The 43,951-nt window shown below is 54.2% G+C and carries 43 protein-coding genes and 2 pseudogenes; 24 read left to right on the forward strand and 21 right to left on the reverse strand.

Features of this window, described 5'->3' with window-relative positions:
* The 3 genes from ACR0NN_RS24365 to ACR0NN_RS24375 form a co-directional block, all read right to left on the reverse strand.
* Nucleotides 1-718: PrpF domain-containing protein (locus ACR0NN_RS24365; RefSeq protein WP_480685772.1), on the reverse strand; the 718-nt coding region annotated here is incomplete at its 3' end.
* Between the two features lie 10 nt (nucleotides 719-728).
* Entirely contained in the window at nucleotides 729-2,759 is a 2,031-nt protein-coding gene (locus tag ACR0NN_RS24370; protein WP_170726852.1) for a tripartite tricarboxylate transporter permease, read from the reverse strand.
* A gap of 77 nt (nucleotides 2,760-2,836) precedes the next feature.
* Nucleotides 2,837-3,925, reverse strand: coding sequence for a type 2 periplasmic-binding domain-containing protein (locus ACR0NN_RS24375; protein WP_170726857.1), 1,089 nt, complete (start codon nucleotides 3,923-3,925; stop codon nucleotides 2,837-2,839).
* A gap of 139 nt (nucleotides 3,926-4,064) precedes the next feature.
* Here ACR0NN_RS24375 and ACR0NN_RS24380 point away from each other — a divergent pair, with 139 nt between their 5' ends.
* Both ACR0NN_RS24380 and ACR0NN_RS24385 read left to right on the forward strand, forming a co-directional pair.
* A complete protein-coding gene (locus tag ACR0NN_RS24380) occupies nucleotides 4,065-4,733 on the forward strand; it encodes a response regulator transcription factor (protein WP_170726860.1) in 669 nt (222 codons plus the stop codon).
* Nucleotides 4,730-6,097, forward strand: coding sequence for a sensor histidine kinase (locus tag ACR0NN_RS24385; RefSeq protein ID WP_480685775.1), 1,368 nt, complete (start codon nucleotides 4,730-4,732; stop codon nucleotides 6,095-6,097). The genes ACR0NN_RS24380 and ACR0NN_RS24385 overlap by 4 nt, the downstream gene beginning before the upstream one ends.
* A 13-nt stretch (nucleotides 6,098-6,110) precedes the next feature.
* On the opposite strand, the gene ACR0NN_RS24390 is transcribed toward ACR0NN_RS24385, so the two are convergent.
* The 4 genes from ACR0NN_RS24390 to ACR0NN_RS24405 form a co-directional block, all read right to left on the reverse strand.
* Nucleotides 6,111-6,899 carry an alpha/beta hydrolase gene (locus ACR0NN_RS24390; protein ID WP_480685777.1) on the reverse strand — a complete coding sequence of 263 codons (789 nt, stop codon included), beginning with the start codon at nucleotides 6,897-6,899 and terminating at the stop codon, nucleotides 6,111-6,113.
* 73 nt (nucleotides 6,900-6,972) lie between these two features.
* Nucleotides 6,973-8,124, reverse strand: a complete 1,152-nt coding sequence (locus tag ACR0NN_RS24395; RefSeq protein ID WP_170726866.1) for an iron-containing alcohol dehydrogenase — start codon at nucleotides 8,122-8,124, stop codon at nucleotides 6,973-6,975.
* Nucleotides 8,125-8,349: 225 nt separating this feature from the next.
* Nucleotides 8,350-8,778: a cupin domain-containing protein gene (locus ACR0NN_RS24400; protein ID WP_170726871.1), complete on the reverse strand. Its 429-nt coding sequence runs from the start codon at nucleotides 8,776-8,778 to the stop codon at nucleotides 8,350-8,352.
* A gap of 67 nt (nucleotides 8,779-8,845) precedes the next feature.
* The gene (locus ACR0NN_RS24405; RefSeq protein ID WP_170726877.1) at nucleotides 8,846-9,436 is read right to left on the reverse strand and encodes an NAD(P)-binding domain-containing protein; all 591 of its coding nucleotides are present in this window, start codon (nucleotides 9,434-9,436) and stop codon (nucleotides 8,846-8,848) included.
* 81 nt (nucleotides 9,437-9,517) lie between these two features.
* On the opposite strand from ACR0NN_RS24405, the gene ACR0NN_RS24410 reads away from it, so the two are divergent.
* On the forward strand, nucleotides 9,518-9,895 hold the full coding sequence (locus tag ACR0NN_RS24410) for a winged helix-turn-helix transcriptional regulator (protein WP_170726884.1): 378 nt from the start codon (nucleotides 9,518-9,520) through the stop codon (nucleotides 9,893-9,895).
* Nucleotides 9,896-9,942: 47 nt separating this feature from the next.
* On the opposite strand, the gene ACR0NN_RS24415 is transcribed toward ACR0NN_RS24410, so the two are convergent.
* From ACR0NN_RS24415 to ACR0NN_RS24425, 3 genes are all read right to left on the reverse strand, one after another.
* Nucleotides 9,943-10,638 (reverse strand): SDR family NAD(P)-dependent oxidoreductase, encoded by a 696-nt coding sequence (locus ACR0NN_RS24415; protein ID WP_170726893.1) that lies wholly within the window; start codon nucleotides 10,636-10,638, stop codon nucleotides 9,943-9,945.
* Between the two features lie 293 nt (nucleotides 10,639-10,931).
* On the reverse strand, nucleotides 10,932-11,792 hold the full coding sequence (locus ACR0NN_RS24420; RefSeq protein WP_170726895.1) for an SDR family oxidoreductase: 861 nt from the start codon (nucleotides 11,790-11,792) through the stop codon (nucleotides 10,932-10,934).
* Between the two features lie 29 nt (nucleotides 11,793-11,821).
* Nucleotides 11,822-12,592: an SDR family oxidoreductase gene (locus ACR0NN_RS24425; RefSeq protein WP_170726897.1), complete on the reverse strand. Its 771-nt coding sequence runs from the start codon at nucleotides 12,590-12,592 to the stop codon at nucleotides 11,822-11,824.
* A gap of 104 nt (nucleotides 12,593-12,696) precedes the next feature.
* Here ACR0NN_RS24425 and ACR0NN_RS24430 point away from each other — a divergent pair, with 104 nt between their 5' ends.
* Nucleotides 12,697-13,614 (forward strand): LysR family transcriptional regulator, encoded by a 918-nt coding sequence (locus tag ACR0NN_RS24430; protein WP_170726900.1) that lies wholly within the window; start codon nucleotides 12,697-12,699, stop codon nucleotides 13,612-13,614.
* Nucleotides 13,615-13,749: 135 nt separating this feature from the next.
* Here the strand turns inward: ACR0NN_RS24430 and ACR0NN_RS24435 are convergent, their stop codons facing one another.
* A complete protein-coding gene (locus tag ACR0NN_RS24435) occupies nucleotides 13,750-14,655 on the reverse strand; it encodes a LysR family transcriptional regulator (protein WP_170726902.1) in 906 nt (301 codons plus the stop codon).
* 86 nt (nucleotides 14,656-14,741) lie between these two features.
* Between ACR0NN_RS24435 and ACR0NN_RS24440 the strand changes: the two genes are divergently transcribed.
* Complete coding sequence (locus tag ACR0NN_RS24440) at nucleotides 14,742-15,521, forward strand: dienelactone hydrolase family protein (protein WP_170726906.1); 780 nt, start codon at nucleotides 14,742-14,744, stop codon at nucleotides 15,519-15,521.
* Between the two features lie 332 nt (nucleotides 15,522-15,853).
* On the opposite strand, the gene ACR0NN_RS24445 is transcribed toward ACR0NN_RS24440, so the two are convergent.
* Nucleotides 15,854-16,456 carry an NAD(P)H-dependent oxidoreductase gene (locus ACR0NN_RS24445; protein ID WP_170726909.1) on the reverse strand — a complete coding sequence of 201 codons (603 nt, stop codon included), beginning with the start codon at nucleotides 16,454-16,456 and terminating at the stop codon, nucleotides 15,854-15,856.
* 138 nt (nucleotides 16,457-16,594) lie between these two features.
* Entirely contained in the window at nucleotides 16,595-17,089 is a 495-nt protein-coding gene (locus ACR0NN_RS24450) for a nuclear transport factor 2 family protein (protein ID WP_480685781.1), read from the reverse strand.
* A gap of 64 nt (nucleotides 17,090-17,153) precedes the next feature.
* On the opposite strand from ACR0NN_RS24450, the gene ACR0NN_RS24455 reads away from it, so the two are divergent.
* The gene (locus ACR0NN_RS24455; protein WP_480685783.1) at nucleotides 17,154-18,113 is read left to right on the forward strand and encodes a LysR substrate-binding domain-containing protein; all 960 of its coding nucleotides are present in this window, start codon (nucleotides 17,154-17,156) and stop codon (nucleotides 18,111-18,113) included.
* Between the two features lie 488 nt (nucleotides 18,114-18,601).
* Here the strand turns inward: ACR0NN_RS24455 and ACR0NN_RS24460 are convergent.
* Nucleotides 18,602-18,820 (reverse strand): annotated as a pseudogene (locus tag ACR0NN_RS24460) (transposase); the annotation flags it as partial.
* Between the two features lie 478 nt (nucleotides 18,821-19,298).
* On the opposite strand from ACR0NN_RS24460, the gene ACR0NN_RS24465 reads away from it, so the two are divergent.
* The 5 genes from ACR0NN_RS24465 to ACR0NN_RS24485 all read left to right on the forward strand — a co-directional run bounded on the left by ACR0NN_RS24465 (nucleotide 19,299) and on the right by ACR0NN_RS24485 (nucleotide 27,751).
* The gene (locus ACR0NN_RS24465) at nucleotides 19,299-21,107 is read left to right on the forward strand and encodes a BCCT family transporter (RefSeq protein WP_480685785.1); all 1,809 of its coding nucleotides are present in this window, start codon (nucleotides 19,299-19,301) and stop codon (nucleotides 21,105-21,107) included.
* Nucleotides 21,108-21,293: 186 nt separating this feature from the next.
* Nucleotides 21,294-23,357 (forward strand): oxidoreductase, encoded by a 2,064-nt coding sequence (locus tag ACR0NN_RS24470; RefSeq protein ID WP_170726920.1) that lies wholly within the window; start codon nucleotides 21,294-21,296, stop codon nucleotides 23,355-23,357.
* Nucleotides 23,354-24,925, forward strand: coding sequence for a trimethylamine methyltransferase family protein (locus tag ACR0NN_RS24475; RefSeq protein WP_170726926.1), 1,572 nt, complete (start codon nucleotides 23,354-23,356; stop codon nucleotides 24,923-24,925). The genes ACR0NN_RS24470 and ACR0NN_RS24475 overlap by 4 nt, the downstream gene beginning before the upstream one ends.
* A 293-nt stretch (nucleotides 24,926-25,218) precedes the next feature.
* The gene (locus tag ACR0NN_RS24480) at nucleotides 25,219-26,484 is read left to right on the forward strand and encodes an MFS transporter (RefSeq protein WP_480685788.1); all 1,266 of its coding nucleotides are present in this window, start codon (nucleotides 25,219-25,221) and stop codon (nucleotides 26,482-26,484) included.
* 13 nt (nucleotides 26,485-26,497) lie between these two features.
* Entirely contained in the window at nucleotides 26,498-27,751 is a 1,254-nt protein-coding gene (locus ACR0NN_RS24485; RefSeq protein WP_170726929.1) for an SLC13 family permease, read from the forward strand.
* Nucleotides 27,752-27,944: 193 nt separating this feature from the next.
* Here ACR0NN_RS24485 and ACR0NN_RS24490 read toward each other — a convergent pair whose 3' ends face one another.
* The 4 genes from ACR0NN_RS24490 to ACR0NN_RS24505 form a co-directional block, all read right to left on the reverse strand.
* Nucleotides 27,945-28,376, reverse strand: coding sequence for a VOC family protein (locus ACR0NN_RS24490; RefSeq protein WP_170726932.1), 432 nt, complete (start codon nucleotides 28,374-28,376; stop codon nucleotides 27,945-27,947).
* Between the two features lie 479 nt (nucleotides 28,377-28,855).
* A complete protein-coding gene (locus tag ACR0NN_RS24495) occupies nucleotides 28,856-29,533 on the reverse strand; it encodes a GntR family transcriptional regulator (protein ID WP_170726934.1) in 678 nt (225 codons plus the stop codon).
* On the reverse strand, nucleotides 29,530-30,561 hold the full coding sequence (locus tag ACR0NN_RS24500) for a Gfo/Idh/MocA family protein (RefSeq protein WP_170726937.1): 1,032 nt from the start codon (nucleotides 30,559-30,561) through the stop codon (nucleotides 29,530-29,532). The genes ACR0NN_RS24495 and ACR0NN_RS24500 overlap by 4 nt, the downstream gene beginning before the upstream one ends.
* Nucleotides 30,558-31,649 (reverse strand): isocitrate/isopropylmalate family dehydrogenase, encoded by a 1,092-nt coding sequence (locus ACR0NN_RS24505; protein ID WP_170726940.1) that lies wholly within the window; start codon nucleotides 31,647-31,649, stop codon nucleotides 30,558-30,560. The genes ACR0NN_RS24500 and ACR0NN_RS24505 overlap by 4 nt, the downstream gene beginning before the upstream one ends.
* Nucleotides 31,650-31,784: 135 nt before the next feature.
* Between ACR0NN_RS24505 and ACR0NN_RS24510 the strand changes: the two genes are divergently transcribed.
* The 7 genes from ACR0NN_RS24510 (at nucleotide 31,785) to otnC (ending at nucleotide 38,061) form a co-directional block, all read left to right on the forward strand.
* The gene (locus ACR0NN_RS24510) at nucleotides 31,785-32,792 is read left to right on the forward strand and encodes a tripartite tricarboxylate transporter substrate binding protein (protein ID WP_170726942.1); all 1,008 of its coding nucleotides are present in this window, start codon (nucleotides 31,785-31,787) and stop codon (nucleotides 32,790-32,792) included.
* Nucleotides 32,793-32,853: 61 nt separating this feature from the next.
* Nucleotides 32,854-33,603: a hypothetical protein gene (locus tag ACR0NN_RS24515; protein ID WP_170726944.1), complete on the forward strand. Its 750-nt coding sequence runs from the start codon at nucleotides 32,854-32,856 to the stop codon at nucleotides 33,601-33,603.
* Nucleotides 33,604-33,607: 4 nt separating this feature from the next.
* Complete coding sequence (locus ACR0NN_RS24520) at nucleotides 33,608-35,119, forward strand: tripartite tricarboxylate transporter permease (RefSeq protein ID WP_170726946.1); 1,512 nt, start codon at nucleotides 33,608-33,610, stop codon at nucleotides 35,117-35,119.
* A complete protein-coding gene (locus tag ACR0NN_RS24525; RefSeq protein ID WP_170726949.1) occupies nucleotides 35,119-35,406 on the forward strand; it encodes a putative quinol monooxygenase in 288 nt (95 codons plus the stop codon). The genes ACR0NN_RS24520 and ACR0NN_RS24525 overlap by 1 nt, the downstream gene beginning before the upstream one ends.
* Nucleotides 35,403-36,200 (forward strand): N-acyl homoserine lactonase family protein, encoded by a 798-nt coding sequence (locus ACR0NN_RS24530; protein WP_170726951.1) that lies wholly within the window; start codon nucleotides 35,403-35,405, stop codon nucleotides 36,198-36,200. The genes ACR0NN_RS24525 and ACR0NN_RS24530 overlap by 4 nt, the downstream gene beginning before the upstream one ends.
* Complete coding sequence (gene otnK, locus ACR0NN_RS24535) at nucleotides 36,197-37,426, forward strand: 3-oxo-tetronate kinase (protein WP_170726954.1); 1,230 nt, start codon at nucleotides 36,197-36,199, stop codon at nucleotides 37,424-37,426. Before ACR0NN_RS24530 ends, otnK begins: the two co-directional genes overlap by 4 nt.
* Nucleotides 37,423-38,061, forward strand: coding sequence for a 3-oxo-tetronate 4-phosphate decarboxylase (gene otnC, locus ACR0NN_RS24540; protein ID WP_170726956.1), 639 nt, complete (start codon nucleotides 37,423-37,425; stop codon nucleotides 38,059-38,061). The genes otnK and otnC overlap by 4 nt, the downstream gene beginning before the upstream one ends.
* Nucleotides 38,062-38,410: 349 nt before the next feature.
* Here the strand turns inward: otnC and ACR0NN_RS24545 are convergent, their stop codons facing one another.
* The 3 genes from ACR0NN_RS24545 to ACR0NN_RS24555 all read right to left on the reverse strand — a co-directional run bounded on the left by ACR0NN_RS24545 (nucleotide 38,411) and on the right by ACR0NN_RS24555 (nucleotide 40,021).
* Nucleotides 38,411-39,091, reverse strand: coding sequence for a TauD/TfdA family dioxygenase (locus ACR0NN_RS24545; RefSeq protein ID WP_170726959.1), 681 nt, complete (start codon nucleotides 39,089-39,091; stop codon nucleotides 38,411-38,413).
* A 3-nt stretch (nucleotides 39,092-39,094) separates the two neighbouring features.
* The gene (locus ACR0NN_RS24550; RefSeq protein ID WP_170726965.1) at nucleotides 39,095-39,256 is read right to left on the reverse strand and encodes a Fe(II)-2OG oxygenase family protein; all 162 of its coding nucleotides are present in this window, start codon (nucleotides 39,254-39,256) and stop codon (nucleotides 39,095-39,097) included.
* A gap of 63 nt (nucleotides 39,257-39,319) precedes the next feature.
* Nucleotides 39,320-40,021: an MSMEG_1061 family FMN-dependent PPOX-type flavoprotein gene (locus ACR0NN_RS24555; protein WP_480685793.1), complete on the reverse strand. Its 702-nt coding sequence runs from the start codon at nucleotides 40,019-40,021 to the stop codon at nucleotides 39,320-39,322.
* A 268-nt stretch (nucleotides 40,022-40,289) separates the two neighbouring features.
* On the opposite strand from ACR0NN_RS24555, the gene ACR0NN_RS24560 reads away from it, so the two are divergent.
* From ACR0NN_RS24560 to ACR0NN_RS24585, 6 genes and pseudogenes are all read left to right on the forward strand, one after another.
* Nucleotides 40,290-40,472 carry a CoA transferase gene (locus ACR0NN_RS24560; protein ID WP_170726972.1) on the forward strand — a complete coding sequence of 61 codons (183 nt, stop codon included), beginning with the start codon at nucleotides 40,290-40,292 and terminating at the stop codon, nucleotides 40,470-40,472.
* Nucleotides 40,469-41,473: pseudogene (locus tag ACR0NN_RS24565) on the forward strand (CaiB/BaiF CoA transferase family protein). Before ACR0NN_RS24560 ends, ACR0NN_RS24565 begins: the two are co-directional and overlap by 4 nt.
* A 115-nt stretch (nucleotides 41,474-41,588) precedes the next feature.
* Nucleotides 41,589-42,209 (forward strand): glutathione S-transferase, encoded by a 621-nt coding sequence (locus tag ACR0NN_RS24570; protein WP_170726987.1) that lies wholly within the window; start codon nucleotides 41,589-41,591, stop codon nucleotides 42,207-42,209.
* Between the two features lie 37 nt (nucleotides 42,210-42,246).
* Nucleotides 42,247-42,915, forward strand: coding sequence for a cupin domain-containing protein (locus ACR0NN_RS24575; RefSeq protein WP_170726990.1), 669 nt, complete (start codon nucleotides 42,247-42,249; stop codon nucleotides 42,913-42,915).
* Nucleotides 42,916-42,918: 3 nt separating this feature from the next.
* Entirely contained in the window at nucleotides 42,919-43,602 is a 684-nt protein-coding gene (locus tag ACR0NN_RS24580) for an SDR family NAD(P)-dependent oxidoreductase (protein WP_170726992.1), read from the forward strand.
* Nucleotides 43,603-43,605: 3 nt separating this feature from the next.
* Nucleotides 43,606-43,951 (forward strand): FAD-dependent oxidoreductase (locus tag ACR0NN_RS24585; protein ID WP_480685795.1); only part of this gene is annotated, 346 nt, incomplete at its 3' end.

Consider the following 43,951-nt stretch of genomic DNA (forward strand, 5'->3'; position numbering starts at 1 on the left):
TAAGTTCCCCGGCCTCAATCCGCACCGCCTCCATCCGGTCAAAAAAGGCCTTGTTGCCGTCCAGCTCCTCGGCGCATTCATAGCCTGCCAACCCGAAGTCGGTGGCGCAGGCGATGGCCATAGGCATGGCGACATCCATGCAGGTCAGTTCGATGCCCTGAACGGTGTCGCGCAAGTTGCCCGTGGGCAGGAACGCTCCGGTGGCTGATCCTACGACGCCCATGAAACTCAGCTGCACCGGCGACGAATGGCCTGGAACGCCGGCGATTTCCGCGTCGCCCTCGTAAGTCAATTCGCCCCCGGGCGTATTCACCTTGGCCACGACCCGAGCCCCCGTATTGACGGCCCGAATGCGAATTTCGGTTTCATTGCCCTGCGGTTTGAACAGGCCCATCTCGATGGCAGCAGGGGCAACGCCGGACAGGATATTGCCACAGGTGGGTTTGAAATCGACCAGCTTCTCCTCGACCGAAACCTGCGCGAAGAAATAGTCGATATCGGCCCAGTCATCCTCGCTGAGCGACAGCATCGCGACTTTGGTTGTGACGGCCGCTCCACCACCAATGCCATCGATGTTGAGCGACTGCCCGGAACCAAGGGCAGCGATCAGCACCTCGGCCAGCGTGTCCAGATCTTCGGGCAAATCTGAGCGGCGAAAATACGGACCTTTCGAAGTGCCGCCACGCATGAAGATGTAAGGGATCGCAGTTTGGGTCATTTTGGATCCCTCACTTCAACGGCCAGGGTAGGCTGACCATGTCTTGCAACAGACCCGGCGGAAAATCGCGGTTCAGCGCACCGGCCATCAGGCACATGAACCCGATGCCGCAGGCTGTCAGGAGCAGCGTCATCTGCCAGCTTGCCCCGGCCCGGATGCGGAAAAACGCGATCAGGAAACCCAGCAGCGCGAGGATGAAACCCACCACCCAAGTCGCAGCGATCAGGCTGGCGAACCACGCGAGTGTGGACCACAGACCATGCGGTGCGCTGGCATCTTCTCCGGCGATTTCCTTGTCGGCAAAGATCGCATCCCCCTCGGGTCGCCGCATCATCTGGATCAACAGGATCACGCAGCAGAACAGCGAGACGCTGCCGATCACCAGAGGGATGATCTTGTCGGTCATATTATAGTCGGGGATCATATTGGCGTTGACCAAGGCGACGATCAGATAGGCCATGATCACCAGCAGGAAGATCAATGGCGCGCGCTTCGTGCCTGCCTGTACGTCACCTTCGGCCATGATCATCTTGGCCTGCCGGATGCCCAGAATGACCGAACCAACGGTGACCACGATCAGCACGATAACGATCGGGCTGAAGACATACTCCATGCCCTCCCCAAAGCTCTTGCGGAACCGGAACGAGGCGATCTGGAACGCCTGGTTGGTGAATTTCTCAACCGGGTTCGATAGAACGAAACCGATCAGGAAGGCCGGGCGCGACCAGTCGAAACGGCGCAAGAAGATGCCGATCAAGCCGATCACGAACAGGGCGAGCAGGTCTTCGAAGTTTTGCCCCGACTGGAAGGCCGCAAAGCTGATCAGCATGAACAGGAACGGCGCAAGGTAGGTAAAGCGGATCGTCGTCAGCTTGGCGATACCACCCGAGGCTGCGATGCACAGGATCGTGCCCACCACGTTGGCCAGCGCCAGCAGCCAGACGATGGAATAGGTGATGTCGAGATTGTCCTTGAGCATGCTCGGCCCGACCTCGATATCACCGGACCCCAACAGCGCCACCGCTCCGATGAAGATCGCCATCGAACCCGAGCCGGGGATGCCAAACAGCAGGGTCGGCACCAGCCCACCACCCTCTTTAGCGTTGTTTGAGCTTTCAGGGCCGATAACCCCGCGCACTTCGCCTTTGCCGAAGTTGCTTTTGTCTTTTGTGGATTGAACCGAATGGCCATAGGCGATCCAGTCGACCACTGAGCCCCCGAGGCCCGGAATGACGCCGACAACCACGCCAATGATCGAACAACGGACCGAAAGCCAAATGTTGGCGAACCAATCTTTGACACCGTCAAGCCAACCGGCCCCCAGAGATGCCCCTTTGGCGATCGAACGATCTTGCCGCAGCAGTGAGACGATCTCGGGAACGGCAAAGATACCCAGCCCGACGATGACCAATTTCAGACCATCAGTCAGATAGGGAATGTCATAGGTCGCCATGCGCAGTGAGCCACCTGCATCCGCCTCACCAATGGTACCGACCATCAGGCCCAGACCGGCGGCGGCCACGCCCTTCAACGGGATTCGTCCGGCCAGAATAGCAACCATCGACAGGCCGAGAATTGTGATCATCAGCATCTCGGGCAAGCCGAAGGCCAGTACAATAGGCCGCGCGATCAGGATGAACATGGTCAGGAAGGTGGCGCCGACCAGCCCACCGAACAGGGATGAGGAGAAGGCCGCCGAAAGCGCCCGCGCAGCCTCGCCCTTTTTGGCCATAGGAAAGCCGTCCAGCACCGTGGCTTGCGAAGCAGAACTGCCGGGGATGCCCATCAAGACGGAAGCGAAGGTGTCCGAGGTCGGCACCACCGCGACCATCCCAATCATCAGCGCCAGACCAAGGATCGGGTCCATGCCGAACATGAAAGGCAGCAGTAGCGACAGGCCAGCGATGCCTCCGAGGCCGGGAAAGACCCCCACAGCCAAGCCCATGACCACGCCAAGCACAAGATAGCCCAGAACGATGGGTTGCAGGATCAAACCCCACGCATCACCAAGCGCAGGTAAAGCGGTGGCGAAAACCTCCATAGCGGCCGCCTTTCATAAATCGTCTTGTATTTAGAAAAAGCGCGCGCCCTTCATTGGGCGCGCGACGACGTGTGGGCTTAGTTTAGCTCGACACCATATGCTTCTTTCAGCCAGTTCAGGACATATTGCTTGGCATTGTCGTCAACATTGGTCGCTGTTTGCAGCGCAGCTTTCGAGCCATCGCCAACGAACACCGGATATTTGCCCACGCGCTTGGACGAAATGTCCGCAAAGTCACCGCGCTCGGTTACAGCTTGGAACGCGGCGGTGTAGGCTTCGACGACCTCTTGTGGCGTGTCGCCGGGCAGGAAGGCCAGTTTCTGAACCGGGAAGCCCGCCACGAAGAAGGCCTTCCATGCGTCCCATGCTTCACCGCTGGTTTCGCAACCATCGGTGGCCTCGCAGACCTCTTTGAAAGTCGGAATGTCCGGGAAAGTCGGGTCGCGCACGATGTTACCGTCCGCGTCCAGCGCGCCCCATGTCATCATCGGCACAGCTTGGCCCGCCTCGACCAGCGGGGCCGACCCGCCCAGATAGCCGGAGGATGTCTGATAGTCGATATTGGCTTCGCCACGTTCGAACATCAGGCGGCCATCACCACGGCCCTTGATACCAAAGACGGGTTCAACATTCATACCCAACATCTGCCAGGCCAGCAGCGGCACAAGATCCAAACGGGTTGCGCCTTGCGATCCGTAGATGAAGTTGGTGTCCTTCAATGCATTGGCAGAGCCATCAAACTTAGCACCGTCTTCAGCGTTCAGATAAGCAACACCGCCGGTGCCCGACGCCATGACCGGAATCCAGTCATTGTATTCATAGCGCACGCGGGGATCGCTCAGCAGATACGGGAACTGAGTGGATCCGGATGTGCCAAACAGCAGGGTGCCATCGTCGTGCTCCTGCTCCTGAAACCAGTTCGCGCCTTTGGTCGAGCCGGCACCGGGCATGAATTTCACGACAACGGTCGGTTGACCCGGCAATGCTTCGGACAGAAGCGGCGCAAAGAAGTTGGCCCATTTGGCCGACCCGCCAGTTTCCGAGAACGGAATGACCCATTCGACGGTCTTGCCCGAGAAATCGACCTCAGCAGCGGCAGGTGCCGCGAGTCCGGCGGCGGCGATCAGCCCCACGACAGCGCGACGGGTGAAGTTGGAAATGGCCATTGGTTCCTCCCTGTTGACCAGACAACCACGTCAGTGCCCTCCGCACCACCGTGATTGTAATTCGAACTGCGGGGTTGATTCCCCCTCCCATCTGGCAATCATGGAGCGCCAACCTTGCGCGAAACTTGCAGGAGCCCGAATGCGGATCGTTATTGTTGAGGATAATGAGCCCCTCGCCAACGCCATTGCCTATCGCCTGCGGGATCGGGGCCATTCCGCTGATGTGCTGACAGATGGCGATGCCGCCGAGCTGTATCTGGTGCAGGAAGGGGCGGACCTGATCGTTCTGGATATCAACCTGCCGGGTCGTTCAGGGCTTGAGATCTTGCGATCCCTGCGCAGCCGAGGCGATAGCGCACCTGTCATCCTGCTGACCGCGCGCACCGAGACCAGTGACCGCGTATCCGGTCTGGATACGGGCGCTGACGACTACCTGGTCAAACCTTTCGAAATGGACGAGCTCGAAGCCCGCATCCGCGCCCTATCCCGCCGCAAGCAACTGGATTATGGCGCACGAGAGACCATCGGAGATCTTGAGTTCGACCGCACCGCCCGGCAGGTCAGCGCAAAGGGCCAAGCGCTCGATGTGCCGCGTCGGGAAATGGCTGTGCTTGAATGCCTGCTGGAGAGGCGCGGCAGGATCGTCCCCAAAAGTCAGTTGACCGACTACGTCTATGGCGTGGGCGCCGATGTTGACGATTCAGCCGTCGAGCCGCATGTTTCGAGACTACGCAAGCGCCTTCAGAATTTTGGCATACGGATCAAAACGGCCCGTGGCCTTGGATATCTGCTTGAGGTGGAAAAGTGATCCGACACGGTTCGCTCAGGCTTAGGCTGTTTATTCTGATCCTGACGCCATTGGTGCTGCTGGCAATCTTGCTTGGATACTGGCGATACACGGTTGCTCAACAAACGGCGCAGGAGCTTTTTGACGACAGCCTGTTGTCCGCCGGCCTCGCGATCTCGCGCGACGTTGCCGTGTCCGAAGGCGATGCCTTGTCGCCCACCACGCGCAGCTTGATCCGCGATGCGTCAGGCGGAGAGATTTTTTATCACGTGACCGGACCCGGGGGTATTTATGTCACCGGGTATGCATATCCGCCGGCCGAAGCTAATCCGTCAGAGATAGACGCGTACCAACCCCGGTTTTTTGAGGCGGTGTATCGGGATGAGTCGGTGCGCGTACTGAAAATGACCGAGCGGGTCACACTGGATAACCTGGTGGGTGATGCGACGGTCACGGCTTGGCAACGCATCGCGGATCGAAACGCTTTTGCCAACGAGCTGTCGATCCGCGCTGCGATCCTGATGGGTATTCTGCTGACCACTCTGGCCATTGTTGTCTGGTTCGGTGTCGCGCGCGGCCTGCGGCCTTTGCTGGATTTGCAGGACGCGATCGACCTACGCTCACCTGACGATCTGAGCGAAATCAAACGCCCGGTCCCGGTCGAAGTTTATGGCATTGTTCGAACCCTGAACCGGCTGTTTGGGCAGGTCGAGCACAGTATCAACGCCCATCAGGTGTTTATCTCCGAAGCCGCGCATCAGCTGCGAAATCCGGCAGCCGCAGTCCAGTCTATGGCCGAGGCGTTGTGGGACGCAAAAACAGATGAGGACAAGGACAAACGGATTATCGAGCTTGTGTCGGCAGCGAAAAACTCAGCCACAGTGGCCGAACAGCTATTATCGTTGGAGCGGTTGCGGCAGCCTACGCATCAAGATCAGATGGACAAGATCGATTTCCGTGTGGTTGTGGAAGAAGCCTGCGCAGAGATGGGTGTACAGATCCTCGCAAAAGGAATCGAGTTTGATGTTACGATGCCGGACTCGACAATTACGGTTTCAGGAGATCAGATTTTTCTAACTGAGGCCATCAAAAACCTGCTGGACAACGCAGTTAAGCACGGTGGGACTAATTTGAGCCGAATTTCAGTCGCGCTGCGCAACGATGCCGAGAACGTAAAGCTAACTGTGGCCGACGACGGAACAGGTCTTTCGCCCGACCAAAGCGAAGCTGCGTTCAGTCGTTTTTCGCAGCTAGAGTATTCCGGAGGTAGCGGTTTAGGATTGTCGATTGTCTCAGCGGTGGCGGAGCGCCATGGAGGGATAGTTGCAATCGACCAGGTCGAAGAAGGAGCGAGCGTTACGCTTACGCTTCCCATTGCCTTGTAGTTTGTTTCCAATTTTATTCGGAACGCTCATAATGCTTTTCTGCTGGGACGGATTCGAAAAACTTTCGAGCCCAACTTGGATTAAGCGCATTTTCGCTGTGCACCATGAGAAATGGCATGGTGATGCTCGGAGCCGCGGGTTGCACATCGAAATTCAGGAAATGCTCGCGCGACATGACGGCGAAGCCATTTACATAGTTCGGGTGCGCCGCCCGATCCGCGTAATAGTCATAGGTTGACTGCAACATCATGGCTGCATCCTGATCCAACGCAACTGCGGGAATGGTCAGAACCTCACCGGTTTCTTCGAAATGTTGGCGCGCGGCGCGGCCTTCAGCGACTTTTTCCGCAAAGCCCTCCGGGTCGGCCTGATTCATCGCCGGCACGTCACGGTAATACCCTGCAACAGCGGCAAACGCCTTTATCTCGGGACGGTTCTTGATTGCATGTGCGACATATCCACATCCAAGACATACGCCTACGGCTGCGATCTGGTCATTGTCGATGCGGTCATCAGATAGCAAACAGTCAAGGGCTGCCCCAAGATCTTCAACCTTATGTGGGTAGTATTCATACTGACGCGGAGACCCGCTGCTTTCACCATAATAACGGTGATCGATTGCCAGCGCGGCAAAGCCCAGCTTGGCGAGGGCCGCAGCATAAGTGCCGGTAACCTGCTCTTTGACTGAGGTCATAGGCCCGCCAACGATCAGTCCCGGAAATGGACCGTCACCATCAGGCAGGTGCAAATCGCCAACGATGGTGTTGTCACCGACCGGAAAGGAAACTTTTTCTACCGACATGGGTTTGATCCTTCTTTGGTTTATTGGCATCGAGCAAAGCGAATATCATTCTGCGACATGCTCAAATCTGACTTCAAGCGATGGCGTGCACTATGCGTTGTATGCGCTTCTTGTCGAAGATCCCGTTTTCTCCGAGGCTCGACACACCTTCCATGTCGAGGTTGTCCATAATCCGGATGGCGGCCTCGCTATCTTCAACACCTGCTTCTCTCAATGTCAGCGGCATTCCCAGATCAGAATAGAACTTCTTGATCCGGGTAATGACATCTTCCGGGCGTGGGTCCGGCATATCGAATACGTTTTTTCCAAGCATAACCAGTTTGCCCGATTTCTCCTGAATGCTTTCTTCCAGAAGCGCCGGTTGAACTATGCTCAGCGTTCGCGCGTGATCGATACCCCAATAGACGGTTAGGCTGCGGCAAATGGTGTGGCTCGCGAAATCCACCGGCACGCCCAGACCCAATATTCCGCTCAATGCCTGGTTCGCCGCCCACATCATGTTCTGGTTCCAGCCCGACGTTCCCGCTCTATCAAGGTTCCTCGCCAGATCGACCAGCGTTCGCATGACTGCCTCGGCATATCCATCTTGGATTGTCGCACCAACAGGGTAGGTCAAGTATTGCTCGCAGCAATGTACGAACGCATCCGATACGCCGTTCACCAACTGTCGCTCTGGCAGCGAAGACAGCACGTCAGGATCCATGATCGCAAATTGCGGGACAACCAATTCAGATTCGAATGCAAGTTTCAGGCTTCTATCGCGATCGGAGATCACCGAAATCGTATTGGTTTCTGAACCTGTTGCCGCTGTCGTAAGAACGACCCCGACGGGCAGGGCTTGTTCAACGTCTGCAGATCCGTCAAGCAGGTCCCAGCCTTCGCCTTGATACAAACTGGCTGCTGCAACGAACTTTGCGGCGTCGATAACGGAACCACCACCAACGGCCAGAATGAGGTCGATCTTACTTTCCTTTACCATTTGTATCGCGCGAAGGAGAGTATGGTATTCGGGATTGGCTTCGACGCCACCAAATTCGAGATAGCGGTGGTTTCGCAACGCAGCTTTTACAGCGTCAAAGACACCATTGCTTTTGATGGACCCACCGCCATACATGACCAGTATCTTTTGGTTCTCAGAAACCATTTCGCTCAGCAGTGGTATGGTGTTGTTGCCAAACCGTATGAGCGTCGGGGCGCGGTAGCTAAAGTTGAATTCGTGAAGCATTTGCACACCCTATCGATAAAGTGAGTTTTAGGTTTAGATGGCTCTTTCAAAGCTCTTCTGCGCGCCAGATTTCTGGCGCGCAGAGCAGAGTGAATCAAAAGAACGGCGTGTTGGAGTGAGTGGTGGCGCCGAGTAAGCCAGCGCTATCAGCCGCTCTGAAATTCACTCTATTTGCTCCAATTCGGATTTAGATATCCGAGCGGGGCAGGGGGTGTGGTTTACAGCCTACTGCTCGGGGAACGCGATGTCGCGAGCGCCGTCAAAGTCGATGACGTTGATACAAACCTCTGGTCCGGCACAACGATCACCGTGCAGGTCTCCGCCCTTGATATAGGCATAAGCACCCTGCGCCGATACTTCCTCGGTTCCGTTTGCGTCGATATGAACCCAGTTGCCTTGAACGGCGATACCCCAATAGTCATTGGAATGTGTGTGAAGGGGAAGCTCGACGCCAGGTTGAATGCGGAACGCATAAATTGCATCGCCACCTTCTTCGGAACCCCATAGAACGGCCACTTCAGCGCCATCAAGGCCGGTTTCCTGCCAGTCAACGTCATCAAATTTGATGACGTGATCATCATTTTCGCCCGCGGCAGCAGTCGAGGCAAAACCTGCGGCTACCATGGCTCCGGCCATCCAGATATTCTTGAGCATTTTGTGATCTCCTGTTGATCGTACTTTCGTAAGTTTGATTGAGGTTGTCTGCGTATGTCGGAGCGTCTTAGGCCCGGCTGAAGACGAACGCGGCATTGGTCCCGCCGCCCTGGCCAACGGCCAGTTCAATATTCAGATGCGCCTTGGCTTCGAGATAACGCGCAGCTGCCAACTTGTTGATGGTGACAGGAGCGAATCCGGCATTCTCGGCAAGCTCCGCCACCTTGTCGATGGCATTGACATCATCCCCAGCGACAAAAGCAGTAACCCTTTGTCCGGAGCGATCCATAGAGCTCTGGTTCATGACATCGGCAAAGATCGTGTTGAACGCTTTGACCACCTTGGACCGCGGCAGTGTTCTGCCAATCTCTTCGCCTGCCGAGTTTTCCTGACCCAAATGCAGGGGTGACCAGTCGTCATTCAGTGGGTTGGTGGCGTCGACAACGATCTTACCAGCCAGTTGATCTGCCAATGGGGCCAACACATCTTGCGCAACGTGATAGTGAACGGCGACAATCACGATGTCTCCGTGCTCAGCCGCCTGAGCCAGCGAAACGTCACCGCTGCGGCCACCGACAACGACATCATATCCACCGCGTGTGAAAAGCTCACTCAGACGGGATCCGACGTTGCCATTTCCCAGAATACCAATCTTCATGCCCATTTCCTTTCAGGATTGCATTTCCCGGGAAACTGCTCATCTTGGTATACATCGTCAATTAGGTACCCCGGAGTAACCATGGGGAAAATGGAAAATATCCCGCCGAACGCGTTTGTTCTGGATTGCCCGTCACGCGAAATTCTCATTCGCCTGGCGGAAAAATGGACCTTTTTGATTGTCATCGCGCTTCAGGATGGGCCGAAACGATTCGGCGCACTCAAGCGCCAGGTCGAAGGCGTTTCGCAGAAGATGCTGACGCAGACTTTGCGGAACCTGGAAGCAGACGGCCTGGTGATCAGACAGGTCTATGATGAAATGCCGCTGCGGGTTGAATACCAGCTCACAGCGCTTGGGCACGAACTGGTGCCGCTAAACACCGCAATAAAGAAATGGACAGAAGACAACATGCGCAAGATCCTCGAGGCGCGTATCAACGGAAGGTCCGGAGCTGTTTGATCGTCCCATGGCGACGGGGGAATCGCGCGGCGATCATTCCGTATCGACTAGAATGGCTCGACCCATGGCCTTACAGTTGCTGTATCTGACCAGGCGCTGGGGTGTTGTTCGATCAGATGGCGATAAGTTTGCGCAATGGCTTCGGGCCGCAGGCGGGAATTTGGTTTATCCGCAGGCTCTGACTGTCCCGCGCCTAGAATTGCGCCGTCAATATTAATCCATGCAACGTGGACGCCTTGCGGGTGAAGCTCGCGCGCCATGCTTTCGGCCAAACCGCGCTGGGCAAACTTACCCATCGCAAATACAGCGGATCGCGGGAATCCTTTGACACCAGCCGACGCACCAGTGAACAGGATTGTGCCTCGGGTACCGTTGATCGGATCTGCAGCCAGCATGTGTCTGGCTGCATGTTTGCCTGTGATGAATGCCCCAATTGCAGTCACGTCAACGGCGCTGCGCACATCTTTGACCGATAAATCAGTTATGGCCCCTCTGATACGGGCGGACGGATTGTAAACAACGACCCGAGGAGGTTGGGGCAAGGCATCGAACAAAGCTGCAACTGCAGCTTCGTCAGTCCCATCCACACGAGCAACTTCAGCCCCGGTTTCTCCGGCAACCATACGCAGCCGCTCACCGTTTCTGGCCGCTAGCGTCAGATCATGGTCTCTCGACAAATCCCGTGCTATTGCCGCTGACAATCCATCTCCAGCTCCGATGATCACCGCATGAGGCTTTAGCATTTTGATCTTCCTCCCCCGCCTGGGGCTTACATTACGCCAACAAAGTCAGGTTCTGTCATACATATAGCCCTCTAGAGCGGTGCTACTACGTTTAACTTGGCATGGCGAGGAAGCGACAATCAGACGAAGGCCTTTCAAATCTGCTGTGTGAGATAGAGTTACGGCGTTCGGCTGCTGTTCGCAGCCAGTTGGTCGAACTCGTAAGCTGCAGGACAATCGGGCATCTAACAAGTGAGATTAAATACCCGCTCTTTGGCTCTTAGACAGAAATTGTATCTCCTGGCTACTTCCGTCTACCGGGTCAGATAACCACCGTTGATCCAGACAGTCTGTCCATTGACCCACTGAGAATCAGGGCTCGCAAGAAAGGCAACAATTGGCACGATGTCATCAATGACTCCCAGACGTTGCTCGGTTGACAAGCGCGCCGCGTAAGCTGCCGATTGCTCATTCTCCTGACCATGAAAGAACGGCGTGTCCACAGGGCCGGGCGCAAAGGAATTCACGGTGATCCGTTTTGCGCCCAGCTCTTTGGCGAGCATGCGCGTGTATTCCTCGACCGGCGCTTTGGTGCCCGAATAGATCGTGTAACCAGGGGCAGCACCGGCCAAGAGCGAGGTTCCGGTGTTGATGATCCGACCGCCGTCGCGCATCCGTGTGGCCGCTTCGCGCAGGCTGTAGAACAGGGCACGGTTGTTGATCGCATCCAGGCGCTCAAATTCTTCATCCGAAAACTCTGCCAAGGGCTTCTTGAGGATCGCGCCAGCATGGTTCAGAACGATGTCGACGCCGCCGAAATTCTGCTCGGCAGTATCGTACATGGCGCGCACGTTTTCGACTTGGCCAAGATCGCCCATCGTTAGTGCAGCGCGCGCACCCTCGGCTTCAACCAGCCGAGCAGTTTCTTCGGCCTGATCCCGGGTTTCGGCGCGGTGATAGTGCACGACAACATCGGCCCCCAACTCACCCAGCTTCGCGGCGAAGGCACGACCCATGTTGTTACGCGCACCCGAAACGATGGCAACTTTACCTGCGAGCGGCTTTGCGTCGACCTGTTGAGCCTGCGCATGAGATGCAGCAGCTCCAGCGAGTGCAGCGACGCCCAGACCAGTCAAAGCAGACCGGCGCGAAATGGTGGTATCATCGAATGTCATGAATTTTGTCTCCTGTTTCTAAGGGGGAATTAGAGTTTGAAGCCGCCATCGATCTTGAGAACCGCACCCGTCACGAATGCAGCCTTGGGGTCACACAGGAACCCGATGACACCGCTCACGTCCTCAGGCAGGCCGACACGACCAAGTGCTGTGCTGCCAGCGATATAGTCGCGCGCGCCGGGGATGATCTCGTCAAAGAGCTTGACGTTAAAATCGTCGTCAAGGCCGCCGGGGGCCACCGCGTTTACAGTGATTTGTCGGGGCCCAAGGATTTGCGCCCAATAGAGGGTGACCGCCTGCAATGCGGCTTTCATGGGTCCATACGCGATCAGAGGTGGGAACACTCCGTTCGCGAGGCCTGAGCTCAGGTTCACGATGCGGCCCCCATCGTTCAATTGACACACAAGCGCTTGCGTCAGCAGCACCACGCTTTTGAAGTTGGTCGTATAAATGGCATCCAGATCGTCGCCGTTAATTTGGTCAAACCCGCCGATCCGCAACGTGCCGGCATTGTTGATCAGAATGTCCAAGCCATCGGCCTGCCAGTCTGACAAAACCTGCTGAACCTGTGATGCCAAGTCGGTCGCATTGTCACTATCCGAGAAATCAGCTTGCAAGGCTTTGGCGCGACGCCCTTTTGCTTCGATTTCTGCCACAACCCCTGCAGCGGCATCGACCTGACTGTTGTAAGTCAGGATCACGTCTGCGCCCTTCTCGGACAATTCCAAGGCTGTCAGCCGCCCGATATTCCGGCTTCCACCCGTCACAAGTGCGGTTTTACCAATCAGAGATTTTTCCATGTTCAAGGCTCCTGCGTTCAGTTAGCGGGAACCTAGGCGGTAGAAATTCGCAGCATCAGTCGTTCAATTGACAATCTGATGTAGACGAAATTACAACACCCGGCATGAAGAAGGCGGGTGAAGTTGCATTTTTAAAGGTGGTTGAACTTGGTTCAATTCGCGCTGCTGCGCGCGCGTTGGGCCAAGATCCTTCTGGCATCTCAAGACGTATCACCCAGCTTGAACAACGCCTTGGCACCAAGCTTGTGGATCGCCATGGGAACGCGACCCTCCCGACTGCTCAGGGTCAACTTTATTTTGAACGGCTGTCTTCGATCATCGATCAATTGGAGGCATTGGAAGCAGAAGTTAGCGGCGAAGATCTCGTGCCCAGCGGATTGCTACGGGTGACCTCTGCGATTGATTTTGGCCAAGAGTTCGTTGCGGATTGGCTCTTGAGTTATCGTAGAAAGTACCCCGACGTAGAATACGACCTCATTCTTGCGAGCGGATTTGTCGATCTCACCCAGGCTGGAATTGATGTCGCGCTCCGCGTTGGAAACCTTCCAGACTCAAGCTTGATTGCTAGAAAGCTGGCGGATGTTCCACGTGTGTTGGTCGCGTCACCAGAATATTTAAAACGCAAGGGGACACCAGAACACCCTGATGAGTTGACAGAGCATGACCATGTCTTTTTTGCCTCTGCGAACCGGCAGACACCCCTGGAACTCACCGGACCTGGAGGAGCTGTTGCGCGTGTGAAACGCACCAAGGGAATAGCGATCAACTCTGTCCGGTCAGCCGTGAAGGCGGTGCAAGATGGCGCCGGTATTCACGCTGGCCCGCTATGGGCGTTCGCACGCCACATTGGCCGAGACGATGTGGTTGTGATCTTGCCTGATTACACGCAAAGGCAACTGCCACTCTATGCCGTCCGGCATTCTTCCACAGTTATCCCCGCCCGGATATCAAGTTTCATTGAGCACGTGTCTGAGAGTGTTAGAGGTGTAGAAGGACTCATCCCTGCAGCTTCAACATCATGAATTGGTTGCTCAAATTCGATACAAATTATTGGGCCGGTTTGCCGGGCATAGATGTTAAGATCGCGGTCAAAATGCATACGACACCCGTTACGCGCGGCCTAGCCTGCAGGACTACCAAGTGCAGTATTCATTTCTTTAGACGGGTCGAGTTGAACATGTTTTCAACAATTCTCGTATCCAGATATTTTGCGGATCATTTTTAGATCTGCGGTGCCACCCGGCAAATAGCTTTACATCCGGCATGGGGATGGGGAGCGGTTTTGTGACCAGTCTACCTGTCGTCACGTCCGCCAGCGATTTAGGCGCGATCGCCAGACTTTGATCATCGCTCAGCAGTATCGGGAGCGTTAGAAAGCTATGGCATAACGTGGCGACGTTGCGTGCCAGATCCTGTTGCTGAAGAATATCGTCAAGCGTGGATGTTGAATTGTTGCCCCGTAAGCTGACTAGAACATGGGGAAATCGTGTTAGTTCTTTCGTCGAAACAGTTCTGTCAGCCAATGGGTGATAAGGCGACATATAGAGCATCAAGGGATCAGTCCTGAGCAGCGTCGCAGAATAACTCTCGGGCAGCATCCCGGGTGAGCCGATGATGAAATCCACAGTATTCAAGTTCTGAATGGATGCCACATCCGATCCGCTGAAGGGTCGAAATGCGGTTTTCAAATTTGGGGCCTCCTGTGCCAACTCGGAACGAAAGGGCGCAAGAACCGTTGCGATTGCAAAATCGGTGGCCAGAAAGATGACTGTGCCGGTCGCCTTGGCAGGGTCAAAGACATGTGGCGATGTGAGATTTCGCAGCCCCAACAGTACATCGCTGATCTGCCCACTAAGATCTTCAGCGCGCTCCGTTGGGGTCAGGCCATGGCTGCGCCGCTCAAACAGCGGATCATCAAAGATTTCGCGCAAACGCTTCAACGCGCCCGACACCGCAGATTGCGACAGGTTCAACCGCGCCGCACTTAACGTTGCCGAATGTGTGTCCATGAGTGCTTCGAACACCAAAAGAAGCTGCGGGTCCAACATTCTGATATCAGCCATGACGATATCATAGTTCAGTATATGCGCTTTGCAATGATATCATGCCGCTTTTAGGTTCCGGATCAGTTCAATTCTGAGGAGCCAAAATGACCCTTCGCAAACTGGCCATCGCCAGCGTTATCCCTACCGCCCTCACACTGATCGGAGCATCTGCCATGGCCCAACAGGCTATCGAATACAAAACCGAAACGACGACCTATGAAGGCACGTTATTTGCGCCCGAAAACAAAGGGGCGTTGGACGGCGTTGGTGTTCTGATCGCCCATGATTTCCTTGGGCCCAGCGAAAACCAGTTCTCTATGGCGCGTGATTATGCCGCCAAGGGTGCGACCGTATTTGTCGCGGATTTCTATGGCAAAGACGTGCGCCCCGATGGCCCCGAAGCCGCCACAGCCGAAGCCATTCGTGTACGCGGTGCCGTGCCCGAACTGCGTGCAGCGATGAGCGCGGCACTTTCGGAGCTGACAGCGCAGGGCGTCGATGCAAACCGCACCGCTGTGATCGGGACAAGCGTTGGTGGTCTTGCAGCTCTGGAACTGGCACGCACGGGTGCTGACCTTGGTGCGGTGGCCGTTCTTTGGGGTGTGCTGGAAAACACCGCAGCCGAAACGACACAAATGATCACAGCGCCTGTCACTCTGTTCCAGGGCGACCTTGATCCACTTGCACTAGCTGAGGCACGCGACGCTATCGCAGCCGAGTTTGAGGCGATGGGCGTTAACTATGATCTGCAGGTTTTCGAAGGGGTCGCCCACGCCTTTACCCTGTCTTTCATGGGCACTGATACAAGCAGCGGCTTTGCCTATGACAAAGCTGCGACCCAGCAATCATTGGCTCAGGTAGAAGCAATCCTTCAAGGGCTTTGATAGATATTGCCTGCCTTTGCATTGAACCCGAAAAGGCAGGCAAACGACATCTTTGACAGGGTTGGATCTATTGCAGTGAATATCAGATTCGCGGTTGTCGCTGAACTGAAGCTTCAAAAGCACGTTGCTGCAAACATTGGATGATTGGCCGTATCAGATCGAACCTTGAGTATCACGGAAGCGGTTTAACCGAAGCACACTCTGGTTGAGTAATCGGCTGATCTGTGCATCCAGTTCACGCTGACTTCGGATCGCTCAAAAGCTGCGACGAATCCTGCGCGCTGCACTAACGTCTGCAGCTCAAAGATAAGCGGGCCTCCTGCGGCATCGGATTAACTCACCGCAGCTGCCAGTTCAGGATTTGCTTCTAATTCTTTCAACAGACGAGCCTGCCGTACCGCAGGATCAAGTTCAGGATCACTGAGATGCTGCAACATGGGAACAACGCTCGCTTCGATTTCATCAGTCCGTGCTTGCGCCATACCGTGAAACACAAATGGGCGAAGATAGCGCATTTGCGCGAGCAATGCGGTCTGCTGGAAGGGTTTCAGGAACTCGTCCACGGAAAAGTTATTGTATCCACCTGCGTGATAGCTATCGGCAGGACCGCCCGTGGAAATGAGCAGAAGCAACTCGCGACCGCTGAGCTTGTCACCACCTGGCCCATAGGCAAACCCGTAGGTCAAGACCTGATCCATCCATGACTTCAGTACAGGCGGCGCGGAGTACCAATAGAATGGAAACTGAAAGATGATCCTGTCATGAGACAGGAGCGCGGCCTGTTCCGCAGCAGCATCAAACTGCATCGTCGGACCGCCTATCTCGGTCAAGTTGCGGATCGTGACATCGGCTGTTGAAGACAGGGCATTTATCCAAACCCGATTGATCTGAGATCGCTCGAGGTTCGGGTGCGCTGCGAGGACAAGAATTTGCATTGCCGCTCTCTTTCTTGATTTTTTGATTGTAGTTTGCGTGATCAGCGGCTCATCTGAAGCGACGATGCCGCGTCACTGGTCTTGGTGGCCCCTCAACGCCGAGACCGCGCCCTGTCAAAGGGCGCGGCGCTGGCTTGGTTATTCGGCCAGACGATCGACCACAGGTGCGAGCTGGTATTGCGACCAGAAGAATGTGTTTGCTGCGTCCTGATCAGCCGAGAGGTTGGTGGCCTCGACAATGCGACCGTTCTCAATGCGGTAAACGAGCGCCCAAGTTGTATCTACGTTCGGCTTGCCTTCCGCGTTGGACCAGCCACGGTGGATATCGACCACATGGTTTTCGTCAGCACCGAAATAGATCGGCTCTGCTTGGAAACCAGCAACTGCAAGCTGGCCAAAGAACGCGAGCACGTCGTCCCGGCCGCTCAAAGTACCACTCAGGGGGTGTCGACCCGGAATGTGCCATTGCACGTCTTCATCCATGACGGCAGCAATACCATCCAGATCATTTGCGCCGTAGGCCGCAAAGAAGTTCTGGACGACTTGTTTGTTTTCTTCCGGTGTTCCGGCCATTGCGATGCTTCCCGTTGCTAAGGTGGCAGCGATTGCTACGGAACGAATGATGGGTTTCATGATTTTCTCCTGGTGGTCTGAGGACACGGCGGCATTGATGAAAATCTAAGCGGAGTCGATTAAGTTGATAATCCGCCCTCAATCTGTTTCTTTGCTAGATGAAATCTACCAATTGAAAGAGACGGAGGACTGGATTGTGCGCTTGCCACTCGCAACACTTGAAGTTTTTACTGCCATTGCGAAACAGGGCAGCCTGCGCGGCGCAGCGGATATTCTTGGAATCAAACCTGCCACCGTCAGTCAGCAACTCAAAAACCTGGAAACCCAACTTGGGACGACACTGTTCATTCGAACCACACGATCCGTAAGTTTGACCGAGTCTGGACGGGCGCTGCTACGAGGATCAGGGCCTGCATTTGATCAATTAGAAGAGGCTGTAGAAACTGCAAGAACCACCGGACACGCCGCCCGAGGCCGCCTTCGGGTCGCGATGGCAGAATACATCTACGACCTTTTTGTGAGCCCAGCACTTAGCGCTTTTTCGACGCGATACCCGGAGATTGAGATAGAGCTATCCATCACAGACGCGCTGTCGCAAATTCTGGATGATGGCTTCCACGCGGGTTTCCGTCTGGGGGATCGGATTTCTCAGGACATGGTGGCTGTTCCAGTTACGCCACCACTTGATCTTGTGGTCGCTGGAAGTCCATCCTACTTGAAGGCGAACGGCACACCGAAAGTGCCCGCTGAGCTGCTTCAGCACAATTGTATCCGCTACCGGCTGCCCTCTTCCGGCAAAGTTGCAGCTTGGAACTTCAAGTCATCAACTGGAGAATTTGCGGTTGATGTTGATGGGCAGTTTATCGTCAACACCTTACCGGCTTCGCTTGATTTGGCCCAGCAGGGGTGCGGTTTGATTTACACGTTCAAAGACTATTGTGCGGAACAACTGGGAATCGGCAATCTGGTTTCGATGCTCTCTGAACATCTTCCAGATACGCCTGGAGTGTACATCTACTTTCCGAGGGAATATCGGAACATGATCCCGCTGCGCTTGCTTATTGATCATCTCAAGATATCATAATAGCAGTTGGGTTTCCTCTAATCCGCAATTTCTCGGAACGGCAGGCGACAGATAGGTTTCGATGCGGATTCAAGTCGTTCAGATCCGCCTCGGCTACTTTGGATGGCATCGAGGTCGCCCACATGATCTGAAATCAGCAATTCCCCAGCACCACGACATCTGGCTTTCGGCTATTTACCGAGATCGCAGGATGAGTGCGTCCGGTAAGTCGATGGCTCTGGCCGCTCTAAAAGTTCGCGACATATCCCCAGAACCTTTTGGCTTCCGGTGCTGCCCTCTGAGTTCGCCTGGATTACGGAGAATTTACAGCTGCCAACCAAAGCAGATATATAGTTCCAACTTGGGGCTTGTTCCAAATGTCACTAGGTTGATTGGCTCTCGTTTTTCGCTCGCGCAGCGAAAGCCTGCATTGCGAGGATTCTGTGGAAAAACAACGTGTTGCTGGCGCAGAAACCGGAACCCGGAATTTGGCGCGAGTGCCTTTCTAGTCAGGCTTTTCGCGTTTGCTGCGGTGCGGGAAAGGTCTTGGCCAGTTTCCGGAAGTTCTGGGCGGTGGCTGCGAGGAGAAATTCGTCGTTCGCACCACATGGCCCGCGTAATCGAAGCTTCCCAAGCCCAAGGAAACGTTTGAGATGGGCAAACAGCATCTCGAACTTCTTCCGCCGCTTTATCGAGACCTTGTATTGCTTGGTCTTGGCAAAGGGCCGTTCGTTTGCTTCTTTGGTACGTCCAGCGGGAAGCTATCAATCGTTGAGATTGCGTGACTCTACGCAAGGGAAGCAAAAGGCAGACTTAAGCGTCGCTCCTTTCGACACCAGCAAGTGTCTGACGCTCCCGATTAAGAGCTTGCAATTGAGTTTTGACATAAGCAATTCAAGAGCGTTCGGGGGTAGGTCGGCATGAGGTTTTGTTGAAGGAAATCATGTGAGCAGCCAAAAAGACGAGATCCTTTGAAATCTTTTTTGTGACAACCGTCGCAGCTCTGATCGCAATGGCGAATAGAGATTGATCATTGGGTGCGTGAAATCACGGACGCTCAAATATACCCATCCGCTAAGCGTTGGCAAAACCATTTTGAGACTGCGACAGAGTTCAAACCATTGAAAGCTGTTGCAGTTCTGACATTGATCCCGGATGCTGGAAACCTGATTAAGGACAACGCAGCAGAGTGTGATAAAGAGCAGGATGTCGCTGGAAGATCCCTTCACAGAACTTCAGATCACAAGACAGACGAACGGATTCTACAAAGGCTACAGCCTTCCGATCGCGTTGGTCAGCAAACTGGTGGTAACGGCTCTGGTGCTTTGGGCTTTGGTTTGGCCACTTGCTGCGAATGATACGTTACGGTCTTGGAAGTCAGGTCTTCTGAGTGATTTTAACGTATTCTACGACCTATCGGTTGCTCTGTTTTCGCTGTTCCTGTTTGTGGTCGCTGTGATCCCCGCTACCGGTCGACTGCGTCTGGGCGGTGATAACGAACGGCCCGAGTTCACGAATTTCTCATGGTTCTCGATGATGTTCGGTGCCGGGCTGGGAGTTGGGTTGATGGTTTATGCCACAGCCGAACCCCTTGGTTTGTGGGAGGTCAATCCGCTAACAGTCACGGGGGAGGTTGCGCCCAAAAGCACCGACGCAATTCAGGGGGCCTATCGCTATACATTCTTGCATACGGGGTTTCATGCCTGGGCCATCTATGTGGTGACAGGATTGAGCTTGGCGTACTACGCATACACCCGCGATATGCCGCTGACGATCCGTGCTGCACTGACGCCGTTGCTGGGCAAGTATTCCAATGGGGCAGCAGGTCATCTGATCGACATACTGGGCGTCGTCGCAACCATTCTTGGCGTCGCCGTCACCATCGGATACGGCGTATCACAGCTTGTGGATGGCGCGTTTCTGATTACTGGCGCCAACTGGTTGATGGACGGAGTCATGAAGCCTTCAACAGCGGCGTTGGTTGCTGCGTTAGCACTGGTTATGATGCTTTCGACACTGTCGGCAGTTTCCGGCGTCGGAAGAGGGGTGAAGTACCTCTCGAACCTGAATTTGATCCTGTCATTGATACTTTTAGCCGTGTTTGTTGTATTCGGATCATTTGCGTTTGCGTCCGTGACCTATGTGCAGGCTCTCCTGGATTACATCGTCAACTTTATACCCCTCAGCCTGCAGGCCTATAGCCCGATGTCACAGGCAGAGTACGCAACAGCGCTGCCGCCCGAAGCCGCGCCCTTCGCAGGAGAGCTGTTTGCCGGTGCGACCGACGCCTGGGGAAGTAAGGAAGAATTCCTCAACGCCTTGAGCGCTGATGCCGCAGCTATGCCGGAGGCGGCAAAACTGGCCGCATATGAGGCGGGCACTCCGGGGCGGTTGTTCGGATGGCAATCGAGTTGGACCACGTTTTACTGGGCGTGGTGGATCGCCTTTTCGCCCTTCGTCGGTTTGTTTCTTGCCCGGATTTCACGCGGGCGAACGGTACGTGAGTTTATCTTTGGTGCTGTGGTCGCTCCATCATTGGTGTGTTTCGCCTGGATGACGATATTGGGTGGTTCGGCCATTGATCTGGAACTGAACGGAGACGCCGATGGCGTGATCCTTGCATCGTCAACCACAGCAACCCTGTTCGTGACGCTTGAACAAATGATCTCAGGCAATTTGTTGATTATCATCAGCTTCATGTGTGTGGTTTTGACAATGACATTTCTGGTGACGTCGGCGGATTCAGGGATTCTTGTGATGAACACAATCATGTCCGGCGGATCGGAAGAGACCGGCGTCAAACACCGCATCCTCTGGGGCGGTCTACTGACTCTGGTCATTGGTACGCTGCTGATCGCAGGGGGCGGTGGACTAGAGGCGCTGACCAATTCCATGATTATCGGCGCGTTGCCCTTCAGCCTTGTTCTTCTACTGATGTGTGTCTCACTCGGAAAAGCCATGATCAACGACCTTCGGCGGTCGAGCTATGAGGAAAGCGCCTCAGATACTGAGTGAACATTAACGATTCAGTCCGGTTTCTTAATGTTCCTCATGGGATTGCTTAACGATGGGGCGTTAAATCTGACTGACTTGCTGGTGGGCACTGACGGGCATCCTCCAGGCGATTACCAACACAACAGAGAACAGATCATAGGGTATTTGTATCGGGCTACTCCGATCAGACATAAGAAAGGGTGCGCAATGTCAAACGCTTCAGTTTACGCCCCTTTGTTTGCACCCATTCGTCTGGGGCCAGTCACTGCAAAAAACCGCTTCTATCAGGTGCCACATTGCACCGGTCTCGGTCATGTGCGCCCCCGTGCCGAGGCCGCGCTGCGTGGTATGAAAGCGGAAGGCGGTTGGGGCGTGGTATCCACGCAGGAAACCGAAATTCATCCAACTTCGGATCTGGCCCCTTATGCCGAAGGGCGTTTGTGGGACGCACGTGACATTCCCGCCCTGAGACTGATGACGGAGGCAGTCCATGGACACGGTGCGTTGGCGGCCGTGCAGCTTGTGCACAACGGCAGCCATGCCACAAACCTGTTGTCGCGGGCGCCCATATTGGCCCCATCAGATATGGCGATCAGTTCAGTGCAACCGAAACAGGGGCGTGAGATGGACAAGGCCGACATTCGCGCCCTGCGCCAGTGGCACCGCGACGCCGCTTTGCGCGCCAAGGAGGCCGGGTTTGATATCATCTACGTTTATGCTGGCCACGCCATGACACTGGCCCAGCACTTCATGCTGCCGCATTTGAACACACGGACCGACGAATATGGCGGTTGTCTGGAAAATCGCGTGCGACTGACCCGAGAGTTGCTGGAAGACACGCATGAGGCTGTTGGCGATACCTGCGCAGTAGCATTCCGCTTTGGCATTGATGAAATGCAGGGCCCCGACGGGATGCAAGCGGTCGAAGAGGGCCGCGCCGTGGTCGAATTGTTGGCCGAATTGCCGGATATCTGGGACGTCAACGTCTCGGATTGGTCCAATGATTCCGCGACCACACGGTTCCAGCCGCAGGACGGTTATCAAAACGAGTATCTGGCCCATGTCAAAAAGGTAACGGGTAAGCCCGTGGTCGGGGTTGGGCGCCTAACCTCGCCCGACATGATGCTGTCGATGTTACGCAAAGGTGTTGTCGATTTGATCGGGGCCGCGCGGCCTTCGATCGCTGATCCGTTCATTCCCAGAAAGATCGAGGAAAGCCGCATCGACGAAATCCGTGAGTGCATCGGGTGCAATATCTGCGCCGCATCAGATGGGCTTGGCATCCCGATCCGATGCACGCAGAACCCCACGATCGGAGAAGAATGGCGGCGCGGCTGGCATCCCGAACGGATCGCTTCGCGTGGTCAGGCGACGCAAACGCTGGTTGTCGGCGGTGGCCCTGCGGGGTTGGAATGCGCTATGCAACTTGCACGGCGCGGGTACGATGTGACTTTGGCCGAAGGAGAGGCAGAATTCGGAGGGCGTGTCCTGCGCGAAAGCAGATTGCCCGGGCTGGCGGCGTGGGGCCGCGTGGCGGATTACCGGCTAAACGATCTGAAACAGCGCTCCAACGTGCAGATGTTTACAGAAAGCGCGCTGACCGCTGATCAGGTGACAGAACTTGGCATCGACCATGTGTTCCTTGCTACCGGCGCGCGTTGGCGGGCCGATGGGATCGGGCGCTACACCCGCCGCCGCCTACCGCGGATTGACGCGAGGGCGCGTATTTACACGCCCGATGACATCATGGGTGGATCGGAGCCCGAAGGGTCTGTTGTGATCTATGATGATGACCATATCTACCTTGCTGGGGTGGTCGCTGAAAAACTTGTTCGGTCCGGCTGCGAAGTGATTTTCGTGACCCCGGAGAGCGCGGTATCCGGGTTTTCTGCATACACGCTTGAGCAACACCGCATTCAGGCCCGGTTGCTTGATCTGGGTGTGGATATCCGCTGCAATCAGGTGCTGCGGAACGTGGCACCCGATCATGCGACTATTGCTTGTTCTTACACCGGGCGCCGCGATCAAGTGCGGTGCGACTCTGTGGTTCTGGTGACCGAGCGGCTGCGGAATACCGCGCTTTATGAGCAGTTAAAGAACCAAGGTTTGACGACGCTGGAACTGATCGGAGATGCGGCCTCACCAGGGCTGATCGCTGACGCGGTTTTTGCGGGTCACCGCACGGCGCGTGACTTTGAGCGTTCGAAATCTGACGCGAACCTGGATTGGTTTCGCCGGGAAATCACTGATCTGCGGGAGGAGACGCCATGACCGAAGCAACCGCAACAAAGACGCGCCGCCGCGGCGGTGGGCGCGCTGCCCGTATTGCATTGCAACAGACCAGCACCGGCAATGAGGCGGTACATGGAGGCATGGCTGGGGGCCGCTACAGCCCGTTATCTCAGACGGATATGGAAGCCATTCACCATGCAGCCCTGACCGTGCTGGATCAGACGGGTCTCGCAGATCACTTTCCGGAACTGCTGGATCTGGTGTTGCCCAAAGGCGCGGTATTGAACGACCACAACCGCCTGTGTTTTCCGCGTGCGCTGATGGAGGATGTGCTGTCGGGCGCGGCGGGTGAATACTATGTCCACGCACGCGGTGATCGGTCGGGCAGAGACGATATGCACTGTACCGCACAAAGCGTCTATTTCGCCAATTCGGGCACAGCGGTAACGACGTTTGATGCAAAAACAAAGTCTTATCGCCCGTCCGAGCTGCGCGATATCTATGATTTCACCCGACTGGTCGACAGGTTGGAAAACATCCACATGTTGGGTGCAACCGTGCTGGCAACCGATGTACCGGACGACTTTACCCATGACATGAACATGGTCTATGCCATGCTGTCTGCCAGCCAGAAACCCGCCTGCATGGCGTTCCGTAACCGCAGCCATATCCCGCATGCCATCCGTATGTTCGATCTGGCTTCGGGAGGTGAAGGTTCCTTTCTGAAAAGACCCTCAGTCATTTTTGGCGGGTGCCCCATCGTTTCTCCCTTACGCATTGGGCGCGAGAACATGGAGATTCTGATCGACACCGCCAAACTGGGCTTGACCGTTGATCTGGCCGTCCCTCCGCAGGCCGGGGCCACAGCGCCCGCGACGTTGGCCGGAACACTGGTTCAGGCGGTGGCCGAGACGCTGGCCTGTGTCGCCATTGTCAATCTGATCCGACCCGGTTGTCCGGTCAGCTTTGCCGCCTGGCCGTTTATAACAGATCTACGTAGCGGATCTTTTACGGGCGGCAGCGGCGAGCAGGCCCTGATCGGTGCGGCTGCCGTTCAGATGGGGCAATTCTACTGTTTGCCCACATCGGTCGGCGCGGGCATGACCGATGCCAAACTGCCTGACGCGCAATACGGTCTGGAAAAGGCTTTGACCTTCACGCTCGCGGCTCATGCCGGAGCCAACCGGGTGTGCGAGTTCGGCGGGATGATCGGTAGTCTGATGGGGTGCAGTTTCGAGAGCATGGTCATCGACAATGAGGCTGGCGGCATGATCCTCCGGTCATTGCGCGGAATCGAGGTGAACGATGAAACGCTGGCCGTGGATGTCATCCACAATTGTGCCATTGATCCGGGTCACTTTCTGGGTAACCCGCATACGCTGAGTTCGATGAAATCAGAATTCGTATACCCCAAGCTGATGGATCGTGAACGCACTGATACGTGGGAAAAGGAGGGTAAACTTGACCTGATGGATCGCGCGAGTGAATGCGCCTCTGCTATTCTTGGCTCCCATTTCCCGAACTTTTTCGGTGACGCGGATGCGCAGGTGCGAGATGAATTCCCCATTGTTTTGAACCGACAAGACATGAAGCGAGGATCGAGATAGGTTGGGAGGATCCCAAAAGGAGTCCATTGCCGGATTGCCGCTGCTTTGAGACAACCTCTTCCGGCATCGTTCGCTTGTTCACCATGTGGTTCCTCTGTTTTCCTAACCGTAACGGCGGACCACATTAGCGGGCAGGATGACCAGTCCGCTCTTCCTCTCTGTTGTCCCGCACGGGTTACAAGCTCCAATCTGAAAACGCGTCTGGGTTGAAAAAAACCTTGTGGTCAACCACAGTGGGCTTCTGGAGGCATCCTCAGTGTTGACATGGAGGCGCATTTGTCGCGCAGAGCGATTTGACTGACACGCCAGTGGATACGGTCCAACATGCACCGTTGAATCGACCTTTGCTGGGCATAAATTTCTTTGCCGGAGATGTGACTGCGGGGTTTGGACCCTATCTGGCGATTTACCTTTTGGCTCAACTTCATTGGTCGCCCCAGAATATCGGATTCGCTCTGGCTCTTGGCTCAATCGTGACGGTTTTGGCACAGACGCCGGCCGGGGCGTTAATCGATTGGACGCGCGCAAAGCGAGCTTTGATGGTTGTGTGTATCACTGCTGTAGGTTTGGCTGCTCTGACACTTGTTGTGTCGGATCAGGCTATCGCAATCTATGGCGCACAAGCTACGATGGGTGTTGCCCTGGCTTTTCTCGGCCCGCTGATTGCTGCTATCACGCTGGGAGTTGTAGGTCGGAAGGCGTTTACCCGGCAGACCAGCGCAAACCAAGCCTGGAACCATGCGGGTAACGTGGTGGCAGCGGGGATCGCGGCCGGGTTGGCATTGGCTGGTTATGTGGACGGGGTGTTCATATTGATTGCAGTGATGTGTGTTGGCATGATCCTCTGTACCACATTGATCAAATCCACCGATATAGACCACGAAAACGCCCGAGGCGGTGTCGCAGAAGACAACTCGGGTGCCGAGAAACCCAGCGGCTTTGCAACCATCTTAAACGACAAACGCCTGTTGATTTTCGGTGTTTCCATCGTTCTGTTTCACTGCGCCAACGCCAGTATGCTGCCTTTGGTCAGTCAGAAAGTCGCTAGTGGAGGCGATACCAAAACCGGCATCGCGTTTACGTCTGCCTGCATCATCTCGGCGCAATTCATCATGATCGGAATGGCCATTCTCTGCGGTCGCACAGCCGACCATTGGGGGCGCAAACCTCTGTTTTTGATTGCGTTTTCGATCCTACCAATCCGTGCCGTCTTGTACAGTTTGACCGACAATACCGTCGCCCTTGTAGCGATACAGTCGCTTGATGGCGTGGCAAATGGGATCTTTGCTGTCCTGTTTTTGCTCATCGTTTCGGATATGACCAAAGGAACCGGGCGGTTCAATATCGTACAAGGGGCGTTGGCCACCCTCGTCGGAGTTGGGGCTTCGATCAGCAACCTTGCGGCGGAAGAGATCGTGCAAATCAGCAGTTATGATATGGCGTTCTACTTTCTTGCGGCCGTTTCACTGCTGGGGGCATTGATTTTCTTCACACTGATGCCGGAAACGGCTCCTCACGCAAGCCGCAATCAGTCCAACCCTGACGCCGCGCAATCTTAAACGGAGTAGCACATTGTCCTTCAGTCTTGGGGTCTCAATTGCCGTTTTCACTCTGATTGCTATCCGCGAATGGCTGCCCGCATCCATGAAAATTTGGCATGTCATGACGGCAGGAGCATTCGCCCTGCTGATCACCGGTGCTATCTCTCCGAAGTCGGCCCTAGAGGCCATAGACTGGAACGTAATGCTGTACCTGTTCTCGGTCTTTTCCATCGGGCGTTCTTTGTATGAAAACGGTGTTTCACATCGGATCGCGGGCTGGATGGTGGGCTGGCGAACACCGGGCGTGTCACTGGTTGCATTTATGTTGCTGTTTGCGCTGATCGCTGCAGTTCTAACCAATGACGCTGCTGCAATTATCGGCACGCCGATAGCGCTGATGTTGGCACGTCAAACCGGAGCCGATCATCGGACCTTTCTGATTGCGCTGTGCGTGACCGTAACAATCGGCAGCATGGCCACACCGATCGGAAACCCGCAAAACCTGCTGATAGCGGCCAGCGGCCAAGTTCCCGCCCCTATGGTCACGTTTGTGCACTGGCTGATTGTTCCTACCCTGATCTGTCTGGGCGGCAGCGCCTTTTGGCTGTCCAAGCGAATGGTCGTATCGACGCCCGATTTGGATAAATCGGATGTAACTAAGGATACCAGCGGCGTGAAATGGCCGGTGCTTCTGGCGATAATCGTTCTGGTCGTTCTCGTGACGGTCGAGAGCGTTCTGGCTGCAACCGGATCAGACTTCGGCTATCCACTGGGGGTCGCAGCGGCCATCGCCTGTCTACCGGTTTATCTGTTTGATAGTGCGCGGCTTAAAACCTTTGTCCGCCTGGACTGGCCCACATTGGTCTTCTTTGTATCTATGTTCATCGTGACCGGCGCACTGCTGAATTCGGGGTCGTTACAAAGCATTCTGGGTGACGAGCGCGCACATATGAGTGAACCACTGGTCACGGCCGGTATCAGCTTTTTTGGCAGCCAGATTTTCTCAAACGTGCCATTGGTCGATATGTACCTGAAGCTTATGCCTTCCTTTGACGTGCCAAATCTGATGATGCTTGCCGGTATCTCGACCCTGGCCGGAAACGTCTTCATCATCAGCGCAGCCAGCAATGTCATCGTCTTGCAAATGGCAGATCGCATGGGAGCGCAGGAAGTGACGTTCACACAATTCATGAAAGATGTGTTGCCTATCGGACTTGTTTCGACCGGGATTACGGTTGGTTGGATATTGCTTCTTGAGGCACACTTGTCCGGCAAAGCATTTTGATGAACCTACTGATTTGCACCAGATGCGAACCGCAGCTACGGGTTCAGGAGTTTTACGAATTGGCCTGTCAACTAAGGCATCGATCTTCATGAAGTTGCCAACTTTAGTGCCTGCGAGACAACCTAATTAGCCCGTGCCATGTTGACCAGGGTCTCCAAGTATCAATGATGGTTGTAGGCCGAATGCCGTGCGTTTAGATTTCACCCAAAGCAGGTATTTGCTGGTGAACCTCAATCACATTGCCTTCCGGATCATGGAAGAATACCTGATGCCATTCCTTTGCAAAAGTTGTTCCATAGTCCGAATATGGAATACTATTTTCGTCGAGTATCTTGAGAAATGCCTCAAGATCATCTGTCCGAAATGCGATATGACCGCGCTCAACCGGGTTGATTACCCGACCGTTCTTGAACGCGACATCAAATGCGCGTTCAGCCAGGTGCATCTGCATGCTGCCTTCAGTCGCAAATCGAATTTTACCGTCATAGCCGGTTTCTGTATTGGCAACTGTACGTGGAAAATTCTGCTGAGGGATATCGTCTAAACCTAGGACGTTTGTGTAAAAATCGTGCATTCGATCGACGTCATCGGCCACGTAGTTTATGTGGTGAAATTCTAGCTTCAATTGCGGTCTTCTACTCTTGCTGACGTTACATGGCTTATAGCATCAAGTACCGACTATTTGGATATCACCTGCAGCAGCATTCTTGCCATAGAGGTACGGAGGTAAGAATGCGCGCTGGACATCGACCTTAAACGCTCGAAGATCGTGTTGTCACTGCAGATCAAGTCTGTGATTACATCGGCGCACAGGCTCTTGTTTCCCGTCTAACAATGGTCGATTGGATGTTGGGGCCCTCTTATCGTTGAAGCGCTTATCGCGCATGCAATGCGCAACATCGAACTTAGTTTTGAAGACGAAGAGATCCGAATGGATCAAGCCGAGCGCACCGAAAACCCTTACAATCTGTTGTTGCGGCCTTGGCGGGCGACGCCTACGTAAAAGTAGAAAAATTTCCGGATGGGGTCAATGTACGGAAATTCCATAGACTTTCCCGGAGTAGTTCCATTCCTTATGGTACGTGAATTGACGGTCGCTAAGGCTCACAACTTGCTGAAACGATACTTTTTAAGAATTTCAAGGATTACAGATTTTGCATGCAGCCTGTGTCGACGGTGTCGGTCGTGCGCGGTTTCAGGATCTCTGTTTCGAATGGCCTGATAAACTGCTCTGTGATCTTCGTTCGATTTCAACGGTAGAGGGCGGACATAGAGCGTTGCGGCACGCGCGCGCGTAACCTGATCACTCATCATCTCAACGATTTTTTCGACCCGAGTGTTTCCACCCAAGCGAACAAGTTCACGATGAAACGTGTCATCTGCTTCAGCCCAGCTTTCCAGATCCTCTGATTTTGTAGCGTTGTCCATACGGTCGATAGATTGGGCAAGGGGCACCAGTTCATCATCGCCGTAACCTGCTTCGGCAGCTTTCTGTGCCGCGAGGCTTTCGAGTTCGGTCAGTATGTCGTAGATTTCGCACATATCATCCGGCGATATCGGCAGGATGCGAACACCTTTACGCGGGCGCATTTCAAGCAATCCCTTGCTTTCGAGCATCAAGGCTGCTTCGCGGATTGGAGTTCGCGACATGCCAAGGTGTTCGGCTAGTTCTGATTCCAGGTGATCGGTTCCTGCCGCCAACTGGCCCGACAGTATCATACCGCGCAGATCGTGGACTGCACGTTGGGTATTTGACAGAACCTTTTCGTTTTTCGGTTTCATTTTTTGTCCAGCTTGATCTTCTTTCCCGCCTCGTTCGACGCATAGACGGCTTCTTCAGTTCGAAGGACCTCAAGATACTCTTGTGCGATGTTTTCGATTGGCGTCCCGGACATGAAACCCGAAATCACGTGGCTTTGCAAAGCGTGAACGCAATCCCCGCCAAACCCATCCCATTTATCTGCCGGTAGGACCACCTGAATTTTCTGTTGCGCGAAAGCACGTAACCTGACAGAACCGTCGCCCGTAAGCGTCAGTGTACCTTCTGTTCCTTCAACCAAAGCCTCTCCCATTGTACGTCGCAGATTGTCTGCCGCGTGGTCTAAACATCTGTTGCCATCAATCAACGTCGACATGCCGTTGTCATAGTTCAACAAGACATGTCCGGCATCTTCACCGGAGATGACGGGGTTGATCTTGCGTAGATCAGCGTAGACCGAACTTGGTGACCCGAACAAAAACCGAAACGTGTCAATGTAATGAACGCCAGTTTCGTGAACCAGCAGCTTTGGCATCTTCTGAAAATATGGTTGCCGGTCCAGATAAGCATTTGGCCCCTGGCCATCTCCGGGTCGGAGACGAAATGTTGCCTGCAACGGAGTGCCGATCCCGCCGCGATCCAGAACCGACTTAATCGTGCGAAACCACGGCTGGAACCGGAAGTTCTCATGAATGATTATCGTCGCTTTTTCGGCGTTTGCCATGGCGACAATCGCTTCAGCTTGCTCAAGAGACGGACAAAAAGGCTTCTGGCAAATCACCCACTTGATTCCATGTGACAGCGCTGTCTTGATCGTCTCAACGTGGCTGTTTGGTGGTAGTATCACATCTAGAATATCGGGCTTACAGGCGGTGAGCATTTTCGGCAAATTTGTATAAGCGGATACTCCGGTGGCCTTAGCTTTTTCTATTTCGAGGTCGCAAGACGCCTGAAGGTCCACATCAGTCATGCGCGACCAGCTTTCATAGTGGAACTGGCTAAAGTACCCGGCGCCAACACATGCGACCTTAACCTTGCGCGTGTTAGTCATGCGGCCAATACCTCTTGCAACACGGAGGATGCCGCTGCTTCTGTACCAGCCTGGCCGCCAAGGTCACGTGTGAGCGATTTGCCATCAGAAATCACTTTCTCGACCGCGTTCTGAAGCTTCGATCCATCGTTGATCAAGGCGTCGTTATCATTGCGCGATCCCAACCAATCGAGCATCATTGCAGCAGACAGGATCATTGCAAACGGGTTGGCGATGCCTTGGCCTGCGATATCGGGCGCAGATCCGTGACAGGGCTGAAACACCGCGTGGTTCAGCCCGATATCAGCCGATGGTGCCAAGCCGAGACCGCCCATCAGACCGGCACCCAGATCTGAGAGGATGTCGCCAAACATGTTTTCCGTCACAAGGACATCGAATTCCCAGGGTTTTTGCACCATCCACAACGCTGTTGCGTCAACATACGCATGGTTCGCCTCAAGCCGGGGATGTTTTTTTGCTTCCGCATCAAACATGTCGCGGAAAAAGGCAAACGCCCGGAAAACGTTGGCCTTGTCGACACAGGTGACACGTCCCTTGCCTTTTCCCTGATTGCGACGTTCTTCTGCCATGTCGAATGTAAACTTGAACAGTTTTTCGGAAACGCCACGGGTTATCAGCATCGTTTCTCGTGCTTCGTTCTCCAGAACTTCACCACAGCCTTGCGTATGAAAAAGCCCTTCGGTGCTCTCGCGTACGAGAACAAAGTCGATCTCTTTGCCCGGTGGTAAAGCGAGAGGCGTGGACTGTCCCGCCCGGACCCGTACCGGTCTAACGCCGGCAAACAGCCCGAGTTTCTTTCTCAAGTCGATCTGGGGGGATATCTCTGTTCCGTCCTCATATCGGACATTTGGTAAGCCCATTGCCGACAGCAATATGGCATCGGCGCTGCGCGCAATTTCCATGGACGTGTCGGGGAAAGACTCACCTGTTTGAGCATAATGGGCAGCTCCGGCAGGCGCATTGGCAAAAGTCAGATCATAGCCCGGGCTGGCATCCGACATCTGGCGAAGAATCTCAATTGTGGGCGCCATTATCTCTGGGCCGATTCCATCACCTTGAAACACAGCGATCTCAAATTTTCCTGTCATCCTGATGTCATGTCCTTTTCGCTCGCTTGGCAATTCGGCGGTAAACGCAAACCGACGCGTTGACAATGTAGAATTTAATGTATACGAAAATAAATGCAATAAAAAGCACATTGTGATTTCTTGGGAGGAACTATGATGAAATCTGGAATTGCAAAGCTGATCGCTTCTGCTTTGCTTGCAGCGGGCGTAAGCAGTACCGCAAGCGCGCAGGACTACCCCTTTCGCGATATCACCACAGCAGTTGTTTGGGGGGCCGGTGGAGGCACCGACACTATCAACCGTATGATCATGGCTGAGATGGAAAAGCATCTGCCAGTGTCGATCAACGTGATCAATCAGACGGGCGGTGTCGCTGGATCAAACGGCATGGTTTATGTCATGAACCAACCAAATGACGGATACACTTTGGTTGGCTTGTCGGAATCCAATGTCACTGCCGCGGTGCAAGGTGGCTGGGATCAGAAGTTTGATTTCTGGTATCCATTCATCGTTGGTGGTTCTCCTGACCTGATTTCTGTGCCTGCCGACAGCCCGTACAATTCGTTGCAGGATCTGGTCGATGCTGCAAAAGCGGCACCTGGCACAATCCCCGCTGCCGCATCCGGAGCGGGATCCATCCACCATCTGAACTTGCTGGCCATTGAGAAAGGCTCGGGTGCAGAGTTCAAATTTGTTCCCTACAAAGGCTCTGCACCTGGACAGGAAGCAGCCATCGCAGGCGAAGTTGCGCTTGTTGTGACATCTCTGGCCGAGCAGGCACCCTTGATCGAAGGTGGGCAGCTGAAGCCGCTTGCGATGCTGACGCCTGAAGATGCGCAGATCGCTGGCACAACGGTCCCGTCCGCATTTGGGATCTATGATGGGTTGGACCAGTATCTGCCACTTAAGCAGGCAATCGGGTTTGCGGTACACAATTCCGCTGGAGACGATATAAAAGCTGCTCTGGGAGCGGCGTTTGAAAAAGCCATTGCATCCGATACGGTGGCGGAATGGGCTGCGGCGAACAGCTATGATGTTGGCGGTCAATATGGCCCTGAAGCGCAAGAGCTGTTTTCCAATCTCGAAGCGACCTTCGCCTATACACTACAGGATCTAGGCGCAACTACGGTTGATCCAGCGTCGCTGGGGATCGAAAAGCCCTAATTTGGTACCATGAGTCTGGAAAGGGCGCTGAGTTGCGCCTTTTCATGCTGGAGGCAGGCAAATGGAAAAACCCGATGACGTACAGGTGTTACGTGCGCGTGATTTCTGGGCATCGTTGACCATGATCGTTCTCTCGATTTTCTTTCTTTGGAAAACCTCGGAGATCCCACTTTGGGGAGGGAACAGAGCAGGCGTCAGCGGAGTAGACTGGTTCAATTCCGCTGCGATCGTTCCACTGTTTATCTTCACAGCTGTACTTGTATTGGCCATCGTCCTGTTGATCGTTTCGATCCGGTCGGGTGGTGCACAACACGCTGTGACATCTGTTGGTCTTGGCTGGGACAAGGTTGAGGCACTACGCGTTTCAACGATCAGCCTAATGTTGTTGGCTTATGTTGTCGGCTTGGTGCCTCGTGTCGATTTCATTCTATGTTCCGGACTGCTGATAACCGGCCTTAGCTTTGGTTTTTTTGGTGGACATGCTAGGCGCGCATTGATTGCCTGCATGTTCTTGGTAACGGCCGGAGTTTTTGCTTTTGTCAGTTATCCTGCGCAAGCGGATTGGAACAACCATGCGGATGACTGGTGCACACTGATTCTCTGGATCGGTCTGACGGTGCTCTTACTCATGAAGTGTGCGACCGAAAAGGTGCTTCGGGTTGTGCCGTTGATCGCGATACTCGCGCCTTTTGTTCTGGTCTGTGCCATGGCATTCGGATTCCGTCAGAATGTGCCTGCGCGCGGGGGACTGATTTTTGAGCAGATCGAATACCACTACTACGTGACGCTTAGGCCTCTTTGGAAAGAATAGCCGAATGGATTTCATCTTCACCCAACTTGCTGGGTTCGGAGCGGCATTTGTAGCTTTGGTCGGTGACCCTCTGACATATGTCTATCTGATCGTTTCGGTATTTCTTGGCATCACATTCGGTGCATTGCCGGGCCTTACGGCCACTTTGGCAGTAACGATCCTAACAGGTTTCTTCGGCAACAAAATTCCGCTCGACTATTCACTGATTGCACTACTCGGCGCCTATGTCGGGGCGATTTATGGCGGATCGTACCCTTCGATTTTGTTGAACATTCCAGGTACGGCAGCCAGTGCCGCCACCGCGATGGATGGCTATCCGCTTGCGAAAGCCGGGCGAGGCGGAGAAGCGTTGGGGCTGACAACAACGGCAAGTTTCATCGGAACTGTGATTGGCACATTTACTTTGCTGATTTTTGTTTGGGCCCTGTTGTTGGTTTCGAAGAACATTGCCAGCCCGGAAAAGGCATTACTTGCTCTATTTGGAATTCTGCTCTCAGGCACTTTGATGAGCGAAGATCTGGTTATCAAAGGCTGGGTCGCAGGTTTAATCGGGCTTGCAATGTCCATGGTCGGACTGGATCCCTTGCTGTCCGAGCCCCGCTATACCTTTGGTTGGTCATATTTGCTAAGCGGTTTTCAGGTTGTGCCGGTTCTGATGGGGGCATTTGCGGTGCCGCAAATCATTGACGGTTTACGTCATGTCCAGGCGGGGAAGGTGATTGCTTTGAAAGGGCGAATCCTGCCGAACCTCAAATCCATTCGGCGTTATTTGACCACTATTGGTCGGTCGGGGGTAATCGGAACAGGCGTCGGAGCATTGCCGGGTGTTGGCGAAGACGTTGCTGGTTGGGTCAGCTATGGAGTAGGGAAAACGGTTTCTTCCGAGAGCGATAAGTTCGGGCGCGGTTCCTTCGAAGGCCTGCTTTGTTCTGAAACCGCAAACAACGCCTGTATCGGAGGTGCGCTTATCCCATTGCTTGTGCTGGGTATTCCCGGCTCACCTCCTGCTGCTGCCCTGATGGGTGCATTCAAGATCAACAATGTCATTCCCGGCCCGACGATTGATCCGGATATCATCCTGCGTGTGGTTGCCATCCTGGTGATGGCATCATTGACCATGTTCTTGATGGGTCTTTTTACGGCACGTGTCTTCGTAAAGATCCTCGCCATTCCACAGACAATTTTTCTACCGGTCGTTATGGTGCTGACAACAATTGGATCTTTCAGCGTCGGAGGCGGCATAAACGACCTCTATCTTATGTTGGGTGTCGGGACCGTTGCGTATTTTATGAACCTGATGAAATACCCGATCGCACCGCTTGTGATCGGAGTAATCTTAGGAAGCCTTTTTGACGAGACATTCCGACGTTCCCTGTTTTTGTCAGACGGCGACCTATCCGTCTTCTTCTCACGCCCCGGAGCAGCCATTTTACTGTTACTAAATTTTGGTCTGATCCTGAGCCAGCTTCCCTTTGTGAAACGCGCCTTCCTGCGCTTGAAAGGACGAACCGTCTGATGTTTGCTGTCACTGTCACATTCAATTTGAAGCCGGGCGCCCAGAAAGCTTTTCTGCCGCTTGTAACCGAAAACGCGGTAGTTTCGCTCCGTGAAGAAAGCGGATGTCAGCAATTTGACGTCTGCATCGGAGATGATCCAGAAACCGTTTTTCTTTACGAAATTTATGATGACCAGGCGGCCTTCGATGTGCATCTCGGGACACTGCATTTCAAATCGTTTGACCAAGCAACGTCTGGAATGATTGCGAGCAAGACAGTCCAAACTTACACCGAGGTCATAAGATGAGTGAATGGGAAGTCCACGCTGTCAAATATGCTGATCGCAATGCGCGCACTCGTGCCGACAGTTTCATCATAGATGACAACCACGATGCCCCACACGCAATGGACTATTTTATTTGGGTGCTTAAGCGAGGCAATGAAGTGCTGCTGGTTGATACCGGATACGACTCAGTTGAAGGTGCCGCGCGCGGTCGTCCAATTGCGCTGGACCCGCGCGAGGCGCTTCGACCGCTCAAAATCACCCCTGAGGCTGTAGACCAGGTCATTGTGACCCATTTGCACTATGACCATGCGGGAGGGCTGCATCTGTTTCCCAACGCGAAGCTACATATGCAAGCCGCCGAAATGGCTTTCGCCACAGGTCCCTGCATGTGCCAAGACCATTTGCGCGCGCCCTTTACAGCGGGACATGTCTGCGAAGCTGTTAAACGTCTTTATTCAGGAAAAGTTGTCTTTCATGACGGGGACGCTGAAATCACTGATGGTGTCACGGTGCATTGTATTGGTGGACATTCGCGCGGCTTGCAATGCGTTCGAGTACGGACAAAAGCAGGCTGGATGGTTCTGGCTTCTGATGCCTCGCACTATTATGAGAACTTTCTCGCGCGAAAAGCGTTTCCGATCGTTGTCGATTTACAGGATATGCTGGATGGTTTTGAAAGGCTTGAGGCCCTGGCTTCGCATCCTCGGCTAATAGTGCCCGGACATGACCCTCTGGTGCGCGAATTCTTCCCAGTAGGTGTTGCGCCGCACATAAGTCGCTTGGATGCAGGTCCGACAGCGGAGGTAATACCATGAAGATAGGTGTAATTGCTGATGATTTTACAGGTGCCTCCGATATCGCGCTAACGCTGGCTGAGGCTGGAATGCGGGTGAGCCAGTTTATCGGTATCCCGGAAACCGAGACCGGAAAAAATCTGGACGCAGGAGTTGTGGCCCTGAAGTCCAGAACATCCCATGTCAGCGAAGCGGTTCAATCCAGCCTAACCGCGTGTGATTGGTTGCTTGCACAAGGCGCGCAGCAGATAATTTTTAAGGTTTGTTCCACCTTTGACAGCACTGAAGATGGTAATATTGGACCTGTTCTGGATGCATTGGCACAGCGACTTGATGCGGAAGGGGTGATCGTGTGTCCGGCGTTCCCAGAGAACGGACGAAGCGTGTATCAGGGGCATCTGTTTGTGCAAGACAAATTGCTGAGTGAAAGCGGCATGCAGGATCATCCATTGACGCCGATGCGCGACGCCGATCTAAGACGTGTTCTTTCGGTCCAGTCTGCAGGGCCGATCATCCATATTGATGCCAGGACTGTTATGCGCGGGGCACAAGCGATCCGTGCTGCTTTGCCCAAAAAGGGCCATGTCATCGTTGACGCCATTCGCGACGATGATCTGGTTGAGATTGGGAAGGCTGCGAATGATATGCCACTTCTATGTGGCGGATCAGGTATCGCCATTGGTTTGCCTACCAATTTCGGGTTCCAGACGGCTGAACCAAAATGGGATGCGGTTCATGGTCCGGGTGTCGTACTGTCTGGATCCTGCAGTAATATGACACGCCGCCAGGTTGACACTTACAAAACCCAGGCACCGCATCGTGAGATTTCTGCCCACGCTGTCATCAATGATGAAATAAGTGTTCATGAAGTGGCCATGTGGGTACTTCGGCAAGACACATCGCCTTTGATTTACTCTTCGGCAGACCCGGAAATCGTAAAGCAGGCCCAAACAGAATTTGGCAAAGAAAAAGCTGCCACAGCGATTGAAGCATTCTTTGCTAAACTTGCGACAGAGCTTTTGACCGCTGGAATTGCAAGGATTGTTGTCGCAGGCGGCGAAACATCCGGTGCAGTGGTTAACGGTTTGAGTGCTCAAGTCTTGCGAATTGGTCCAAGACTTGCAGCAGGAGTCCCAGTTTTGCGTCTGGATGCTTCGCGCCCTGTGGCGATGGCCTTAAAGTCCGGAAACTTTGGGTCTGACAACTTCTTTGCAGACGCTCTGACCAAGATGGGAGCGCAAAGATGAGTGAAGAGTCCAAGCTGCGTGAAGATATCTGCATTCTCGCGAAGTCCATTTTTGATCGTGGCTTAACTGGTGGTTCATCCGGCAACATCTCGGCCCGTTTGTCCGACGGTACCTTGCTGATGACCCCAACCGGGAGCAGCATGGGGTTTCTTGACCCGGCACGCATAAGTCATTTGGACACTGACCTGAGACTGCTGAGCGGGGATGAGCCTACCAAGGAAATCCCCCTGCATTCTGCTTTCTACGAAACCCGTAGCGGAACCGGTGCAGTCGTGCATCTTCATTCTACCCACTCAGTCGCTTGGTCAATTTTGCCTGAGGTCGATTCAAATGACGTCTTACCGCCGCTCACGCCTTATTCGATCATGCGTTTGGGCAAAGTGAAACTACTGCCGTTTTTCCTGCCCGGGGATGCGGCAATGGGTGATGCAATTCGGGGCCTTGCCGGCAAGCGATCGGCTGTGTTGTTGGCCAATCACGGTCCGGTAGTTGCTGGCCGCGATTTGTGGGCCACGGTTTTTGCGATGGAAGAACTGGAAGAAACTGCAAAGCTGGCGTTGTTGACAAGAGGTTCTGATCCAAAAGCTCTGTCTGTATCGGACATTCGCCGGTTAAAGCAGGCATATCCAACGTAACTCCAAAGCTACCACCGCTTATTTGAGACGCAGTCAGCTTAATTCTGTTGGTATCGAAACACAGTCGCCCGGTTGGTGATCTCAAAGTATCCTGAAAAAAGGACCCGAACCCATGCAATACGGACCTCTCGGCAGAAGCGGACGTACTGTATCAAAGAGTATGGTGGCTGTCATTCTCGCCACGGCAACGCCGATTGGTAAAAAAGTGCGCTTGTTACCTCCATGGGTCTATATCGGACGTAGGAGGTAACTGGTTTTGAAACTTGAGTAGTTTCTATCTAATAGCAGGTTTGTGAAACACAGTGCAGCGTTGTCGTATCATAGCTGGGACTTGACGGCTGATCCGGCTCTAGCACGGCGCGACGCCTGCAAAATTGGTCCGGTACAACAACCGACGCACCCCGTCATAGTCGTTCGTCCCACAATGCAAAGTCATGCGGTTGTCCCAGATCGCAACATCCCCTGCCTGCCATTTCAGACAACAAGAAAAGTCATGTCGCTTGGCATATTTGTAGGGCGCTTCGAGATAAGGCGCACTTTCCGCTTCTATCATGTCGGTAAAACGCGTCACATAGATAGAGTTTACAAACAAAGCGCGGCGTCCGGTTGTAGGATCAGTAATGACCGCAGGGTGCAGAACCTTTTTGTCTGCGCCAGGATCGCCACGAGTCATCTTGATCGAACTATTGGCCTGATTACGGTTGGGCGGAGCATGGCAAACGCCGTATGGTTTGCCGATATGCACAACAATGCGACCATCAACAAAGGAGTTGAGATCAGCCGGCAAGCTTTTAGATACGGCGGACTGATCCGACCACACCGTATCACTGGCAACCTCGGGGATTTCGACGGCATTCAGAACAGATCCCGCAGGTGGGCTGGGAAGAAAACTGAAGTCCGTGTGCCTTTCGCCACCAAACACACCCGTCTTGTGTTCATGCGCTTCCTTGAGCACCGCTATGACCTGAGGATTACTCGCCAAGGGCTGCACATAAGGAAGCTGCATCAGGTCACCAATTACTGAAGTCAAACGCTATTGTGCTTCCAGATCCAAATGCTGCCCGCGCAGGACAATCATGTGATACGCGCCAAGCGCATCCTTCCAGGCAGACGCTACATCCGGCGTGATATGGCCCTTGAGATCCACGCCCGTGGTTTGCGCACCAATAAATCCCGTCAACTTGGTGACTCGCATCGCTCACTTACTTTCTAATCGGACAAACTTGGCAGAACCGTTGGCCAAAATTCTTCTCTCAGGTTAGTACATGTTGTCATCGATATCAGCCACGATGCTTTGATCCTGCGCAGTCCAGTCTGCTTCGGAGACCTCAAGATGGCTCATCATCAGTTCGATAAGACTTGGTGCGGTTTTTCGATCAATCTGCGCCTCTACGTTCCACAGCCCAGCGCGGCGGATTGCTTTTGCGAATTGACCAAAGGCTTCTTCGACCTCAATCAGTATGCCCACTTTGGGCACCTTGCCGTTGATGGCTGAGCCCGCAAGCAGGTCTGGATCAACAGTCACCAATCCGGTTCCATTGACCCGGACAGTGTCGAAAACACCGGGGGTGAGAAACAGCACAGAAACGGGCGGGTTTTCCAGCACATTACAAAACGTATCAAACCGCTGAGTGCCCGGTCGATCGGGTATGAGCAATAGGCCCGGATGAATAATATCCACAAACCCTCGCTTGTCTCCCCGAGGGGATATATCCGTTCTACCGCGCGCATCCTGTGAAGAGACTGCGCAAAACGGCGACTGTTCAACGAACCGCTGCATTGGCTCGCTCAGCACGGGCGAAGATTTTGCATATATTGATGGCCCTGTATCACCAAATTGAACCCGAAAGTCAGATATGTCTCTGACCAGTAAATCCTGCCGGATACTCTCGTCACAGAACACCATCAAACATCCTCCCCTACATTCAGAAGGCAAAGCTAAAATCTGACGGATCATCATCCCCGCTCAAAAAAAATTTTAAACCATGCTCTTTTCGCGGAAATACGCGGCCCTAAACGGCCTCGCACAGAGTTTAGTCAGACATCAGCTGAATTCTATTTTTGGACTACACCTTGCATCTTCTACCTATCGGAAGGTAGCTCACAATTAAACTTCGCCTCCAGAATAAATTTTGGTCATGCGCGAAACGGCACAATGTTGAGTAGTGGCGACCGCGTGGCGCGCCTATACGGGCAATAGCCATTAAAAAATTGCTAAGGAGACTGATATGACCGGACCTCTTGCCGGAGTGAAAGTTTTGGACCTGACCAGCGTCATATCGGGCCCCTCGGCCACCATGATACTGGCGGATCAGGGGGCAGATGTTATCAAGATTGAAGCGCCCGGGGGGGTGGTGATTTCTAGCGCCACATTGCTACGCGGCGCAATGGATTCTCGGCGGCGTTTCTGAACAACAATCGCAATAAGCGATCCGTTATTCTCGATCTAAAAGACCCCAACGATCACGCTGCGCTGTCGGAAATGGTAAAGCAGGTAGATGTGTTTGCGCAAAATTTCCGCCCCGGCGTTGCAGAGAGGTTGGGATTAGGGGCCTAAACCCTTCTGGCATTGAACCCGCGACTTATCCATACATCGATAGCAGGGTTTGGGTTTACCGGCCCTCTTGCGCAGAAGCCGGTTTACGATCCTTTGATTCAAGCCGTTTCTGCCTTGACCAGCGTACAGGCGGGTTGGGGTGCCGAACCCCCTCGGCTCGTCCGCACGATCCTACCTGACAATTTGACAGGCATTCAAGCAGCACAGGCAATAACCGCCGCATTGTTTCACCGCGAACGAACCGGCGAAGGGCAAGCGATAACCCTGTCAATAATGGACACGATCGTGTTGTTCCTTTGGGAATCCGACATGGGAGGGCATACCTTTGTCGGCGATGAGTTCGAAGAAGAGGCGTAGTCCTTCATTGATATTATTTATGAGACCAAGGATGGATTTGTCTCCGTGGCTGTCATGCAAGATAAGCACTGGATTGGGTTTGCTCATGCTATGGGGCGTTTGGACATTCTGGATGACCCGTGCTTCAAGACACCGGAGTTGAGGGAAGTGAATCGCAACGCTCGGTTTGAACTGACAAAAGATCTTTTGCAGCCATTGAGGGTTCAGGGCGCCATAAGCCGGTTAGAGACAGAAGGCGTACCTTGCGCGCCAGTACTGTCCCGCACGCAGATGCGTAAATATCCGCAAATACAGTCAAACAACACTCTAACCGAATACGATTACCCAATAGCGGGTCGGTTGCGACAAACAGATGCAGTTGCCGGATTTTTAAAGACCCCAGCGGCGATCCGAGTTGGCGCACCTGCCTATGGTGCGGATACCGAATCTATTTTGTCTGAGTTTGGAATCAAAAGGCAAACTGGCACCCCTTCAGATCGAGATATCCAGAAGAAGTAATTGAAATACTGGCCTTTTACGGCGCTCCGAAAATGACTATCAAAAATGATTGCAAAATAATCTACCTGACGATAGGTAGGTACCATGAAACAAATCCCTAGACGGAGGTACTGAGATGAAGATCTATGATACTGAAGGTTTCCCTAACCCCGCCCGAATTCGCATCGCGCTTGCTGAAAAGGGTGCATCTGACAAGGTGGAATTCATACCCGTGGATGTCATGAGCGGCGAACACCGCACGCCCGAATTCAGAGCCAAGAATCCCGATGCAGCTGTGCCTTGTCTGGAACTGGAAGACGGTTCGCACATTGCCCAATGCAACGCGATCACCGAATATATCGACGCGACGTTCGAGGGCCCCTCATTAACCGGCGTAACCGCAAAAGAACGCGCGCGCATTTCGATGATGAACCTGCGTGCGGAAAACGGTTTGTTGAATGCGGTTGGCACCTATTTCCACCACGCCACACCTGGGTTGGGCCCCGATCTTGAAACATATCAATGCGCCGAATGGGGCAACAAGCAGAAAGAGGTCGCCAAAAACACAATGAGCTACCTGGATTCGGTTCTGGCAGAAAATGAATACTTGGCCGGAGACACGTTCTCGGTGGCTGATATCACCGCCTTTGCTGGATTGGCCTTCGCCGATTTTGCCAAGGTTGAAATCCCTGAAACCCTGACCAACCTGCAAGCTTGGCGTGCTAAGATGGCGGCCCGGCCATCGATCGCCGCCTAAGCGAGAGCTGCCATTTAAGTCGAAAGGACATCTCCCAATGGAACTCAACTCGGACTTCTCCTCCCGTGTCGTTGTTCACTCTGATCAACTTGATTGGCAGGCCTCGCCCATGAAGGGTGTGGACCGGCGCATGCTGGACCGGATTGGTGGCGAGGTCGCCCGTGCCACCACCATTGTGCGCTATGCACCGGGCAGCAAGTTTTCGGCCCACACCCACACGGGCGGTGAAGAGTTCATCGTGTTGGAAGGCGTCTTTCAGGACGAACACGGTGATTTTCCAGCGGGCACTTACGTGCGCAACCCGCCGACAACTGAACATACGCCCGGCTCCGAGCCTGGTTGCACCATCTTTGTCAAACTCTGGCAGTTCGACATGGAAGATCGCAATCAATTCCGCAAGAACATGGCGGATGAGTTGGCCTCGCCGGTGAATGGTGTCGCGACAGCAACCCTGCACAAAGATGACCGTGAAGTCGTAACCTATAGCCATCTTGATCCCGGTGCCGAGCTGACCTCGGACGCACCCGGGGGAATCGAAATTCTTATGATCGACGGCTCGATGACATCCGGTGGCGACGATCTGGGCAAAAACGACTGGTTACGTCTGCCGGAAGGCGCCGAGCTTTCTGCCACAGCGGGCCCGGATGGTGCAAAGGTCTGGATGAAGACCGGGCATCTGCCATTTGCGCAGCCACCAGCGGTTTAACCCATGGCTGCTAAAAAACCTTTGGCGCTTGTCGCCGGAGCGGGGGCTGGCCTTGGCCAGTCCCTTCTTGTGCGTTTTCAGACCGGTGGCATGACTGCCGTTGGTCTTGGACGCACCCAACCTTCGGAAATTGTCGGCACCTTCCGTCAAATTGATATTGCAGACCCAAATGCCACCGCACCCATAATCGCCGAGCTTATCGCGCAATATGGCCCCCCGAAAATCGTTGTTCACAATGCTGCCGAGCTGGTCATCGCACCTTTCCCTGAAACAACCTTGGACGACTACAAGCGCACCTGGACGTCGATGGTACAATCACTGGTCGTATTGGGGCAAAGCGTACTGCAACCGATGGTACGCGGCGGTGGAGGTACACTGATCGTATCCGGAGCTACCGCATCATTGCGGGGAGGTCCGCGATTCTCGGCCTTTGCCTCGGCAAAGTTTGCATTGCGTGGGCTGACACAGTCCCTGGCGCGAGAGTATCAATCGGCAGGTATCCATGTCGCACATGTCATTCTTGACGGTATCATTGACACCCCAAACTCGCGGGAACTGCACAGCCTTGATCCAGCGAAGATGATGAAACCCAGCGAAATCGCCGAAGCCTACTGGCAGCTGGCACATCAGCCGCGATCAACCTGGACACATGAGCTGGACCTGCGCCCTGCCTCGGAAGGGTTCTGAGTGATGCAATATGACACCCTCATCATCGGAGCTGGCCTGTCTGGACTGTCGCTCGCCTCGCAATTGGCGGAACAAGGTCGCGACTTTCTGCTGGTCGAGGCACGGGATCGCCCTGGCGGGCGTATACTGAGCCAACAGCAGGGCAATGGGTATTTCGATCTGGGTCCGGCATGGTTCTGGCCGGGCCAGCCTCGAATTGCCGCGCTGATCGAACGATTGGGGTTGGAATGGTTCGAACAGTATTCGGCAGGTGCCCTCAGCTTTGAGGATGAACAGGGCCGTGTCGAACGCGGTCGGGGTTTTGCTTCGATGCAGGGGTCGTATCGGCTGAAGGGCGGGCTTGGCAAAA

This window comes from Ruegeria sp. BA2 (genome assembly GCF_056539605.1).

Bases quoted from the DNA above. Each gene is read 5' to 3' on its own strand.
- ACR0NN_RS24580 (WP_170726992.1), top strand. From the start codon at position 42,919: ATGGCTGCTAAAAAACCTTTGGCGCTTGTCGCCGGAGCGGGGGCTGGC.
- ACR0NN_RS24515 (WP_170726944.1), top strand. From the start codon at position 32,854: ATGGAAAAACCCGATGACGTACAGGTGTTACGTGCGCGTGATTTCTGG.
- ACR0NN_RS24430 (WP_170726900.1), top strand. From the start codon at position 12,697: ATGAAGAAGGCGGGTGAAGTTGCATTTTTAAAGGTGGTTGAACTTGGT.
- ACR0NN_RS24470 (WP_170726920.1), top strand. From the start codon at position 21,294: ATGTCAAACGCTTCAGTTTACGCCCCTTTGTTTGCACCCATTCGTCTG.
- ACR0NN_RS24475 (WP_170726926.1), top strand. From the start codon at position 23,354: ATGACCGAAGCAACCGCAACAAAGACGCGCCGCCGCGGCGGTGGGCGC.
- otnC (WP_170726956.1), top strand. From the start codon at position 37,423: ATGAGTGAAGAGTCCAAGCTGCGTGAAGATATCTGCATTCTCGCGAAG.
- ACR0NN_RS24380 (WP_170726860.1), top strand. From the start codon at position 4,065: ATGCGGATCGTTATTGTTGAGGATAATGAGCCCCTCGCCAACGCCATT.
- ACR0NN_RS24555 (WP_480685793.1), bottom strand. From the start codon at position 40,021: ATGATGATCCGTCAGATTTTAGCTTTGCCTTCTGAATGTAGGGGAGGA.
- ACR0NN_RS24495 (WP_170726934.1), bottom strand. From the start codon at position 29,533: ATGAAACCGAAAAACGAAAAGGTTCTGTCAAATACCCAACGTGCAGTC.
- ACR0NN_RS24375 (WP_170726857.1), bottom strand. From the start codon at position 3,925: ATGGCCATTTCCAACTTCACCCGTCGCGCTGTCGTGGGGCTGATCGCC.
- ACR0NN_RS24570 (WP_170726987.1), top strand. From the start codon at position 41,589: ATGAAGATCTATGATACTGAAGGTTTCCCTAACCCCGCCCGAATTCGC.
- ACR0NN_RS24445 (WP_170726909.1), bottom strand. From the start codon at position 16,456: ATGCAAATTCTTGTCCTCGCAGCGCACCCGAACCTCGAGCGATCTCAG.
- ACR0NN_RS24530 (WP_170726951.1), top strand. From the start codon at position 35,403: ATGAGTGAATGGGAAGTCCACGCTGTCAAATATGCTGATCGCAATGCG.
- ACR0NN_RS24370 (WP_170726852.1), bottom strand. From the start codon at position 2,759: ATGGAGGTTTTCGCCACCGCTTTACCTGCGCTTGGTGATGCGTGGGGT.
- ACR0NN_RS24550 (WP_170726965.1), bottom strand. From the start codon at position 39,256: ATGCGAGTCACCAAGTTGACGGGATTTATTGGTGCGCAAACCACGGGC.
- ACR0NN_RS24405 (WP_170726877.1), bottom strand. From the start codon at position 9,436: ATGAAGATTGGTATTCTGGGAAATGGCAACGTCGGATCCCGTCTGAGT.
- ACR0NN_RS24390 (WP_480685777.1), bottom strand. From the start codon at position 6,899: ATGTCGGTAGAAAAAGTTTCCTTTCCGGTCGGTGACAACACCATCGTT.
- otnK (WP_170726954.1), top strand. From the start codon at position 36,197: ATGAAGATAGGTGTAATTGCTGATGATTTTACAGGTGCCTCCGATATC.
- ACR0NN_RS24410 (WP_170726884.1), top strand. From the start codon at position 9,518: ATGGGGAAAATGGAAAATATCCCGCCGAACGCGTTTGTTCTGGATTGC.
- ACR0NN_RS24440 (WP_170726906.1), top strand. From the start codon at position 14,742: ATGACCCTTCGCAAACTGGCCATCGCCAGCGTTATCCCTACCGCCCTC.
- ACR0NN_RS24510 (WP_170726942.1), top strand. From the start codon at position 31,785: ATGAAATCTGGAATTGCAAAGCTGATCGCTTCTGCTTTGCTTGCAGCG.
- ACR0NN_RS24415 (WP_170726893.1), bottom strand. From the start codon at position 10,638: ATGCTAAAGCCTCATGCGGTGATCATCGGAGCTGGAGATGGATTGTCA.
- ACR0NN_RS24525 (WP_170726949.1), top strand. From the start codon at position 35,119: ATGTTTGCTGTCACTGTCACATTCAATTTGAAGCCGGGCGCCCAGAAA.
- ACR0NN_RS24560 (WP_170726972.1), top strand. From the start codon at position 40,290: ATGACCGGACCTCTTGCCGGAGTGAAAGTTTTGGACCTGACCAGCGTC.
- ACR0NN_RS24500 (WP_170726937.1), bottom strand. From the start codon at position 30,561: ATGACTAACACGCGCAAGGTTAAGGTCGCATGTGTTGGCGCCGGGTAC.
- ACR0NN_RS24505 (WP_170726940.1), bottom strand. From the start codon at position 31,649: ATGACAGGAAAATTTGAGATCGCTGTGTTTCAAGGTGATGGAATCGGC.
- ACR0NN_RS24450 (WP_480685781.1), bottom strand. From the start codon at position 17,089: ATGAAACCCATCATTCGTTCCGTAGCAATCGCTGCCACCTTAGCAACG.
- ACR0NN_RS24425 (WP_170726897.1), bottom strand. From the start codon at position 12,592: ATGGAAAAATCTCTGATTGGTAAAACCGCACTTGTGACGGGTGGAAGC.
- ACR0NN_RS24395 (WP_170726866.1), bottom strand. From the start codon at position 8,124: ATGCTTCACGAATTCAACTTTAGCTACCGCGCCCCGACGCTCATACGG.
- ACR0NN_RS24435 (WP_170726902.1), bottom strand. From the start codon at position 14,655: ATGGCTGATATCAGAATGTTGGACCCGCAGCTTCTTTTGGTGTTCGAA.
- ACR0NN_RS24575 (WP_170726990.1), top strand. From the start codon at position 42,247: ATGGAACTCAACTCGGACTTCTCCTCCCGTGTCGTTGTTCACTCTGAT.
- ACR0NN_RS24400 (WP_170726871.1), bottom strand. From the start codon at position 8,778: ATGCTCAAGAATATCTGGATGGCCGGAGCCATGGTAGCCGCAGGTTTT.
- ACR0NN_RS24465 (WP_480685785.1), top strand. From the start codon at position 19,299: ATGTCGCTGGAAGATCCCTTCACAGAACTTCAGATCACAAGACAGACG.
- ACR0NN_RS24420 (WP_170726895.1), bottom strand. From the start codon at position 11,792: ATGACATTCGATGATACCACCATTTCGCGCCGGTCTGCTTTGACTGGT.
- ACR0NN_RS24520 (WP_170726946.1), top strand. From the start codon at position 33,608: ATGGATTTCATCTTCACCCAACTTGCTGGGTTCGGAGCGGCATTTGTA.